The 46900-nt window shown below is 27.8% G+C and carries 49 protein-coding genes, 1 pseudogene and 1 riboswitch; of the genes and pseudogenes, 9 read left to right on the forward strand and 41 right to left on the reverse strand.

Annotated features, from left to right (window positions below; genetic code table 4):
* Window positions 1-94 precede the first annotated feature (94 nt).
* On the forward strand, window positions 95-442 hold the full coding sequence (locus tag C6B38_RS07035) for a DDE-type integrase/transposase/recombinase (RefSeq protein WP_233485642.1): 348 nt from the start codon (window positions 95-97) through the stop codon (window positions 440-442).
* Window positions 443-699: 257 nt separating this feature from the next.
* On the opposite strand, the gene C6B38_RS07040 is transcribed toward C6B38_RS07035, so the two are convergent.
* The 41 genes and pseudogenes from C6B38_RS07040 to C6B38_RS10690 all read right to left on the reverse strand — a co-directional run bounded on the left by C6B38_RS07040 (window position 700) and on the right by C6B38_RS10690 (window position 42228).
* Entirely contained in the window at window positions 700-2589 is a 1890-nt protein-coding gene (locus tag C6B38_RS07040) for a hypothetical protein (protein WP_233485643.1), read from the reverse strand.
* A 48-nt stretch (window positions 2590-2637) separates the two neighbouring features.
* A complete protein-coding gene (locus C6B38_RS07045) occupies window positions 2638-3351 on the reverse strand; it encodes a hypothetical protein (protein ID WP_105299099.1) in 714 nt (237 codons plus the stop codon).
* Window positions 3352-3365: 14 nt separating this feature from the next.
* Window positions 3366-4124 (reverse strand): hypothetical protein, encoded by a 759-nt coding sequence (locus C6B38_RS07050; RefSeq protein ID WP_105299100.1) that lies wholly within the window; start codon window positions 4122-4124, stop codon window positions 3366-3368.
* Window positions 4125-4136: 12 nt separating this feature from the next.
* Window positions 4137-4706 carry a hypothetical protein gene (locus C6B38_RS07055; RefSeq protein ID WP_105299101.1) on the reverse strand — a complete coding sequence of 190 codons (570 nt, stop codon included), beginning with the start codon at window positions 4704-4706 and terminating at the stop codon, window positions 4137-4139.
* Window positions 4707-4819: 113 nt separating this feature from the next.
* A complete protein-coding gene (locus tag C6B38_RS07060; protein WP_105299102.1) occupies window positions 4820-7030 on the reverse strand; it encodes a hypothetical protein in 2211 nt (736 codons plus the stop codon).
* A complete protein-coding gene (locus C6B38_RS07065; RefSeq protein WP_233485644.1) occupies window positions 7023-9155 on the reverse strand; it encodes a hypothetical protein in 2133 nt (710 codons plus the stop codon). Before C6B38_RS07065 ends, C6B38_RS07060 begins: the two co-directional genes overlap by 8 nt.
* A 142-nt stretch (window positions 9156-9297) precedes the next feature.
* A complete protein-coding gene (lpdA, locus tag C6B38_RS07070; protein ID WP_105299103.1) occupies window positions 9298-10680 on the reverse strand; it encodes a dihydrolipoyl dehydrogenase in 1383 nt (460 codons plus the stop codon).
* 16 nt (window positions 10681-10696) lie between these two features.
* On the reverse strand, window positions 10697-11980 hold the full coding sequence (locus C6B38_RS07075) for a dihydrolipoamide acetyltransferase family protein (protein WP_105299104.1): 1284 nt from the start codon (window positions 11978-11980) through the stop codon (window positions 10697-10699).
* Between the two features lie 19 nt (window positions 11981-11999).
* Window positions 12000-12989: an alpha-ketoacid dehydrogenase subunit beta gene (locus C6B38_RS07080; protein WP_105299105.1), complete on the reverse strand. Its 990-nt coding sequence runs from the start codon at window positions 12987-12989 to the stop codon at window positions 12000-12002.
* On the reverse strand, window positions 12989-14092 hold the full coding sequence (gene pdhA, locus C6B38_RS07085) for a pyruvate dehydrogenase (acetyl-transferring) E1 component subunit alpha (RefSeq protein WP_105299106.1): 1104 nt from the start codon (window positions 14090-14092) through the stop codon (window positions 12989-12991). The genes C6B38_RS07080 and pdhA overlap by 1 nt, the downstream gene beginning before the upstream one ends.
* 37 nt (window positions 14093-14129) lie before the next feature.
* On the reverse strand, window positions 14130-15116 hold the full coding sequence (locus tag C6B38_RS07090; RefSeq protein WP_105299107.1) for a lipoate--protein ligase: 987 nt from the start codon (window positions 15114-15116) through the stop codon (window positions 14130-14132).
* Between the two features lie 5 nt (window positions 15117-15121).
* Window positions 15122-16480: an FAD-dependent oxidoreductase gene (locus tag C6B38_RS07095; protein WP_105299108.1), complete on the reverse strand. Its 1359-nt coding sequence runs from the start codon at window positions 16478-16480 to the stop codon at window positions 15122-15124.
* A 238-nt stretch (window positions 16481-16718) separates the two neighbouring features.
* Window positions 16719-17660, reverse strand: a complete 942-nt coding sequence (locus C6B38_RS07100; RefSeq protein ID WP_105299109.1) for a 3'-5' exoribonuclease YhaM family protein — start codon at window positions 17658-17660, stop codon at window positions 16719-16721.
* Window positions 17661-17704: 44 nt separating this feature from the next.
* Window positions 17705-19465, reverse strand: a complete 1761-nt coding sequence (locus tag C6B38_RS07105; protein ID WP_105299110.1) for a 2-oxo acid dehydrogenase subunit E2 — start codon at window positions 19463-19465, stop codon at window positions 17705-17707.
* 41 nt (window positions 19466-19506) lie between these two features.
* The gene (locus tag C6B38_RS07110) at window positions 19507-21183 is read right to left on the reverse strand and encodes a phospho-sugar mutase (protein WP_105299111.1); all 1677 of its coding nucleotides are present in this window, start codon (window positions 21181-21183) and stop codon (window positions 19507-19509) included.
* A gap of 165 nt (window positions 21184-21348) precedes the next feature.
* A complete protein-coding gene (locus tag C6B38_RS07115; RefSeq protein ID WP_105299112.1) occupies window positions 21349-21531 on the reverse strand; it encodes a hypothetical protein in 183 nt (60 codons plus the stop codon).
* A gap of 177 nt (window positions 21532-21708) precedes the next feature.
* Window positions 21709-22368 carry a phosphate signaling complex protein PhoU gene (phoU, locus tag C6B38_RS07120; RefSeq protein ID WP_071936994.1) on the reverse strand — a complete coding sequence of 220 codons (660 nt, stop codon included), beginning with the start codon at window positions 22366-22368 and terminating at the stop codon, window positions 21709-21711.
* Between the two features lie 20 nt (window positions 22369-22388).
* Window positions 22389-23198, reverse strand: coding sequence for a phosphate ABC transporter ATP-binding protein PstB (gene pstB, locus C6B38_RS07125; RefSeq protein WP_105299113.1), 810 nt, complete (start codon window positions 23196-23198; stop codon window positions 22389-22391).
* Complete coding sequence (gene pstA, locus C6B38_RS07130; RefSeq protein WP_105299114.1) at window positions 23198-25288, reverse strand: phosphate ABC transporter permease PstA; 2091 nt, start codon at window positions 25286-25288, stop codon at window positions 23198-23200. The genes pstB and pstA overlap by 1 nt, the downstream gene beginning before the upstream one ends.
* A gap of 2 nt (window positions 25289-25290) precedes the next feature.
* Window positions 25291-26616, reverse strand: a complete 1326-nt coding sequence (gene ptsS / locus C6B38_RS07135; RefSeq protein ID WP_105299115.1) for a phosphate ABC transporter substrate-binding protein — start codon at window positions 26614-26616, stop codon at window positions 25291-25293.
* A 93-nt stretch (window positions 26617-26709) separates the two neighbouring features.
* A complete protein-coding gene (locus tag C6B38_RS07140) occupies window positions 26710-29676 on the reverse strand; it encodes a chromosome segregation protein SMC (RefSeq protein ID WP_105299116.1) in 2967 nt (988 codons plus the stop codon).
* A gap of 198 nt (window positions 29677-29874) precedes the next feature.
* A complete protein-coding gene (locus C6B38_RS11450) occupies window positions 29875-30162 on the reverse strand; it encodes a hypothetical protein (RefSeq protein WP_233485646.1) in 288 nt (95 codons plus the stop codon).
* Window position 30163: 1 nt separating this feature from the next.
* Window positions 30164-30592 (reverse strand): solute carrier family 23 protein, encoded by a 429-nt coding sequence (locus C6B38_RS11455; protein WP_308686805.1) that lies wholly within the window; start codon window positions 30590-30592, stop codon window positions 30164-30166.
* Entirely contained in the window at window positions 30541-31287 is a 747-nt protein-coding gene (locus tag C6B38_RS11460; RefSeq protein WP_233485647.1) for a solute carrier family 23 protein, read from the reverse strand. Before C6B38_RS11460 ends, C6B38_RS11455 begins: the two co-directional genes overlap by 52 nt.
* A gap of 627 nt (window positions 31288-31914) precedes the next feature.
* A complete protein-coding gene (locus C6B38_RS10355; RefSeq protein WP_162475932.1) occupies window positions 31915-32085 on the reverse strand; it encodes a hypothetical protein in 171 nt (56 codons plus the stop codon).
* A 4-nt stretch (window positions 32086-32089) separates the two neighbouring features.
* Entirely contained in the window at window positions 32090-32443 is a 354-nt protein-coding gene (locus C6B38_RS07150; RefSeq protein ID WP_105299117.1) for a hypothetical protein, read from the reverse strand.
* Between the two features lie 967 nt (window positions 32444-33410).
* Window positions 33411-34949, reverse strand: coding sequence for a glutamine-hydrolyzing GMP synthase (gene guaA / locus C6B38_RS07155; protein ID WP_105299118.1), 1539 nt, complete (start codon window positions 34947-34949; stop codon window positions 33411-33413).
* Window positions 34950-35474: a hypoxanthine phosphoribosyltransferase gene (hpt, locus tag C6B38_RS07160; RefSeq protein WP_105299119.1), complete on the reverse strand. Its 525-nt coding sequence runs from the start codon at window positions 35472-35474 to the stop codon at window positions 34950-34952. It abuts the gene before it with no gap.
* A 104-nt stretch (window positions 35475-35578) separates the two neighbouring features.
* A riboswitch (purine riboswitch) is annotated at window positions 35579-35676 on the reverse strand.
* Window positions 35677-35880: 204 nt separating this feature from the next.
* On the reverse strand, window positions 35881-36246 hold the full coding sequence (locus C6B38_RS07165; RefSeq protein WP_105299120.1) for a DNA-processing protein DprA: 366 nt from the start codon (window positions 36244-36246) through the stop codon (window positions 35881-35883).
* A 50-nt stretch (window positions 36247-36296) separates the two neighbouring features.
* Window positions 36297-36617 (reverse strand): DNA-processing protein DprA, encoded by a 321-nt coding sequence (locus tag C6B38_RS07170; RefSeq protein WP_105299121.1) that lies wholly within the window; start codon window positions 36615-36617, stop codon window positions 36297-36299.
* A 78-nt stretch (window positions 36618-36695) separates the two neighbouring features.
* Window positions 36696-37318, reverse strand: a pseudogene (locus C6B38_RS07175) (ribonuclease HII).
* Window positions 37311-38201 (reverse strand): ribosome biogenesis GTPase YlqF, encoded by an 891-nt coding sequence (ylqF, locus tag C6B38_RS07180; protein ID WP_105299122.1) that lies wholly within the window; start codon window positions 38199-38201, stop codon window positions 37311-37313. Before ylqF ends, C6B38_RS07175 begins: the two are co-directional and overlap by 8 nt.
* Window positions 38202-38256: 55 nt before the next feature.
* Window positions 38257-38394, reverse strand: coding sequence for a hypothetical protein (locus C6B38_RS11465; protein WP_233485649.1), 138 nt, complete (start codon window positions 38392-38394; stop codon window positions 38257-38259).
* A 24-nt stretch (window positions 38395-38418) separates the two neighbouring features.
* On the reverse strand, window positions 38419-39105 hold the full coding sequence (locus C6B38_RS07185; RefSeq protein WP_233485650.1) for a ribosome biogenesis GTPase RsgA: 687 nt from the start codon (window positions 39103-39105) through the stop codon (window positions 38419-38421).
* Window positions 39106-39171: 66 nt separating this feature from the next.
* Window positions 39172-39528 carry a 50S ribosomal protein L19 gene (gene rplS / locus C6B38_RS07190; protein ID WP_105299123.1) on the reverse strand — a complete coding sequence of 119 codons (357 nt, stop codon included), beginning with the start codon at window positions 39526-39528 and terminating at the stop codon, window positions 39172-39174.
* Window positions 39529-39555: 27 nt separating this feature from the next.
* The gene (trmD, locus tag C6B38_RS07195; RefSeq protein WP_105299124.1) at window positions 39556-40287 is read right to left on the reverse strand and encodes a tRNA (guanosine(37)-N1)-methyltransferase TrmD; all 732 of its coding nucleotides are present in this window, start codon (window positions 40285-40287) and stop codon (window positions 39556-39558) included.
* A gap of 1 nt (window position 40288) precedes the next feature.
* Entirely contained in the window at window positions 40289-40780 is a 492-nt protein-coding gene (rimM, locus tag C6B38_RS07200; RefSeq protein ID WP_105299125.1) for a ribosome maturation factor RimM, read from the reverse strand.
* Entirely contained in the window at window positions 40781-41032 is a 252-nt protein-coding gene (locus C6B38_RS07205) for a hypothetical protein (protein WP_105299126.1), read from the reverse strand. It abuts the gene before it with no gap.
* A gap of 27 nt (window positions 41033-41059) precedes the next feature.
* Window positions 41060-41419, reverse strand: a complete 360-nt coding sequence (gene rpsP, locus C6B38_RS07210; protein ID WP_105299127.1) for a 30S ribosomal protein S16 — start codon at window positions 41417-41419, stop codon at window positions 41060-41062.
* 402 nt (window positions 41420-41821) lie between these two features.
* Window positions 41822-41989, reverse strand: a complete 168-nt coding sequence (locus C6B38_RS10685) for a hypothetical protein (RefSeq protein WP_199558615.1) — start codon at window positions 41987-41989, stop codon at window positions 41822-41824.
* Window positions 41968-42228, reverse strand: a complete 261-nt coding sequence (locus C6B38_RS10690) for a hypothetical protein (protein WP_199558616.1) — start codon at window positions 42226-42228, stop codon at window positions 41968-41970. The genes C6B38_RS10685 and C6B38_RS10690 overlap by 22 nt, the downstream gene beginning before the upstream one ends.
* 797 nt (window positions 42229-43025) lie before the next feature.
* Between C6B38_RS10690 and C6B38_RS07220 the strand changes: the two genes are divergently transcribed.
* From C6B38_RS07220 to C6B38_RS07250, 8 genes are read left to right on the forward strand one after another with little or no spacing between them, the layout of a single operon-like run.
* Entirely contained in the window at window positions 43026-43289 is a 264-nt protein-coding gene (locus tag C6B38_RS07220; protein WP_105299128.1) for a pentapeptide repeat-containing protein, read from the forward strand.
* Complete coding sequence (locus C6B38_RS07225) at window positions 43289-43534, forward strand: hypothetical protein (protein WP_105299129.1); 246 nt, start codon at window positions 43289-43291, stop codon at window positions 43532-43534. The genes C6B38_RS07220 and C6B38_RS07225 overlap by 1 nt, the downstream gene beginning before the upstream one ends.
* Window positions 43518-43652, forward strand: coding sequence for a hypothetical protein (locus C6B38_RS11990; protein WP_255401098.1), 135 nt, complete (start codon window positions 43518-43520; stop codon window positions 43650-43652). Before C6B38_RS07225 ends, C6B38_RS11990 begins: the two co-directional genes overlap by 17 nt.
* Window positions 43634-43936, forward strand: a complete 303-nt coding sequence (locus C6B38_RS07230) for a hypothetical protein (RefSeq protein WP_146693358.1) — start codon at window positions 43634-43636, stop codon at window positions 43934-43936. The genes C6B38_RS11990 and C6B38_RS07230 overlap by 19 nt, the downstream gene beginning before the upstream one ends.
* Entirely contained in the window at window positions 43891-44373 is a 483-nt protein-coding gene (locus tag C6B38_RS07235; RefSeq protein WP_105299131.1) for a hypothetical protein, read from the forward strand. Before C6B38_RS07230 ends, C6B38_RS07235 begins: the two co-directional genes overlap by 46 nt.
* Window positions 44354-44761 (forward strand): hypothetical protein, encoded by a 408-nt coding sequence (locus tag C6B38_RS07240; protein ID WP_105299132.1) that lies wholly within the window; start codon window positions 44354-44356, stop codon window positions 44759-44761. The genes C6B38_RS07235 and C6B38_RS07240 overlap by 20 nt, the downstream gene beginning before the upstream one ends.
* Window positions 44762-44772: 11 nt before the next feature.
* Window positions 44773-45231: a hypothetical protein gene (locus tag C6B38_RS07245; RefSeq protein WP_105299133.1), complete on the forward strand. Its 459-nt coding sequence runs from the start codon at window positions 44773-44775 to the stop codon at window positions 45229-45231.
* A gap of 17 nt (window positions 45232-45248) precedes the next feature.
* Entirely contained in the window at window positions 45249-46400 is a 1152-nt protein-coding gene (locus tag C6B38_RS07250; protein WP_105299134.1) for a response regulator transcription factor, read from the forward strand.
* The last annotated feature ends 500 nt before the right edge of the window (window positions 46401-46900 follow it).

Below are 46900 nucleotides of genomic sequence, written 5' to 3' on the forward strand. Positions count from 1 at the left end.
ATAGGTTTAATAGGTTTATTACAGATGGACGCTAAATATTTTGTATCAAGTAAATTTCCAGTTGATAAAAAGTATTATGTTTATGATTTTATTGATGAAAAAAACAAGATTAGCATTAGGATATGTTTATGATAAATTGAGTATTGATAATGCTATTGCTGCTGTTAAAAAAGCAATTAGTGATTTTAAAAATATATTTGGTGTTAAAATAACACGAATTAGAACTGATAACGGTTCTGAATTTATTAATAATTATCGGAATAATCAAAAAAATACTGTTAAAGAAACTAATTTTACTCAATTTTTAAAAGATAAAAATATTTTTCATCAGACAACACCGGTTCGTTCTCCACAGTCAAACGGTAAGATTGAAAGATTTCATCAAAATTATACTAAATTATTTGTATTTGAAGAAAAAATATTAAATGCAGTTAGTTTATAGAATAAATTAAATGATTATTATTATTTTTATAATTTTGAAAGAGTACATAAGTCTTTAAATTTTCAGACACCATTTAATTTTTTGAATAGTTTAATTAAATAATTTGCGAATTATTATTTTTTGTATTTAAACTAATTTTTAGTTTGTTTAATTTTATATTTTTTATTTATTTATTTTATGATATTTTTTTATTATAAATAAATATTTTTATTATTTTTGTTATTTTCTTGTAATCTTTAAAATGTGTGTGGTATAATTTATTTTTTATAATTCCGTGAAAAGTTAAAATCACCTTGTAAAACATTAAAACTATTTTTATCAACACCACGTCAATCTTTAACTACTTTTGGCGCCACATCATATTGATAAGATAAATTATAAGTGTTGCTGTTAGTGCCATCATAATAAAAACGTACTGTGATGTCAATTTTCGGTAAGGTTAACAATTTATCTTGATATACTTTATTATTATTCCCCCGCAAAGTTCCATTAATAGGTACTTGTTTTGCAAAAACTGTTCCTTCAATTGTAGAAGTATTATGTGTAACCCCAACAGTAATTTCTTTCACAATATTGTCAATTTTAATATCGGGATTATTTAATTGCTTTAATAAATAATCTTTTAAATTTGCTTTAATAACTCCACTTTGATTTGTTAATCGGCGATCAATTTCTGCTTCAGAATCATCATATTGAACTTTTTCAATAACATTTTTAACATTTGCCCCTAAATCAAAAGCTTGGAAATTAATTGAAGTATTAGTGTAACGTTGTTGGTCATAGTAAATTTTAGTTGGACTACGATAAATATTATTTCCCAAATTGTTATTAATATTTAAAAATTTAATTTTAACTTCATTATAAAAAATTTGATGTTCTGAACCTCAAACATACTGGCTATTATCATTAGTAACATAATTAAAGTTATCAGCAATATTATCAGAATCAACGCCCATTTCTTTCACAAATCCTCGATAAGAATTTACTCGTTGGTCAATCATTGCATCAGTAAGAAAAGTATTTTCACTGTTTCGATCATATAAATCATAACTATTTTTGACATTTTCAAATATCGGCATTGTAATTCCAATTTTAGTAAAAATATTAGCAATTGCTGAGTAATTTTTATCATGATAATTAAAAAGATTAGCACCAAATTGTTGTAATGAACTAAATTTTTTAGAATCATACTTAATATTTAATGTTAAGTCACTGGCAGATGGCGTTCCAATAACTGGTGCAAAAGAAACACCATCTTTATTTACAATTTCTTCATTAATAAAAATACTATTATCTGGTTTTGCAATTGGATAATATTCACTTAAAAGACTATTTAAAATTAATTCATTACCACTGTCTAGTCTAATATTATATTTTTGCACTAAATTAATAATTTTTTGATTGCTAATTAAATTTAAAAGTTGACTTAATGTTAAAGCAACTGGGTAAACTCCTTCTACTGTATCATATGTATAATCAAATGTTTTCTTTAAATCAATATAATAACCAGCAAAATCAGTCGCAATTAATTGCAAAGGAAAACGAACTTTATATGTAAAGAGCCCTTGTTGAGAATCCACTGGAACAACTGTTACCAAACCATATTTATCATCACCATCATTATATGGATAAGATAAAATTTTTGGTCGCAAAACTAAATTCAAGATATTATTTTGATAAATTACTTTGGTTCCTGATAAACTAGCACCTGTTCCCTTTAGCATTGTTTCAACAATACTTAAATTATCTTCAATTCAATTACTTTTTGCAAAAATATCTTGAATAATTTGAATATTAGTTAAATTAGCATAAATATCAATTCCATCTTTTTCACTGACATTAAACTGAACATAACTAGTTAAATTCTCTGGTTTTGCAACTCCATTAGAATCAACTAATGTTTTTGATAATTGTGAATTAACCATCTTTGTAATTTTATCATCTAGCAAAATAGCATTTGCTCATGGATTTTTATTATGATAAAAAGAAGCAGCAATAATTGAGTAAATAACTCCACCTAACCCAGCAATAATTGCTATTATTGCAATAATAGCAAAAAGATTTAAATTTGTTTTCCGAGAAATTTTTCGCCGAACTGGCTGAATTGTTACTTCCACGACATTATTATTGTTATCTTCTTTATTCATTAATACGGTCTCCTCTAATATTTATTATATTTTTTTGTTTAGATGATTTTAAATTTCTTCTTGTTCTTGTTCTTCTAAAACAGGCTTTTGAACATAAATATGTTTCTTTTTTTCCTTTAAATTATTTAAACTATACTTTTCTTTATTATATTTAATTGTTTCTAATTCAACAAGGCGTTCACGTTGTAATTCTAAAGTTGCTAATTTTGTTTCTACTTTTTTCATTTGTTCTTCATCTGCTAAATACTCAAATTTTTTTCGTAAAATCCATTGTTTTTTTACTTCACGTCAAAGTGAAAAATACGACGAAAAAATTACGACCAGACAAATAATAAGCAAAGTAAAAACAACAATAAAATAATTATTAATAGTATTAAACATATTTATAAAAATTATTGCTAAAGCAAAACATGTTATGTAATATATTGTTGCAAAAATAGTTGAAATAATAATTCAGCTTTTAAAACTAGTTGCTTTTTTTAATTTTAAATATGGTAAACCAATAAAACAAAAGAAAAAAACAGCACAAATAAAACCAGCAATTCCAGCAATAATATAATGTAATTCATAAGTTCGATGTGAAATAACACCCGTTAGATTCTTAATATTATTATAAGCCATTGCACAACCAGCCCCAATAAAATAACCCATAAAAGTTCCTAAAATTGAAAAACTAAGAACTAATAAACGTGCTGCAACTTCAATTCGTGTGTTTCATTGCAATGCTAATTCGTCTCGTTTTGAACTAATTTTTGTTAACATAATAGTTTTTCTCCTTACTCTCTCAGCGCCCTAATTTGATTTGCTATTTCATTTTCTAACTTTATTTGGTATTTTTTGCGATCACTTTTTAAAAATAAGCAACCCAATATAAAACAACAAAAAGCAATAATCGCAAATGACGGTAATATAAATGGATTAATATTTAATCCAGCAACTGAATTCTTAACATAAACAAATTGTAAAATGGCTAACCCAAGAACTGAAAAACAATTAAGATTACCAACAATACTAACAATAATTGTTCAAATATTAACAGTTTTTAATGTTTTAGTAATTAAAATTGGAATTGTGATAAAAAAGAATGTTGCAATTCATAAAATAGCTAATAAAATAATTATTCCAATTACAATTGGTTGACCAATTGTTACAATTTGATCAGTAAATGGAGTTTTAAATTTTGATAATAAAGAGATAATAAGTTGTGCTCCTACTTGCCCTAATGTTGGAAGATATATTAGTGCAACTACAATTAATAATAATTGTGAGAAGACAATTAAAGTTCTTGCTATTGTTTCACTCTTAGTAGAGAAATAATATTTACTTGCTTCAAGGTTGTATTGATAAGGTAATGGCCGAATTTGCTGTTTTCGATTTAATTCATATTCTCCTAATGATTTTACTGTTTTATCAATAACAGTTTTATCTAAATTTTTTAACACTGGCAGACGATTATCAACAATGAACTGCATTGTTTTCACTACTTTTGCTGATTGTTCTTGATTTATTGTTTTACTATTTTTTGTTTTTTTCATTAAAACACCTTCCTATTCAACTATTTTTAATTTAGAACTAAAATCTAAACTTTCAGCAACAGCAAGGTTAATTTGTTTTTGCTGACGAATTGCTGATAATCATAATAAAAAACTACCTCAAAATAATGTTAACATACAAATCTCAGACATAATTACCCCTGGTAAATTTAATCGAACAGGAATATAAAGATATGCAATAATGCTTAATCCTAACATTAGAAAAACAAAGATGCATCCAACCGTATTAAAAATAATTCCAGTTACCTTTAGAAGCTTAATATTACGAACAATTAGCGTTGGAATTACAAAAATTAAGGAAAAGAGAATTCCAAACAAAGCAATAACAATGGTAAGACCACGAAAAACACCATCAGCTAAACCAAAATTATTAAAAACTGCAGGAATTGGTAATTTACTAGTTACAATCATTGCTAAAGAAGCTGATACAATAATAATTACTCCCAACATAACTGCTTGACCTATTAAAATCATAATTCTAGCAATAATTTCCATTGGCGTAGTAAAATACATTCTCGTTAACCGAATATCATTTTTTTGAAAATCTTGTGTTGCTTTTTCCATCAATACCACCTAATTTAATAATTTTTCCCTCTTTTACAATGATTATAGCATTTTTTTAAAAAAATACTACCCCCCTTATTAAAAGGAAAAAAACTCTTCTTTTTTGAAGAGTTTTAAGGTTGATAAATTAAATTTATTTTTAACATAAATGAACCATTAACGAATTGGCCAGATGATGTTTTAATGTTAATAATTAATTCTCGTTGTGAATTACTTTCTGTTGGAAAATTAAATTGTTCAATAAATTCTTCCGTTGCTGTATCATAAGATAATAATTGTCATAAAATATTTCGTTGTTGTGCTTTTAAGTCTGGATTTTTTATGATTCCATCATATAGTATTGTATTAACCATATTTTTTACCAATTCTTTTTTATCTTCTGATGTTGTTGGTAAACTACGAATAAATATTGGTAACATTGAACTTGTTAAATTAAAATCAAGATTAATTGGTTCACTTGCTGTTAAATTTAATTTAACAGTCACTTGACCTGTATAAATAGCATTGTTTCTAAATGAAAACTTCAACTCTAATGGAATTTTATCATCACTACTATTTGCATCATATTTATTAATTGCTTCATCTATTTGTTGATAAATTGCTTCAAAGTAATTTCAATCAGTTTGAATTTTTGAAAGACCAAAAACTTGTTCATCTTTAGCAGTAAATATTGAATTTTTAATAATATCACCTCAAATTTGATGAACTAAATAAGACACTTGATTATCTGAACCAAATTGTTTTCTTGGCATAAAGTTATAAGTTTTATCGGATAAATCAATTATGGCATCTTTTTCTATCGCTTTATTAACCATCTTAATTTTACCGTGAACAGTTATTTTAAAGTCACCACCAACATCCTCTTGTTTTCCAGAAATATTAATTGCATAAGATTTTCATTCTTCACTGTTTTCAGCGTCTCGTAAAGCATTGCTTAATCTATCTAGGTCTTCAAGCTTAAAATTCACTAAATCACGTGATAAATGCGGATTTCATGCTTTATTATTAATAAGTTTATCTCATACTAAATGTAAGACTGAATCTGTTGTATGATTATCACTTTTAACTAATAAAATTGGGTCTAATTCTAATAAACCAGGATCAATACCTTGATTAATTAATTTTAATCTAATTTTAACATCGCCTTTAAACATTGGATCAGTGTTACGATTAATTGCACACAAAGTAACTGTTTCTGTTCGCCCAATATTAGGTCAATTCTTACTAAATATTGTTTGTCAATCTGTTGTATTAAAATTAGTTAATGCTGGGCCACCATTAATGTTTGCTTTTCGCATTGCTAATTTTCAAATTCAATCTTTATCAACATTTGGCCGTTCTTGTTGAGTTACAACAATTGGAATTGATAATTCTATTGTTGATGGTAATTCAATTTGGTCTTTAAAAATAAACCCATCAACTCTCATATAATGATGAATGTTTTCATTATTTGGTGTTGCTAAAAAATTCAATTGTGTATTGCCACCAATATCTGGTTCTATCACATCACTTCATTCAACTTGATAGTCATTATAATCACTTGAAACTCCATGATCATCACTAAATTGTTGTTTAACTTCTTTTCACACTAAATCATATAACAATGTTGGATCTAAGTTATTTTGTTGTAATTTCAAATTAATTATAGCACGATAACTGATAATGTTTAAGTTGAATGTAATAATTGTTCCACTAAAAAGACTTGTTGGCGTATTTGCTTTTCCATTATATTCAGCAAACATTGTTACAGGTAACTTTGTGTTATAAACGCTTGGTAAATCAAAACCTGAGATATCATAAGTTTCTATATCAATTGGTGTTTCTGGTTTAAAACTACCAACTGCCTTTTCCCAAATATCATTATATAATTCCTCAACATTTTCATATTTTGTTACATCTCACACATTTTTTAAGTTAACAGTTTGACTAATGTCCATTGACAATTTTTTAACTAAAGTAAAACGAATGGTAATCGAACCAATATATGGAATATCTTCATCTTGGCGAACAGTTAAAACAACATCTCCATTTTGTGGCGTATTAGCAGCAGTTGGTTTTACCATATTTTCCGCATCAGTAATTTCAAAAAAATCTAAGGATAAATCTTGAGAAATCCTTCCTTCACTTTTTGCATGATTAAATATTGATTCTTCTACAGTCATATTGTCATCAGTAACAATAACATTATTAGTTAAAGTGAATTCTGTTGAAATATTTTCTCTTCCAGCAATTTTTGGTGGAGAAATTGTTCCGCATGATATAACACTAGTTATCGAAGCACTTGTAATCAGAAATGTTGTTAAAAGTGTTAAAATTTTACGCATTTAAATACCTTCCTTTTCAAACATTAATACTTACTATCATTATATACACTTTATATACATTTTTATATTTTATACATAAATAATTAATGTTAAAACGGAAAGTAATTGCTTGGAAATTTTGTCGAACATGTCGAACATTTTCTTTCTTTTTTAATTCTAATTTAATATCAATAACAGTTAAATTACTATATTCTTCTTCACTTTTTGCTTGCAATGCATAAAATCATTCATTAAAAGTAGCAGCAGCATTATGATAATTATTTAAAGGTGTAAATGTTATAATATCTTCTGCAATCGCCTTAGCATAATCTATTTCTAATACATTATCACTAATGTTTAAATTGTTTCCTACCTTCTGACTAATATTTTGGATAAATTCTCATGTGCGATTAACAATTTGGTTTTGTAGCATTGTTTTGAATGAAGTTATATCACCTGGAATATTTGAAACATCAATGTCAATATAATTTAATGGCTTCTGTGCGCCATACAAATTAGCACTTCAATATTTTGTAAATAAAGTATTTCGTTTCTGTTTATTACTAATTGAATAGGCATCACGATCGCCAGGATTAACTAAATTAGTAATTGAATGTAATGATGGTTGATCAATTATTACATAGTCTGATTTTTTCGCTTGATTGTTATTAAAATTAATTGTTAAATCACCATTTTCTTGAATTGTTCTTTTAACAACAGTATAATCTGCTTTCTCAATTATTCCATATGATTGAAATGGTAAAATATTTCAATCATAAACTCATTTATATTTTGATCCATTAGGATTGCTCAAAACATCTTCTTCCAATTCTCTAATTACTGTTGATAATGAATATTTACCATTTAAAACATCTTTAATTTCTTGCCCCAATCGATTTACAATCACATTTTTAATTGTTTCACCTTGTGGTAAAAACATAAAATAAAATTGCTCTGGCTGATTAACATTTAAACGTTTTGGTTGAAGATGTTGATATCAAATTTGTCAATCTGTTGGTACAAGTTCTGTTGGTAACACTAAACCACGATTTTGTGATGTTTCTAAAATGTTAATTAAGAAAATTAATAATTGTGGAATATATTTACCATTAATCTGAGTATCTGTTTTTGCAAAACTTTGCTCTGAATCACCTTTTTTATATACTGATTGAATTACCCGATTAATATCAAGCATGTAATGTGTACTATCAATAAAAGTACTTGGAAACAGTTGGTCATTTGGATTAACACTTGAAATAGCAAAATTACTATATGGATTATAATCGCCAATAAATTCTTTATCATTTCCTTTATTTTCTGCATAAAAAGCAGCAAAACGTTCTTTATAAGCAGCATAAACTCTATCTGCTAACGCTAAACTATCATTAGTACCATTAATCATAATATTATTAGCTTGTTCACCTAGAATATTTGTTTGTTTTTCTCAAACTATTGGTTTTAAATCATCTTTGTTTCTTGTTTCTCCTAATTTAAAGCTTAAAAAGTTTGATAAAAATCCTTCATTACCAGCAAATAATGTTGGCATTCAAATTAAATTTTTTTGTAGTACCCCTTGGTATTTGATTTTTAAAAATAATAAATTTTTCATTAAATTAAATTGATTTTGCTGCACATCAGCAAGACTTAACCGCTGTGTGCCTCGTGAATCAGTAAAAATATCTAAAATTTGAATTTGATTAGGCTGATTATATTTATGTTTAAAAAAGATATTATTTGCAATATATAAACTAGGTGCTTTTTCAAAAATTAAATTATAAGCATATTCTAATCGTAATGATCTTGCACGAACACGAGTTTGTGCAACTTGCCCACTATTAGGGTCAGGAGGAATTTCATAAGTTTCAAAGACTGGAGTTGTTATTGTATTATCTCGCAATTCTGTTTTTGCAAAGTTAACTTCAAAATAATCTCCATCATTAACATCGGGCAAGGGCCCATCGGTTTCAATACCACCATAATTTAAAATATCTGCTAAAAATGCCACGGCAAAATAAGCAGAGGGAATTAAAGCGCTAAGGTATAATACAGCACAAATTGCAGCAACTCATCCCTTTTTACGTGATGCTACAGTAACATTTTTTGTTAAATTATTAAGTTTATGTCAACTGCCTGGTTTTCTTGCCATTGAAATCTCCTTTAGTAAACTTTATAGACCGATTTAATGGGTTTATTATAACAAAATTAATATTAAATGAAAAGCAGACTTTTCAAACAAAATTAATCTTTTTAGTTATTATTTTTAAATAAAAAAAGTTAATTCTGTAACTTTAAATATGAATTGCATGGCCTTCTAAACCATGGGCAACTTCCATAATAATCTCTGATAGCGTCGGATGTGGGTGAACTGTTTTTGCCAATTCATGAATTGTTCCTTCTGTTTCCATACAAGCAGTAATTCCAGAAATCATATCTGTTGCTGTTGCAGCAACAATATGAGCTCCTAAAATTTCACCATATTTTGGATCACATAAAATTTTAACGAAACCATCAGTTTCTCCGTCAGCTATTGCTTTACCATTTGCTGCTAGTGGAAATTTAAATGCTTTATAAGCAATTTTATCTTTAATTGCCTGCTCTTCAGTAATTCCAACTGTTGCTACTTCTGGGAATGAATAAATGCAAGAAGGAATTCTATTATAATTCATTTTTACATTTTTTCCCTTGATATTATCAATTACTAAAATTCCTTGTGCTCAAGCAGCATGAGCTAGCATTGCACGCCCCACAACATCGCCAATTGCATATACACCAGGCAAGTTTGTTTTACATTGCTCATCAACTTCAATGTTTTTTCGCTCTCCAATTTTTAGTCCAATGTTTTCAAAACCAGTTGTTACTGGTGTTCGACCAACTGAAACTAAACAATAATCTGATGTTAGTTTTACTTCTTTTCCTTCACTATTATCATAAATTACTGATTTACCTTTAATTGCTTTAATCTTAACTAAAGTTTCAATTTTTACCTTATTTTTAATTAACAATTTTGTTAATTCTTCACGAATGTCTTTATCTAATAACTCTAAAATAGTGTCTAAACCTTGTAAAATTGTTACTTCGGTTCCTAAACGATGATATAAACAAGCAAATTCAATGCCAATAACACCACCACCAATAATAATTAATTTTTTTGGAATTGTTGGTAATGATAAAGCTTCTGTTGATGATATAACATAACCAGCTTTTTCAGCTTGTTCAAAAGCTGGTAATGGTAGCCTACGCGAAACACTTCCTGTTGCAATAATTAAATTAGCACATAAATAACGTTTCCCAGCAACTTCAACGGTATTTTTGTCAATTGCTTTCGCTTCGCCTTTAATTAGGTCAACTTTATTTTTTTTCAATAAAAATTCAACCCCTTTTGTTAATTGCGTCACTACTTTTGCTTTTCGTTCTTGCATTTTTACTCAATTTGGGGCGACTGCTGCTTTTGCAACATCAATACCATAGTTGTCAGCATGTTTCATCATATCATATACTTTACTACTTTTTAACAACGCTTTTGTTGGAATACAACCAACATTTAGACAAACACCACCATAATATTCCTTTTCAATAATTAGTGTTTTTAAACCTTCTTGAGCTGCTTTAATCGCTGTAACATAACCACCTGGACCTGCTCCAACAATAATTACATCATATTTGTTTTCCATTTCATAACCTCTTCTCTTACAATAATAATAAAGCTGGTGATTCTAGTAATTCTGTTACTCGTGCTAAAAAGCGACCACCATCAGCACCATCAATTAAACGATGATCAATCGTTAACGATAATGGTAAGATTGAACTTATTTCTATTTCATTATTTTTATTAATAACTGGTGCCTTTTTAATAATTCCAACTCCTAAGATTGCTACTTCTGGGAAATTAATTACTGGTGTAGCAAATTCAATGCCCGCTGACCCAAAATTAGTAATTGTGAAGGTTCCATCTTTCATTTCATCAGGTTTTAATTTACGCTCACGTGTTTTTGTTGCTAAATCATTAATCATTTTTGCAATTTGCATAATATTTAACTGATCAACTCCTTTAACAACAGGAACCATTAAACCAGTCGGTGTGTCAGTTGCCATTCCAATATTATAGTAGTCTTTAAAAATAATTTCTTGTTGTTCTTGATCATATGCTGCATTTAAAATTGGAAAATCTTTTAAAGCAATTGCACAAGCTTTCATAAAAAAGGGCATATATGTTAACTTAACTCCTTGTTGTTCTGCTTGTCCTTTTAATTGTGCTCTAATTTCAATTAATTTTGTTACATCAATATTTTTCATTAATGTTGCCTCAGCAATAACAGTTTTTGACAAAGTCATTTGTTTTGCAATTGCTTTACGAATTGGTGACATTGCTTCGCGACGAACAGCACCTGTTGCATTAATTTGCGGAATATTAATTGGCAATGTTGATAAAGTAGGGCCTGTTGTTGTGCTTTTTGCCCCTTGGACTAAATCAGCTTTCATAATCTTACCGTTTTGTCCTGAACCTTGAATTTTTGTTAAATCAATTTTTAAATCAGCTGCCATTTTTCGCACAATTGGCGTTGATAACACATTTTTATTACTATCAACATTAGCACTACCATTGTTTGGTAAATGACGTGGCGCTAAAACGGTATTAGAAATTGATACTGCACCAACTACTCCTGCTGCTTTTTCCTCTTCAACTGGTACTGTCGTTGGTTGCTCTGATGTAGCTGGTGCTGGACTATCACCAGCAGTGCCATCATCAATTTCAACTACGACATCACCAACATAAATTGTATCGCCAAGTGCCATATTAATTTTGCTAACAATACCATCACATGGCGCATAAATTTCCGTATTAACTTTATCAGTTTCAACGGCAAACATTTCATCTCCGTCTTTAATTTTGTCACCAACTTCAATCATAATTTTGGCCACTTTTCCTTCTGTTAATCCTTCTCCGATATCGGCGAATTTAAATTTAACCATTTTTACTTTCAACTCCTATCTAAAATTGGTAGTTAACTAATTCTTTAATTTTAACTACAATTTTTTGAACTGATGGTTGATGATAATGCTCACCACGATCAAATGGAATAATAATATCATAACCAGTTACCCGTCCCGCTGGGGCTTTTAAATATTCAAAACATTTTTCATTAACAGTTGTAATAACTTCTGATGCAACTGAAAATGAACGAACAGCTTCATGAACAACTAGAATTCGCCCTGTTTTTTTAACAGATTCAATAACAATTTCACGATCTCATGGTTGAATTGTTCGTAAATCAATTAAATCAACATTAATAGGGAATCCTTCTTCTTTTAATTGTGCTAAAGCTTTTTCACATTCACTAACTTGTACTCCATAAGTAACAATTGTTAAATCATCTCCTTCTTGAATTTTATAACCTTCACCAATTGGTAAAGTATAATATTCATCAGGAATTTCTTGTTTAAAAGCACGATATATCTTCGTTGGTTCTAAAAAGATGACTGGATCAGGTGATTCAACAGCTGCTAATAATAATCCTTTGGTATCATATGGCGTTGACGGAATAACTACTTTTAGACCTGGATTATGCGCAAACATTGCTTCAACTGCTTCAGAATGATGTTCTAACGCACGAATTCCTCCACCCATTGGCATACGAACAATTAATGGACAAGTAAAACGACCGCGTGAGCGATTACGTAATCGTGCAACATGCGTAAAAAGTTGTTGAAACGCTGGATATGAAAATCCTTCAAATTGCATTTCAACAATTGGTTTCATTCCATTAATAGCCATTCCCACCGCTGTTCCAACTAATGTTGCTTCTGCAATTGGTGCATCAAAACAACGCTCTTCACCATATTTTGCTTGTAGACCAATGGTAACACGAAAGACTCCTCCTTCAAAACCAACATCCTCACCATAAATCACAATATTTTGATGTTTTTCCATTGCTAAATCTAAAGCATGTGTTAATGCTTGGATATTATTTACAACTGGCATTAGTGGTGTCCTCCTTTACTTGGATATTTTGCAAAAAATGCTTCGACTTCTTGATATTGTTCCTCTAAGAATTTTGGCATTTCAGCATAATTGTAAGCAAAAATATCACGAATTGAAACAGTATTGTTTGCTTCTACTCATGCAAATTCATCTTTAATAAATTTATCTTGTTCAGTATCTAATTTTTCTTGTTCTTTTTCTGATCATTTTTTTTGCTTAATTAAATAATCTTTTAAACGAATTAATGGGTCTTTTTTTAATGCTTCTTGATGTAATTTTTCATCACGATAAACCTTAGGATCATCAGCTGAGGAATGTGCTCCAATTCGATAAGTACTACATTCAATTAATGATGGTCCTTCACCTTTACGAGCAAATTTAATAGCTTCTTGCACAGCAGCATAAACTGCAAAAAAATCATTCCCATCAACTAAAATATTACGCATTCCAACCGCAATACCTTTTACTGCAAAGTTTATTGCTTTTGTTGCTTTACGACTAGGAGTTGAAATTGCATACTGATTATTTTCCACAATAAAAATTGCTGGAACTTCATGTAACTTAGCAAAATTCATTGCTTCATAAAATTCTCCTTCTGAAGAACCCCCATCACCGGTTGTTGTAATAACAACACCATCGCGTTTATTATATTTTTCAGAAAATGCTAATCCAGTTGCATGCGAATATTGTGTTGCAATTGGAATATTAATAGGTAAAGTATTAATTCCTTCTGGCATGTAACTTCCCATTTCATTTCCACATCAATATAACATAATATTACGCATTGGAACACCTGTTGCTAATCAAGCAGCATTATTTCGATATGCTGATGAAAATCAGTCTTTTCCTTTAATAATTTGCATTCCATATGCCACTTCAGTTGCTTCTTGTCCAGTTGATGAAAGAAATGATAGCATTCTTCCTTGTCGTTGAATTTTATTTTGAAAATCATCTTGGCGACGTGATAAGCACATTAATTTATATGCTGTTAAAACCTCATCATCGCTAATTTTTGGCATCAAATCTGGTTTAACAATCTTTCCAGTTGCATCCATAATTTGAAGCATTTCATTTTTTAACGAATCAAATTTGTCAAAATACATTTTTTTGATTCCTGCCTTTCCTGTTTTTTAAATATTTTTAAGTAAAAATAACATCTAAAACTTCTTGTGTTTCAAATTTTTCACCAAAAATATCTTTAATATTCACTTCTAATAATTTTGTTTTAATTTTATCCAGATTATATTCACAACCTGTTAAAAGAGTTTCAAGTGGTTCTGTTCCACCAGAACCTAAAAAATCACCAAAAAATTTAATCTTTGTAATCTTTCCTTCAGTAACATTTAAACGCACATCAACAGTACCTTTTCCTTCATATCGAATTTTATTCTGATAACTAAATTCAGGTGAATTACCAAAGTTTCATTCCCATGTTCGATATTTTTCATCAGCTAGTTTATTAACTGCAGCAATAATATCTGGTGGTAAATCTAACACTGGCGTTCCTTGTGCCAAAAACTCATTAGTAATAAACAGCATAAATTCATTAATTGTAATATCATTTACTAATAATGGACGAATATTAGTTACTCGTGCTGGAATTGATTTAATTCCTTTTGAAATAATTTTATCCTGACTAACATTTAAGTATTTTTGCATTTTGCTTAAATCAACATCAAATAAAAATGTTCCATGGTGTAGCAAACGATTTTTATATTTTATTTGTGCATTACCAGAGATTTTTTTGCCATCAATTTCAATATCATTTTTGCCAGCAAATTTAGCATTTAAACCAAGTTTTTGCAAAACATTAATAATAGGTTGTAAAATACTTTCATAATTTTTTGCTATTTTATCATCTTTATTAACAATAATGGAAAAACATAAATTACCATCATCTTGATAAACAGCCCCACCACCTGTTATTCGCCGTGCAACATTCACCTTATCAGCTTCAACCGCTTGTAAATTAATTTCTTCAATTGTATTTTGATTTTGACCAATAACAATTGTATTAAAATTTTTTCACAAAAAGAAAATATTGTCTTTAATATCACTTTTTAAAAGATACTCGTCTAAAGCCAAATTAAAATAAACATCTGTAGAAGAATTTTTAAAACAAATCATTTTGCTTACTTTTTAAAGTAATTTAATCCTAATACTTCTAAGCCTGGTAAAGTAATAAAGTTATATGGCTTATTAAAATGTGGCAAGAAGAAAATATCAATTAATGGTAATTCATCAATTGTAACTCCCTTCATAATCGCTAATGAAAACATATACATAACTTCGGTATGATTAGCTTCTGAAGCTACTTGTGCACCAATAATTTTTCTTGTTTTTTTGTCTCAAAGAATTTTAATTAAAACTTCTTGATAAGAATTCATAAATTCTGGACGATCATTATCTGTAAATGTAATTTGCTCGTAGTCAAATCCTAAATCTTTTGCCACAGTTTCTGTCATTCCTGTTGATGCTAATGCTCAACCAAAAACATTAATTGCATTTGAACCTTGGAATCCTGGTGATGCTAAACCTGCTGGTTTCAAAGCATTAACAGCTGCAATAACTCCTGTTCGTACAGCATTTGTTGCTAAAGCAATATATGCTGGTTGCTTTTTAGCATTATCATAAACTTCAATGCAATCACCTATTGCAAAAATATTTGGGTCTGATGTTTGCATGTATTGATCAACTTTAATGGCTGTATTTTTATCTAAATCAACAAAACCATTTAAAATTTCTGTTGCAGGTTTAAAACCAACTGACCAAATTACTAAATCAGCATCATATGAACCTTTATCTGTTACTACTTTTGTTACTTTGTTATTATTTCCCTCAAATTTAATAACTTTTTCGCCACCACATAAATTAACACCCGCTTTACGCATTGCTCCTTCAACTTTGTCAGTAAAAGGTTGATCATAATAACGTGGCATAATTCGGTCTGAAATATCAACTAAAGTAACATTTTTTCCTTTTTTATGAAAAGCATCAACTAATTCAACGCCAATGTATCCTGCCCCACATACAACAACATTTTGAATATTTTTGTCATCATTTGCTTTTTTTACTAATTCCCCATGTTGATATCATTTAACAATATGAACACCTTCTTGCTTAATTCCTTCAATTGGTGGAATAATTGGTCAAGAACCAATCGCTAAAATCAATTTATCATAATTATCATCAAATTCTTTTCCTGATTTTAAATCTTTTAAACGAATTTTTTGATTTTTATTATCAATTGATAATATTTCGTGTTCCATGTTTACTTTAATACCTTCATTTTTTAACACCTCTGGTGAAGCATAAAATAAACCATTTGAATCTTTTACCTCTCCTGAAACTCATAGTGCAATTCCACATCCTAAAAATGAGATATTGTTATTTTTATCATAAGTAACAATTTCTGCTTTTGGATCTAATCGTCTTAAGGTTCTAACAGCAGTTGTACCTGCATGGTTAGTTCCAACTACAATAATCTTCATTTTATATTCTCCTTTTCTATTCTTAGCAGTATTAATAGTTCTTTCGATATAACTAACTAAATATGCCGGTAGTTATCTTTGCTAGGACATTTATTCCTGAAAATTAAATTATACCGTAATGTTATTATATACCTTTCAGAAAACAGAAAACAGAAAAACAGAAATGAAAAACAGAAAAAAATTGCAAAAAGTTTAAAATTTTAAAAAAATTTTAAACTTTTTGCAATTAAATTAATTTTTATTTTTCAAAATGTTTTAAAAATCAACGACCTTCAACAGATAACAACCGTTGTGTTTGTTCATTAAGCAATGTTTTTTCTAACTCTTTATCAATGCGGTAAATTCGTGCATCCAAATTATCTAAAAATGATAAAATTTCTGCTTCTAATAAATGTGGTTCAACAGGTGAACCATATTCCAAACGGCCATGACTAGCTAAAATCATATGTTCTAACAAAACAATTTTTTCTGAATTTAAATTATTACTTTGGGCAAGATGATTTAATTCATTTGCCATAATTGAAATATGCCCAAGTAATTTTCCTTCAAATGAAAAATCATTTGTCGCTCCACTTGTAATTTCAATAACTTTTCCTAAATCATGTAAAATAACACCACAATATAATAATTCCGAATCAATTAAACGATCATGATAAACATTGACAACATTTTTTGCCATTTGTAGCATAGTTAAACTATGTCAAATTAAACCTGATTTAATTTCGTGATGATTACGAATGGCAGCTGGTCAAATTTTAAATTGCTCACCATATTTTGCTAAAATTAAAGTCATAATTTCACAATATTCAGTTGTTTTCATTTTTTTCACTGTTGTAATAATTTCATCATACATTGCATCTGCTGAAAGTGGCGCAACTTCAATAAAATCATCTAAATTAATATTGGCATTATCAATAATATCATAACTATTAATTTTTGCTTGTAAAACTTTACGATATTCAATAATATTAATATTTACTTTGTAACAATTACCTTTAATTCAAGTCTCAATATCAGCTGGACGAGCATCTCATAACCTTGCTTCAATTGTTCCAGTACGGTCTTTCAAGGTTATTGATAAATAAGTGCTTCCATTGGAAGCTGTCCCTTGGGTTACCTTATAAGCAATCACAATTAATTCTACATTATTAACTTCTTTTGTTAAATCTTTAATATTCATTTTTCCCCTCCTAAAAATAAAAAAGTGAGTAATGACTTTTTATCTTATAATAAAAGTCCTGGATTTGATAATAAATATGCAACATAATGAACAAATTTACTTGCTTCGGTAATATCAATTACAGCTTCATTATACCCTAATGTAATTACCATAATATCACGAATTGCAATATCATTTTTTTCAACAACAACAGGTTTTTTAAAAATAATACCCATTGCAATTCCAGCAACATTATCATCTGGAATTGTAAATGTTCCCCGTGTTATTCCATATTCACCATAATTTACAATTGAAAATGAAGCATCTTGATAGTCTTTTTCTTTTAATTCATTATTAATGCTTTTTCCTATTAATTTTGTTACCTTTGAAGCAATTTCTTTAATTGAAACATTTTTTAAATTATATAAAACTGGCATTTTCACTGCAGTATCACTATCAACACTAAAAGCAATATTATAAAATCATTTTAATAAAATTGCTTTTTCCTGACTAATAAAAGATGAATTTAAAATAGGAAATTTTTTTAATCCATCATAGACTGCTTTAACATAAAAAGGTAATAATGTTAATTCAATATCATTTTGTGAATATGCTTCACGCATAATTGATAATAAACTAACTAACTCGCTAACATCAACTTCAACATCAATAAAACTATGAGCAATATTTTTTTTACTTTCCATAATTTCTTTTACACGAATAATTGCTTCTTGATTTAATTTAACTTTGTCAACTTGCAAACTCTGCGTGTTTTCTTTGATTTTATGACCTGAAAAAGCAGCATGTTCTCTTGATATTACATCTTCTGCCTTATGTTTTTTAAGATAAGTTGGAGCAGACGAATGCACCGTTGAATGCGACTTTGAATGCTCTCCATGATGTCCCTTCGACTCATCATCTACTAATTTATCTTTTTCTAAATTTATAATAGGTTGCATTTTTGAATCATCAACATTATTTTGAATTGAAGCAAAATTACTTTTTAATTCTTCTTTTGTATTACTTTCTGGCTTGCATTCTTTTTTTACATCAAAGGGGTGATGATTAATTAATGGCTCTGATATTTTATCATCAACTTGTTTTTTTTCGGCCATTTCTGCTTTAAATGCTAAATCCCGTTCTAAATTTTCAAGATCTTCAATAATTTCTTCTTCAATTGTCATTGTTGCTAAATCATCTTTAACAATTGCCAAATCTTCTTTTAAATCACCCAAATATTTTTGCAATGTTTCAATATTCTCTTCACTAGGAATATTTTCAAGAACATTTTCAACTTTATCTTTAAAAGGAAATGTCTTTGAATTATTATCATGGCTAAAAAATGGCGTTGAATCTTGTTCTATATTTTCTTCTGGTAAATCAATTTCAATTGAATCATCAAAATCATCTTGAAGATTTTCACCAGCTACTTCACGTGCCAATAATGTTTCAATTAACTCTTCTCGAAAAATTTCTGTTTCTGACTTTTTAACATCAATTGGTGGTCGATTTTGCATATTATATTTTCCAGAACCATTAAAGGAAAAAGTATTATAGGGTTGCTCAAAATGATTATGCTGTTCATTAAGGGTTGGATCAAATGGCAATAAATCTAATAAAACATCACCACTATTAATAACTTTATTTTCATAAACAATAACATTTAACACCTCACCAGTAATTGATGCTTTGATTTCATAAACCTTATTTTGTGTAATAATGTTAGCAATCTTTTCGCCCTTTTGGACAACTTGTTTATTTGTAACAAAAATTTTATCAACAATTCCTTTACGATTATCATCAGCTTCAAAAATAATTTTTACCATACCAAAACCCCCTATTTTCTAACTATATATTAGCATAACTTTTATTCTTTTAAATAATTAGTTTCTAATTCTTGGTACATTGCTTCCATTTTTCTTTTTGCTTCTTCATTTGTTTTATCAACACAAACAAAATAGAATTTTATTTTTGGTTCTGTTCCACTTGCCCGAACTGCAAATCAACTACCATCTGCAAAATAAAACTTTAATAAGTCTTGTCGTGGCATTTCATACAAGCCATTCAAATAATCTTCTTTCTTAATACATTTAATTTGATTCAAACTAGTAATTGTTTCTTGTCGTAATTTTTTTAACATATTATTAATAACTTTTTTGCCATCAATTCCATCACGAACTAAATTAACTGTTTTACAATAAAAATAACCAAATTTATTATATTGTTCAACTAAAACATCATATAATGTTTTTCCTTGATTATGATAATATCAGCAAGCTTCTGCTAAGACTAATGACGATTGAATTCCATCTTTATCACGAGTAATGTCTTTTAAAACATAACCATATGCTTCTTCAAATCCAAATAAAAATTGTAATCCTTTAGCTGATGCTTTGCTCATTTGATCACCAATTCATTTAAAACCAGTTAATGTTTTAATAACTTGAACACCATAACCTTCAGCAACTTTATCTGATAAATTACCAGTAACAAAGGTATTATACATAACTCCATTCTTAGGTAATTTTTTTTGACGTTGATAATGAGAAAACAAATATTCAATTAATACCGGAGCTGTTTCATTACCAGTCATTAAATAATACTCATTGTCCTTGATTTTAACACCAATTCCTAACCGATCAGCATCAGGGTCATTTAAAATGATAACGTCAGCATTAACTTTTTTCGCATATTTTAATGCTAAATCATAACATTCTGTTAATTCTGGATTTGGATTAGGTGCAAAAGTAAAATTAGGGTCATTGTCAAATTGCTCTTCTACAATCGTGACATCATAACCACATTCTTCTAAAATTCGTGGTGTTCATTCTTTACTTGTTCCGTGCAAATTAGAAAAAACAATCTTAATATTACGTTTTTGATTTGGATAAAACTGCATTGCTTTAACATCACTAACATAATTATCCTCAACCTCTTTTGGAACATATGTAATTAAAGTTGAATTTGAGTTTAAAGTTAAAGTAAAAACTTCTTCTTTAATTTTTAAGTAATTTTCACCAATAATATCGGTCGCAAATGGCAAAAATTGTGAACCATTATGATCATAAATTTTATAACCATTATATTCACGTGAATTATGACTTGCCGTAATAATAACACCCGCTGCCGCTTTTATTTTACGAATGGTATATGAAACCATTGGTGTTGGCCGAAGATCATTATTCGCAAATAAAATTGCTTTAATATTATTACTAGCAAAAATATTTGCTACTTCTTGCGCAAACTCAGCTGAAAAATAACGGTTATCATGTCCAATTACTATTCCTTTTGTTTTTAAATCTGTCTCAGAATAAATTGTTTTTAAATACTGCATAAAAGCTAATGTTGCTCTCCGAATTGTATATAAATTCATTTTTCCGGTTCCTGGTCCTAATAAACCTCGTAATCCAGCGGTTCCAAATTCTAAATCATCTGAAAAAGCAGCAAGTAAATCTGCTTCAGACATTTGTTGAAATTCAGTGGCTAATGTTGGATCTAAATTTTTAGCATTTTTTCATAAATTTAAATTATCTAAATATGACATCTTAATTCTCCTTTTATTTTTTTTAACAAGGAACAAGGTTTTTGGGTTTGACCATAAATATAACCTTGTTCTCTTCAACCAACATTTTTCACCTTATATTGTGAATTTTTCTATCTTGATGTTAGTCATTTTATTGTTTTCATATTATTCAATGAAATATGTAATCTATATAATCTTATGTATACTTAAAATAATTAGTAATAGTAAAACAATAATTGAAATACCAACTATAATTCAATATCATTTTCTTCTTCGCTCAAAACAATCTTTACAAAAATTGTCAATTTGTCCATTTCCTATTAACGATCCCGTTAAACGTGATTCTTCATTTTCAATATTTTTTTGCATTTATTCCAAATTTTCATATTTTCTTGTCACCTTCTTTATTTTTTTATATCCATTATAAATTATACTTTTATTTTTAAATATTTAACAATGATTTTAATCATATTAATATGATTTTGTTACACCCACAAGTTCATTTATAATTTTGCATTAAAAATGATCTTCATAATGAAGACCATATTAAATTGGTAATTCAAAATCATAAATTTTTCCTTCAATAATATAAATTAATGTTTCAGCAATATTAATGATATGTGTTCCGGCACGTTCAATTGAACGTAATTGTTGCATTGTTAAAGTAATAACTTTAATTTCTTCTTTTGATTTTGCTTCACGAATTTTTTCAATTAAAGCATCATTTTCAACTTTATAAATCTTATCTAATTCAGTATCATATTTTAAAATATTATATGCTGATTCAATTCGCTCTTCTTCAAAAATATTTGATACCTCTGTTAACATTTCAATGACTTTTGCAACTAATTTTTTTAAAAAATTAATTAACTTTGTTGAAGGTTTATATTTGATATAATAACGACAAATACTTTTTGCATAATCTGCAATTCGTTCAACTTCCTTGACAATCAAAATGAAACCAACTATTCGGCGTAAATCTTTTGCAACCATTTGTTGTTTTGCAATTTTTCATAATGAAACTTCAATGAAAGCTTCTTGCATTTTATTAATTGTTTCATCAGCGGAAATAACACTTTGACCAAGCTCAGTGTCATTTGTTTCTAAACATTTAACCATATCATCATATTGATTTTTTGTCATCGCAATAATATCAATAATCATTTGTTTTGTTTGTGCTAAATCATTTTCAATTTTTATGCTCATATTTTGTCACCCTCCTTTCATTACTCAAAACGGCCAGTAATATAATCTTCTGTTTTTTTATTAGCCGGACGAGAGAAAATAATCTTAGTTTTATTATATTCAATTAATTTCCCTTTTGCAAAAAAAGCTGTATAATCAGCAACTCGTGCTGCTTGTTGCATATGATGTGTTACTAAAACAATTGTAAAATCTTTTTTTAGTTGGGTAATTAATTCTTCAATTTTTGATGTCGAAATTGGGTCTAACGCACTAGTTGGTTCATCCATTAATAAAATTTTCGGTTTCATTGCAATTGCCCGGGCAATACATAAACGTTGTTGTTGCCCCCCTGATAATGCAAAAGCAGAATCTCGTAAATTATCTTTTACTTCATCTCATAATGCTGCTCGTTTTAAACTTTCAACAACAATACTATTAACATCACGAACCCCTTGATTCCCTTGATTCCGTGGCCCATAAGCAACATTATCATAAATTGACATTGGAAATGGTGAAGGTTTTTGAAATACCATTCCAATATCTGTTCGTAATTTAACAATATCTGTTTCAGGACTATAAATATCCTTTCCATTAATTAAAATTTCGCCTTTAAAAACTGACTTTGGTTCAACATCATTCATTCGATTAAATAAGCGCAGCAATGTTGATTTTCCCGATCCCGATGAACCAATAAAAGCAGTAACAGTATGTTCTTTAATTTTCATTGAAATATTAAAAAGCGCCTGTTTGTTTCCTTTGTAAAAAAAGTCAACATTTTTAACCGTAATTAAATCTGGATTATTATCTGATGAATCAAATGTTGGATTCTTAATAATTACTTTTGGGTCCATTATTTTTCTTCCTTTTTCTTTGTTTTATTTTTTTCATGGCGTTGTTTTTTCTTTGGTAAAATTTTTTTTCAAAAATTATTAAAACTTTGTTTTTGATGAAGATAATTCTCTTTTGAAAAGAAGAATTTTAAGTTATTAATGCGATTTTTTCATTTTGCTTTAAATCCAATATTAACATAGTTTGGTGCAAATTTCTTTCCTAAAATATGTGCTAAACTATTTGATAATCAAATCAAAACCATAATTGCAAAAGCTAATTCAAACATAATTCGCATTGCTCCTGCTGTTGTTCCTTCTTTTGATAGCATTAAAATTTGGGTTGTCATACTTGCCCCTGGTGACATAAAACCAGCAATTGGTAACCGCACCGCTGTTCCTAATGTTAAATAAACTGGGGCTGATTCACCAATAACACGGCCAATTGCTAAAATAATTGCTGTAATAATACCTGGCATTGCATTAGGCAACACAACTTTCAATGTTGTTGCTGTTTTATTGGCTCCCAATGCTAATGATGCATGTCGCAATGAGTTTTCAACACCTGATAAAGCATCTTCAATACTACGAATCATAATTGGTAAAATAACAATTGTTAATGTTAAACCAGAACTTAAAATGGATAATGGTAAATGACAAACACCAATAAAGAAAGATAATCCAAAAGTTCCATAAATAATACTTGGTGTTGATGATAAAACATCAATTGCAAAACGAACTACTTTTGCAAAAATACTATTTTGGCGGGCATACTCATTTAAATAAATAGCAACCATTAATGATAGCGGTATCGCAAAAATTATTGAACAAATTACTAATAACAGAGTAACTAAAAATGTTGAAAGAATTCCTGCTCCACCATCAAAAGTTGATGTTAAAATTAAATCACTTCATACCATTCCAAATAATCCTTTTCAAATAATTGTGGCTAAAATAACTAATGTAAATGATACGACAATTACAGTTGAAGAGATTAAAAGGAACATTCCAAATCCATCTTTAAACTTTTTTAATCCTCTTGTTTTTTCAATATGTTCATAAAATAATTTATTAATTTTATTAGCATTATATGATTTACTTAATCGTAAACCTTTTGTTGTTTTCCGAGAATGATAGTTTCGTTTTCGATTATGAAACGCTTGTGATGAAATAATAAAAATATTAATAATACAAACAATAATAAATAATACTAGTCCAATTGCATATAATGCTGATTCATGCATTGGTCCGGAATTTTCTAGCATTTCTAATCCAATTGTTGATGCTAAAGTTGCTATTGATGAAAAAATAAAATTAATAAAACCATTTCCAAGTTTTAAGCCATCTGGTGCATTTCCAGCAATCATCATCACCGCCATTGTTTCTCCAATGATCCGTGCAACTCCCATCATAATGGCAGTAATAATTTTAAATCAAGCTGAACGTAAAACAATACGATAAGTTGTATGGGTTTTACTTAATCCTAATGCTAACGAACCAAATCGATATGAATCAGGAACATTTTCTAAAGCATTGATTGATAATGAAATCATAATTGGTAAACCCATAAAAGCTAAGGTAATTGATGTTACTAATAAGTTTGAGGTTGAGGGAGCTCCCATCAACATAAAAAGGGGTCCTAAAATTGCTAAGGCAAATAATCCAAAAACAACAGAAGGAATTCCAGCTAGCAATTGAATAATGCCAATTACTTTACGTTTAATCCTTGGACTTAAATACTCTGAAATATATAATGATGAAAAAATAGTTAATGGAATTGCAAATAGTAAAGCAATTAATAAGACAAAAAATGTTGCAATAATAATTCGTCAAATTCCAAATTGACTGTTATTAGCATTTCAAGTATTACTCGATAAAAAGCCTCAAAAACCACCAGGATAATGTTGAAAAAAATAAATTGATTTATAAATAATAAATCCAACTAAAGTCAATAAAATTAAAATTGTTAAAATCGCAAAACAATAAATAACAATTTTTGAGGTGAAATCAATAATTTGTTTTCGCCCACGAAAATTATTTGCAAAACGAATTTTTCATAATGCTATTTTTTGGGAAAACGGTTGTTTTTCTTTCGTGACTTCTTTCTTCGCCATAGTTAATTCTCCATTCCATTATATTCATATTCATATTCAAAATATGCTTGATATTTTGTGGGAAATTTTTCCACAATAATATCTCAAATGCTCTTATAATCTGATTTAAAATTTCAAGGTGTTTTTTCATCTTCAGTTGTTTTCACGCTTGTTGAAAATGTTCTATTATTATACTTTTGGAAGAAAAAATCATCAAATGATAATGGTTCTTCACCTTCTTCAATATATCAATATGCAGCATCATGTGGACTTAAAATAAAATCTGGGTCATAATAAGGATTAACTTCCCCATTTCGTAGTTTTGGTTTTGTTTTTGAATATGGTAATGGATCTAGCATTCACGCAATAAATGATAAGGCACGATTGAATTGCTTTCCTTCATAATTAATAATTCCAGTAAAGGGTCTTGTTAAAGAATAAGCCGGATTAAATTCATAATTATTATTAACAACTTTATATGGTAACTCTGGTTTAGCACTTCCTTTGCTAATAACACTAGCAATTGCTTTTGCCCCTAAATCTTCATTGCTAATAATTCTTTTAATATATGAAAAAGAAATATAACCAATTGAACCAGGAGTAGTTGAAATTGCTTGATACATTGAACCATTTGATGAAGCTACTTGATTTGTTTCATATTTTTTGCTTTTAATTACTGCTGATTCAAAAAAATCTCTTGTCCCACTTCCAGGCTCACGTGTTAAAGTATAAAATTTATTGCTGCCACTACTGCAAACTAATTGCGACCCAAAGACTTGTTGTCAAGTAAAAGTTGGATCGGTATAAATTTTACGAATTAATTCAGTTCCTTCTCCACCAAAAAAACTTTTAAATTGTAAGGAATCTTGTTTTGGATTAATTTGACAACCATTTGGTAAATGATATACCAAGATAATATAATCACGGGCAAAAACAAAACGACCAGTATGATACTCTGCTCATAGTTGTTGAGCATTCGCACGGTTATCTCCTGCTTTAGGCGTTGAATTAACATCTTTTGATAAAAAACCAAAAGCATAACTACCATTTTTTACGCCAACTAGGGCAGCAGCACTTCCTAATGAATTATATAAAATATCTTCTTTGTTATCACGTTTATATTGTTCCGTAATATTTGCCATTACTTGGGCAACTGATGTACTTCCTCCAGCAACAATTACATTACTCGCCGATGCAATTGTTCAAATAATAATTGATATTACTAATACCAAAGCAGAACCAACTAAAGTAAACATTTTATGATGGCTAATCTCTCCGACTAAACTCTTAAGAAAATTCTTTTTTTCTTTCTTTTCCTCAGTAGCCTTAGTAGATTCGTTTGGCTTCATTCGTTAAGTTTCCTCCCCTTTTTAGTAAATGGTTTTATCCTTTAAAACTTATTTGTATTAATTGTATCAAAAAAATAAAAAATCATAAATAATTTATGCTTTTTTATTTTCAAGTTTATTTTCAAATTCTTTAATCATTTCTGCCGCTTGTTGTAATTTAATTCCAACAATTTTTGTGACACCTTTTTGTTGCATTGTTGCCCCATATAATACATCACAATGTTCCATTGTCCCAACTCGATGGGTAACAACAATAAATTGAGTGGTTTCAACAAAACTACGAATATACTTAGCAAATCGTTCAACATTAGCTGGATCTAATGGTGCTTCTGCTTCATCTAAAATTACTAATGGAATTGGTCTTACTTTTAAAATCGCAAAAAGAACTGATAGAGTAACCAATGATTTTTCTCCTCCAGATAATAAATTTAAGTTAGTAATATTTTTCCCTGGTGGCGATACTTTAATATCAACCCCTGTTTCTAATAAATTTTCTGGCTCAGTATAAATGATTCGTGCTGAACCACCACCAAATAATACTTCAAAGGTGGATGGTAAATTCTCATTAACCTCCTTAATTGTTTTATCAAATTGTTCTTTCATAATACTATCCATCTCATCAATTGACTTTAATAAATTTTTAACTGAATCATTTGCATCGTTATATTCATTATTCATAAATTGAAAACGATCATCTTCTTCTTTATATTCTTCAATTGCTTCTAAATTAACATTTCCAATTTGAGCTAAATCACTTCGTAATTGCTTAATTTCATCACGAATTAAATCTTCATTATCAATTACCTTTAATTCCAACGTTTTAGCATGATCATATGTCATTTGATATTCTTCTGTTAGTCTTGTTAGATTTTGTTGAATCTTAACATTAATAATTGATACATCAGTATTCATTTTGCTAATTTGTTCTTGTAAAGCTGAAATATAATATCGTTTTTCAGCAATTTGATTATTAAGTTCATTAATTGCTAATGACTGTTTATCTTTCAAACTGCGTGCAACATTTAATTGTTGTTCAATTTTTGTTTTTAAAAGTTCTTTTTGTTTAATTTGATCCACAATATTAAGTACTGCTTTATTTTCAACTATTTTTGTTTCATCAATATTTTTTGCTGTTAGTAACTGATATTCATTTTGCAATTTCGTTTGGTCATACATAATAATTTCAATTTGTCGTTTTCCTGCTCCAATTGAAGCTTGATTTTCAGCAATAACTTCATTAATTTCATCTAATTGGCGTCGAAGCATATTTAATTGTTTTAATACATGATGATGCTCTTCAGTTCGCATTGCTAATTTTTCACTAAGAACTCTTAATTCCTTTTCTGGATTAACAATTGTCATTCGTGTTCGACGTGAACCCCCTGTAACAGCTCCCTGCGGGCGAACTATTTCTCCATCTAAGGTAACAATGTTATAGCGATACTTTGTTAATTTTCCAATTTCCTGCGCACTATCAAAATCAGTACAAATTAAATACCGGCTTAACAAGTAATCAACTGCAATTCGAAACTCTTTTTTTACTTTAACTAAACTATTTCCTAATCCTAAATATCCTTGCACTGATTTAATCACAAATTCTTCATTACTGTTAAGATAACGGGGCGAAATTACATCTAACGGAATAAATGTTGCTCGTCCAGCACGGTTTTGTTTTAAATATGAAATTGCTCGTTTTGCACTATCAACATTTTTAACTAAAATATCTTGTAAACGCCCACTTAAAGCAGTTACAATCGCTTGCTCATATTTTTCATCAACATTAATAATATCTTGAACTAATCCCATAATTCCAGGCAGAACGGTCTTATTGTTAATAATATTTTTAACGCCTTCATGTAAATTATCTTGATTTTCAAGATTATGTTGAGCACGTTCTAATTCACTTTCTAAGCGAATAATGGTTTTATTAATTGCTCCTAATTGTTCATTTAACACAGCTTGCTTTGTATTAAAAGCTTCACGTTGCGCACGATATTCTTGTTGCTGTGTTTCTAATGTTGTCAATTTTTCCCGTTCATTTTGTAAATTAACAGTTAACTCATTATAATCATTAACCATATTAGTAATAGTAATATCATTATTAGACATTTTTAAGGCTGCTTCTTTGTTATCTAATTCAATTTTATGTACTTTCAAATCACTAATTTCTGAAACTAAACTTTGAAATTCTTTAGTTAAGAAATTAATTTTGCTATCCAAATTAAAATTTTCTTTGCTTAATTCATTATATTCAATTTCCTTGTTTTTTAATTTTCGATCAGCATCTTGTTTCGTACTAATAATTTTTTTCTGCTGCAAACGTAATTCTAATAATTTGTCATTAAAAAAAGTAATATCTTTTACTAAAACCGCTAATTCAATTTGATTTAATTTGTCTTTCAATGTTGTATATTTGATTGCTTTTTCACTTTGACGTTTTAAACTTGGTAATTTTCGTTCAATTTCATTCAAAATATCTTTTAAACGCGCTAAATTTTCATTTGAACGATCTAGTTTTTTTAAAGCTTCCAATTTGCGGCGTTTATACTTTGCAACTCCAGCAGCTTCTTCAAATAAAGCACGTCGTTCTAATGGTTTTGCTTCTGCAAAAGCATTAATGTTTCCTTGTGAAATAATTGCTAATGATGATTTTGTTAAGCCACTATCCATCGCAAAATCCTGAATGTCTTTTAAACGAACTCGTTGTTTATTAATAAAATATTCATTTTCACCAGTTCCTCGAAAAACACGACGAATAATTTCAATTTCGTCATAGTCCATTGCAAAAATTTGGTTTGTATTATCAAAAATTAGTTTAACCTCGGCCATATTTAATGCTTGTTTTGTTTCTGAACCATTAAAAATAACATCTTCACTATTATTTCCACGAAGTGATTTAATTGATTGTTCTCCTAAACATCAACGAATTGCATCATTAATATTGGATTTTCCGCTCCCATTTGGTCCGACAATTCCTATCATTTCATGATCAAAATTAACTGTTAATGGATCAGCAAATGATTTAAAACCAAATGCCTCTAATTTTTTTAAAAATAACACTACTCATCACTTCCTTAAATTTCAAAATTAACAAACCAAATTATTCTTTAATAATTATTCTATAAAAGTTTATTATTTGCAACTAAAATTAATAAAAACATCAAAATAAACCTTCATAATAATGTGAGTAAAATGCATTTTTATTTTACTCGCATTATTTATTTTTTCTTTTTTTTGCTCTCTTTTTTCCCTTTTTTGCTATTTTTGTGTTTTAATAAATAATTTTAATTTTTTCCAACATTGAAAACCATTATTTTGATGATCTGGTAGTAATAAATTTAAGAAAATTCCAGCAAATGCTGCTAGTGCCACACCTGTAAATTGTAAATTACCAGTTCCTAAATTAAAATTAAAAATTGCACCTCCTAAACCTAACACTAACATAATTGCTGTTACAAAAACATTTTTCATATTTGTATAATCAATTTGATTATTATTAATTAACACTCGAATTCCGTTTGTAGCAATTAAACCAAACATAATCATACTATATAATGCCACCCATTACTGGTGCTGACAACATTTGTACTAATTGATTAACTGGAGCAATAAATGATAATCCGATTGCAAATAAGGCAGCCAGTCCTGTTACTCATACTGAAGCAATTCGTGTCATTCCAACGACTGAAGCATTTTCTCCATATATTGTATTTGCTGGTCCGCCAACTAAACCATCAAAAATAATGGAAACTCCATCAGCAATTAATGTTCGATGCATTCCAGGATCTTTAACAAAATTTTTCCCTGTCATTTGGCCCATACTAATATGATCACCAATATGTTCAGCAATAGCAATAATTGTTAAGGGACTAATTGCTAAAATAGCTGGTCCAATATTACTTGCTTTTAAATCTCAAATTTTTTTTAAATGATGGATATCATTATCATTGACTTGGGTCGGTAATTTTTGATGTATCTAAAATTTGATATTCTGTTCCAATTGCAAAATGAAGAATTATACATAATAAATATCCTGCAACAACACCAATAATGACTGGAACTACCTTTAGCAAATCCTTTACATTTTAAAGCAATAATTGCTGTTATTAAAAATGTAAAAACAGCAATTCCAATCCCAATTCAATGTGAATAATGTTGTTTTCAAGCATCTGGATTAAAACCAGCATTATTAATTGCACTCGGTGCAACTGACATTCCAATAATAATAATTAGTAGTCCAACAATTACGGCTGGTAAAATTCGTTCTAAAAATTTATTGCCAATAAAGTATACTAATATTCCAAAAGTGATATAAATAACACCAACCATCATTACGGTAATAAAAACCGCATTGCCATATAAAGGATAACACACTCCCATTGCCCCCATATATGCAAACGAACTTCCCAAATACATTGGTACTTTTGCGGCAGTAATTGCAATATAAATTAATGTTCCAACTCCTGAGCAAAACAAGGCCATTGCAATGTTCATAACTTCAACTCCAGCCGTTTGATTAATAATTAATGGTACTAACACCGTTGAACCAAACATAGCAAAAACATGTTGTAATGCTAAAATTGATAATTTAAAAAAAATTTTTGGGCGATCGTGTGGTCCTAATAGTAACTTAATATTATTTTCAACCAAAATAGTTTGTTCTTTTTCCATTATTTTTTCTCCTTTTTTCTTAAAATTGCATAAAAAAACTAGTTTGTAAATTATTACTAACTAGTAAATTGCATTATTAATATTAATTATTGTTTTATTTTGTAGAATATTAAAGATATCAAAAAGAATCTTCTTTTTTTGTAAAAAAATTTCAAATTCTTTCATCAAACCAATTTGCATTTTATACGTCAAAATTCCTGGGAATAATATTAACATTTTTTAGCACTAATGTAAAGGATTCATTAATATTTTGTCCTTATTTTTTGATAATTTCGTAATACTTATCTAGCAAAAATTTCACAAGCAGATGATTTATTAATTTGGTGGTAACTATAGAAAGAAAATTAACAATAACAGAAAAACATAAATATAAAAAACTATTAGAAAAGTAGTTGGTGCCCTAACATTATATAAAATAAACTAACTTGGAGTTTGATAGTTATTTTATTTTCTAAATATTCCTTTACAATCTGTTCTTTTTTATATAGGCTATAATGTTTCATAATAAAAACCTCAATTCTTTCACTTTTATTTTAAACCATTTTAGGATTAAACCTTTATTAAGTGTCTGAATTGAGAATGCCTTATCATAAGTTGATACTAAATACAGTTGATATAGCTTGGAATTTAATATTTATTAATATGTTTAACAAATTCATCATACATACTTTTGCTATATGTTTTTTTAGCAACACTAGTAACATTTTTATTAAATTCAACATCAGTACCAGTGTTAGTTCTTTCAACTCGTACAACATAATTTAAATTTAGAATCTTAGCGCCATTTCTAAAATACATATAATTATCTATCGCTGACTTGGTCTACTATTGCGTCTCACATTCCTGACTTATGCAAACTTGGAGTTTTTTCTATTACACCATTAATAAAATAAAGTAATGTCTCATTTTTTACCGATTCAACTAGAAAAACATCATTTAAATTTATAACATAACCACCATGTTGTAAAAAATTTTGTAGTTTTCCATTTTTGTTGCTTTGGCTTTCTATACCTTCTTGTCCTTGCATATTAATATTAGAACTATCTTTGGTAACAAGTTCAGTCGATACTGGAACTGATGTAACTGTTTTTGATTCAGCAGTTGATGCTAGAGTTAATGTCATTAACATTGGTAATAATAAGTCTAAAAGTGCCATAATTAATTTCCTTCTTTCTGTTTTTAATTGTTATTATTTATGATAGACTTTTTAATTATTAATGAATTTGTAAGATTTCCTTGAGGACCAAGGTCAAACAATAACACTTTTTTTCAATTAAAGAAAGTATATTAATAAGTTCCAATGTACAAGTAGTTTTACCAACTCCACGTTTATTGTTAGGAAATATTATTTTTTCATATAAATAATCATTCCTTTCTCTATAAAAATGTTATGATAATTTTGATACAAGATTATTGTAGCATATTTATAATTTATATTTATTTAAAAATTAATTAAAAATAAGGAAATAAAAATTCTTATTCAGTTTTATATAATTTAATGTTTTTAAACCAAATAAAATCTTTTAAAAACAAAAATTATGAAAAAAAGATAAATCACATCCTTTAAGAGAACGCAATAAATGTTTTGGTGAGTTATTGCAAGCTGCTGCTAGTGAGCATTTATGATTAGGATTAAATCATCCTAAAATATTTTGACATGGTGTGGGTGTTATTAATGATACAACAAAATACAATTGTTGGATTATAGTTTGATTATCAAGAAACTTTAAATGGTTATTGCCATGTTTTGTATTAAATTTTAAAAAATTATGGTGTTCCTATGTCATTTTACAGAGATAAACAAACAATTTTTACATATCAAAAACTAATAGTAAAAACAAAAAAACACCTTTATTCAATTCAACCAATGTTGTAATGAATTAGGTGTCAAAATTACAACTACTTCATATCTTAAGTATGAAAACAAAATTTATAATCTATTAGCATATATTCCTATAATTAAAAATATAGAAAAAGCATTGCCAAAATCCAAAACTCATAAACCTAATCTTTCAGCTATCAAATCATCCATGAACTGAAAAATATAATATGAAGCAATTATCAACTAACTCATTCTGCAAAATTTTTGCTAGATATTAACAGAATTCATTAATATTTTTTTATTATTCTCATTCAATTGTTCCTGGTGGTTTTGATGTAATATCATAAGTAACTCGATTAATTCCATGCACTTCGCTTACAATTCGATTTGATACTTTTTCCAATAATTCAAATGGTAAACGGCTTCAATTTGCCGTCATAAAATCAGTTGTATCAACACTACGCACAACAGCAGTGTATCCATATGTTCGCACATCGCCCATTACACCAACCGACTGAACAGGTAATAAAACAACAAAAGCTTGTGCAACTTGATCATATAAATTTGCTTGATATAATTCATCAATAAAAATTTGATCAGCTGCTTGTAATAAGGCTACTTTCTCTGCTGTAATTTCACCAATAATGCGGACTGCTAATCCTGGTCCCGGAAAAGGATGCTTGTACACAAATTTAGAATCAATTCCCAATGCTTCACCAGTTCGGCGAACTTCGTCTTTAAACAATTCGCGTAATGGTTCAATTAATTGAAATGGTAAATCTTTTGGTAATCCCCCAACATTATGATGAGATTTAATTGTGGCAGAGGGTCCCTTTACGGAAATTGATTCAATAACATCTGGATAAATTGTTCCTTGTCCTAATCATTTAACATTTTTAATTTTTATAGCTTCTTCATTAAAAATCTCAATAAATAAATTTCCAATAATTTTTCGTTTTTGTTCTGAATTAGTAACTCCCTTTAAGGCAGTTAAAAATCTTTCTTGAGCAGCAATTTTAATAATATTTAATTTAAATTTTTCTTGAAATTTTTGTAAATCATTTCATCCACTATCTTGTCGTAACAATCCGGTATCAACAAAAATACATGTTAATTGTTTCCCAATTGCTTTATGTAATAAAACTGCACAAACACTAGAATCAACACCACCTGATAATGCTAAAACAACATTATCGCTTCCAACCTTACCTTTAATTTCGGTTGTTGCTGTTGAAATAAACTCTGTAATTTTTCATGTTGGTTCGCAACCACAAATATTAAAAACAAAATTGCTTAATAATTGTTCACCAATTAAAGTGTGAGTTACTTCAGGGTGAAATTGTAAACCATAAATTTTCTTTTCTAAATGTTTAATTGCACTAATTGAATTTTCGCTATGAGCAATTTGAATAAAATCTGTTGGCATTATTTCAATGTGGTCAGCATGGCTCATTCATACTTGTGATTTAATAGGAACCTTAGCAAACAAATCTTCTTGATTATCAATAATTAATTCTGAAAAACCAAATTCTTGTTTTGTTGCTCGTTGTACTGTGCCTCCATGCAGATGACTTATTAATTGCATTCCATAACAAATTCCTAAAATAGGAACTTCTAATTCAAATAATTTTTTATCAATTAGAAATGCATCTTCTGCATAAACAGAAGCCGGGCCACCTGATAAAATAATCCCTTTCATTGGTGTTGTTTTAATTTTTTCTAATGTTGTATTATACGGTCATACTTCACAATAGACCTCTAAGTTACGAATTCTACGGGCAATTAATTGAGTATATTGTGACCCAAAATCTAAAATAATAATTTTATTTGCTGTTTTCATTTATTCACCTCTCCATATATATACATTTGGTAATTGTCGAAATTGATCATTGTAATCAAAACCATAACCAACAATAAACTCATTTGGAACAGTAAATAGTGCATCATAGGGATAATTAAAATTTGAATGCATAGTAACCTTATCTGCTAAGCAAACTACTCGTAAACTATTTGGTTTTTTTGCTTGAATTTGTTCAATGACAACCGATAATGTTTTACCAGTGTCAATCAAATCTTCAATTAATAAAACATCTTGTCCAGTAATATCTTTTGAAATATCCTTATGAATAGTAATCTTATTTGTAGGCTGGATCCCAATATAACTTGAAATATTCATTGTATCAATCACAATTTGGATTTTAAGTTGTTTTAATAAATCACTCATAAAAAATAATGCCCCATTTAGTAAACCAATACAATATAACTTTTTCCCCGCGTATAACTTATTTATTTTTTCCGCATAATCCTTAATTTTATCTTGAATTTTATCTTCTGATAGATATAATTCTAATTTGTCTGTTTGCACAATTGTTACTCTCCTTTACAAAATAAAAAAATAAAATCATAAACTATCATTGCTAATGCGAAATAGGTTATGCAAATTATTTTTGTTAAATTCCGAAAATAAAACAAAAAAAAATTATGCCCTATAGTATCTTAATGACGGTAAGATGTAGAAACATTAGTCCATAATACTAACATATATCAGCATTTTATTTTTTTATCACACGTTAACTATAACTTATTCTTAGTATTAATGCAAGATAATTTGTAAAATCTTTAATTAGGTAATTTAATTAAAAAAATGTATATGATATATACATTTTATTTATCAACTAATTTTTTAAACTTTTCATTATAACTAAGTTCTCTTTTGGATCTTTTTTATTCGTTAATATGATGGCATAAATTAATGCATATTCCTTTAAAAATTATAATTTTTCACAAATATCATCAACATTTTCTACTAATTGTGCTCCGTTTTTAATAAAGCCATTATTTTTATTAGCAACAGTAATTTGAGCTGGAAAACAAAAAACTTCTTTGCCATCATGTTTAGCCAATGTTACAATCCGATGTGTTTCATCATCTAAAGTTGATTGAACAATAACAACACCATCCATCAACCCCGACATAATACGATAAAGTTCATACTGACTTTTATTAACACTATTTTGATATGCTTCAGAAATAATGATTTGAAATTTTGTATTAGGATATTGTTTTGTTATTTGTTTATAATCGTTTAAATTTTTAACAATTAAAATACTACTTCCATTGCCAAGATTTTTGACCACACATTCATTAATGCCTGCTTCTGAAGTAACAATTAAGGTTATTTTTCGCTTTAAGATTTTTTTGTTAACATCTTAGCTGTAACTAGCCCTCTTTTATTTGGTACTGTTGTTCCACAAATTGCTAATTTATGTCTTTGGTCATTTAGAACGGCTAAGTTACCAACATAAAATAAAACAAAGGGAGGCCGATAAATATTGCACAATAATTTTGGATATTCACTGTCAATAATAGTAACATAATGACATGTTATTTTAGTTTCAATATCAATTAAATCTTCGTAAGCAATTTTTTCTTTTGTTTCTAAAGCTTGATAAATTTTAAGTCAATCACCATCATATTTTAAAGCAAAAAAAAGTAAAACTTGACGCATATTAATTCCTTTCTATTTAATAATTAGAATATTATTAACATAAAGAATATAACATTAACAGTTTTACTTTCTTTATTTTTATTTATAATTAACATTATTTTTTAACATAGTTTCACGAACGGGACGATATGTTTTCCGATGCAATGATGTAATTCCAAATTGTTGCAATGCTAATAAATGTTTTTTGGTTCCGTATCCTTTATTATTTTTAAAATCATACTGTGGGTAGTCCTGATCAAATTTGAGCATTAAATTATCTCTTGTTACTTTTGCTAAAATTGAAGCTGCCGTAATTGATTGCGAAAGACTATCTCCTTTAATAATTGCTTGGTGATTATAAGAAGGTCCTAACTTTTCTGCATCAATTAAAATTATATCTGATTTAACCATTAAGTTGTCAATTGCTTGTTGCATTCCAAAAATACTTGCTTGCTTGGGATTCAATTCTTCAACCATTACAACAGAAATAATTTCAATCGTATAACTAATTGCAATGGACATAATTTCATCTGCTAATTTAATTCGTTGTTTTGCTGTTATTTTTTTACTATCCTTAATTTCATCGTTAACATAATCTAGTAGTAAAATAACAGCACTAACAACTAAAGGACCGCTAAGCATCCGCGACCAGCTTCATCAGTTCCTGCCAGAATTGTTGTATTAGGATATGATATTAGAATCTCTTTTTCAAATTTATTCATAATTAAATATTCCTCTTCCAGGTGGAAACTCAAAAGACATTAACCCAAACTTATTATTTCATAAATTATTTAAAAAATCAGTAACAATATCATTAACATTATCTTCATTAACTTTATGAAAACGGTTTTGTTGCATTATTAATAATAACTCAAAAAGTTTTTGTTCATCTGTTACATCAAAATTGTCACTTGCTGTAAGATGATATTGCTTAGCTAACAAAGAAAAATAATGTTTATACATTCACTTTATTGCAGCTAAACAAATTTCTTCTTTTGGTAAAATATCTTCTTTGATTGAACGAGTAAAAGCTAAATTTATTGCTACTTGTGGGTCATTAATTTTGGGTCATAAAATTCCCGGAGTATCAACTAAATTAATTTGATGATTTAATTTTAATCATTGTTGACCTTTTGTTACACCTGGTTTATTACCAACTCGAGTTGAATTTCGCTTTATTAAAGCATTAATAAAAGTAGATTTTCCAACATTAGGAATCCCAATCACCATTACTTTTAGTTTTGGTGACTTAATTCCTCTATTTTGGTCGCGCTTAATTTTACCAGATAAAACATGATAAATTTTTTCAATAATTAATTTTGTAATATTGCCATGCTTACTATCTAATGGTAAAACAGCAATTTGTTGAGATTGATAATATTCAAGTCACGCCTTAATCACAACTGGATCCGCTAAATCTTTTTTATTTAAAATAATTAACTTTGGTTTTAAACCCCGTAAGTTATCAACTAATGGATTTGAAGAGGAAAACGGAATTCGACTATCAACGATTTCAATTACTAAATCAATTAATTTACTTTGTTCATCAATTTGTTTAATTGCTTTTGCCATGTGGCCAGGAAATCAATGAATATTTGTTGTCATTTTATTTTCCTCCTTTCAACCTTTTTTTGAAAACTTTTATAATTTTAAATAAAAATTATTTAAAGTAATCTTCAACTCATTCTAATGAAATTACGGGAATTTTTTTCCGTTTTTTAATATCTTCTAAAAATTTAGCACAAAGAAATAAATTATCGGTTGTTTCACCTTCTAGTAAAGACAAATTTGTTGTCATTAATTTAATAAATTCTTTAACAATTTATTTTACTGATGATTTTGGTTGAATCCAAACACTATATGCTGTTTCTAATTTTTTTTGATATTTTGTTAATAATAATTGGAATGCTTTAATTGCCACTATTTCCGTATTATCTTCTATTTTAAAAAGCCCTAAAATTTGTGTATTTCAATAAACATTTGGTTGAGAAAAATTAATCCCCGTAATTGGTACTGTGTCAATAAATTCAATATTATTATAACGATAAATCTTTTCACGAGCAAAAAATATTCCTTTTGCTTTCTCAAAGAATTCATTATTATCAAATATTTTTTCTAATAAAATCTCTTTATTACTATCTGGTAAACTAATAATTAATATTTTCTTATTAGCATACTTTTTTAAAAGTTTCTTAAAATTGGCTAAACACTGCTGATATTCTTTACTAGTTTGCTCATCATGACACAATAGCATTTGGCAATAAATTCCTGGGGTTTGATAATATTCCATTCATTTTTTTGTTTGTTCAACATCAGCTTTTTGTGTGTTTGAAAATAAAATTATTCTTTTCACATCATTTAATTTTGCATAATTTAAAAGATTACCACCAGAATGTGCAATTCTTGCATCAACAATTTCAATAATAACATCAGCTGTTTCAGCAAGTTTATAAACCTTTTTATTATTTTTAATAAATTCTTTGGGAATTGAAAATTTCTTATCACACATAATTGTGTTTCCTCCTTGTGTTATTATTTTAATACAAATTAAAAAAACTTTATCAGTCTTTTAGGGTTATTTTGTTTTAATAATCTCTTTGATTCGAGCAGCTTTACCAGTACGATTACGCATGTAATAAATTCTAGCACGACGAACTCGTCCATATTTTACAATTTCAATCTTATCAATTAATGGTGAATGTAAAGGGAATTTTCTTTCAACTCCAGCACCTTGACTAATTTTACGAATTGTAACTGATTTAACAATTCCGCTACCTTGTAACTTAATTACTACTCCTTCAAAAGCCTGAATTCTAAACTTATTTCCTTCCTGGATTTTATAATGTACTTTAATTGTATCTCCTGAAGAAAATTGTGGCAAATCATTACGAAGTTGAGGCTTTGTAATTTCTTCTGTTAAATTCATATTCATAACTGTTTTTTTTCCTTTCTAAGGTAATTAAACCTTTTTTTCGCTTTTAATTTTTTCTAATAATATTTGTTGTTCTGTGGTTAAAACTTTTTTTTCTAAAAGATCAGGACGTTTTAATCAAGTTTTTTTTAATGCTTCATATTCTCGTCATTGGGCAATTTTCTGATGATGACCACTTAATAAAACTTCAGGAACATAATGTCCATCATATTCAACTGGTTTTGTATAAACAGGATAATCTAATAGATTGTTAGAAAAAGAATCATTTAAATGTGATTGTGTATTAATTACATTTTCGCATAAACGAGTGACACTATCAATTACAACCATACTAGCTAATTCACCACCAGTTAAAATATAATCACCAATTGATAATTCGTAATCAATATAATATAAAACTCTTTCATCAAAGCCTTCATAATGCCCACAAACTAAGATTAAATCATTATTATTTGCTGCAAATTGTTGCACTTGTTCCTGAGCATATTGTTTCCCTTGTGGTGTTAACAAAATTGTTAGACTGTCTTTTGTTTGGTAAGCTTTAATAGTTGCTACTAATGGTTCAATCATTAAAACCATTCCTTCACCACCACCATATTGGTAATCATCAACTTGATGATGTTTGCCAATGCTATAATCACGAATATCAACAATTTTAATTGTAATCATCTTTTCACAAAGTGCTTTTTTAATAATTGATGTTGTCATAAAATTATTAAACATTTCTGGAAATAAAGTTAATACTGTAAACTTTTTCATCTTAAATCATCCTTTTTAAAATAATTTTTTGTTGTTGAAGATTAACTTGTTCAACATACGCATCAACATTTGGAATCATCATTAATGTACCATCTGTTGTTTTAATTTCAAAAACAAGATGTGCTTTTGTTTCAAATTGATTTACTAAGACTCCAATTTTTTTATGACTATGAAAGACTGTAAAATTAATTAAATTTTCTTGATTAATAACTTCTGCGTAATTCAAATCTGTTTTTTGACCAAACAAATAGCATTCTTTAAACGATATTACCTCATTAATATTAGTAAACTCTTTAAACTTTAAAATATAATCTTGTTTGGTAGCAGTAATCTTAATTAATGTTACTGGTGTATACATCATTTGAACTTGAATAAACATTAATTTATTAAGTAATTTATTTATATTTTTAATGTTTATTAATAAAGTTACTTTAACCTCGCCTTTAATTGCATGGGGCTTTTTAATCTTAAAAATTTTTAATAAATTTTCCATCTATAAAACCTCAAACTTAATATTAACTTTATTTTGATCAACATGTGCTCTAATATTTAATAAAATTCGTAAACTATTAGCAATTATTCCTGCTTTACCAACAACATACCCAAACACTTCTTCACTACACATTACTAATAAGTTAATTTCTCCTATTTTTGTCGGTGGCACTTGGCGAATTTCATAATATAATTCATTATTAGCCTGACAAATTAACGGATTAATTAAATTTTTAAGTTCGGTAATATACATTAATTAACACCACATTCTTAATTACAACTATTTTTTTGCTTCTGTTGTTGTCTTTGCTTTTGTACTTTTTGTTACCTTTGTTTTTGAATTTGTTGCTATCTTTTCTTTTGTACTCTTTGTTGTTTTAGCAACATATTTTTCATTATGCAATTTAGTCATTAAACCTTCTTTACTCAACAAATTACGAACAGTATCAGTTGTTTGTGCCCCTGTTAATAATCATTTGTAAGCAAGATCATGATTAATTTTCACATCACCATTAATAGGATTATATGTTCCAATTAACTCAATATATTCTCCATCACGTTTGACACGAGCATCTGTTGCAACAATTCGATAGAATGCTGCTTTTTTTTTCCCTATTCTTTTTAAACGTAATTTTACCATTAATAATTTCCTTTCTAATTCTGTGTTCATGTTAAACTATAAAACTTAACATCCTTTATATAATACCCGAAATTAAAAAAGAGTCAATTTTTTTAACTTAACACTTTATTTTTTGCTAATCATATTTTTTTCCTTCAGAAGAATCATTTTTAAAAACATTTAGCACTGATTGTGGAATGAAAACATCTTTTTTATGCAATGTCATTCTTTTTCCACTAATACCAAATATTTTTTTTCATTTACTCGTTTGTTTAATGTTTCTCCCTGATATTTCGAATATAACTTATTATTTAAAAAAATATATAAATATTGTAAACCAATAAATAAAGTTAAAATACAAATAAAAGAAAAAGTTAAAATTAATCATCCTCACTCTTGATAAACATTAAGAAAAAAATAAAGCTATCAAGTATCAGATGGTCTATCATCTAAATGACGTAATGTTCCTCAAATTAAAATTACAATAAAATAACAAACTGGATAAATTAAAATTAATCATAATGCTAATTTATAATATTGTTTTAAATTATATTGAAAAGTACCTGCTGTTAAAATATAACTAATAATCATCTAATTGGAATTACTAAGTGCAAAACAATTGTTGATATTCAAGCATATACATTGTATTGATTAGCATCTTGTGTACTTGTAAAAATTCCAAGTCAAAAAACTACCATTGTAATTGTAATATATTTTGTCACCGCTAATTTAATTAAATAACTAGGACTTTGAATTTTAAACTTATTTTCAAATAAATAAATGAAAAAATAGACAGCAACAATATAATTAGTTTGCGTTGTAAAAAACAAATAATAATTTGATACTCGTTCTGCATATCCTAAATCAGAAAATTGGGGTTGCGGACTTATTGGTAGTAAGAAAAAAGTTGATTTTTTATAAAAAATATAAATAAAGTAATTAAATATAAATTAAAGTAATCGCTTATAAGAGCGATTTTTTTAATTGCATTATTCATCAGATAGTATCTTTAAAATTAAAAATTAACCTATTTTCTCCATCAATTAGTTAATTTTTATAATTTCCTTTCTGTGATTTATTATATTTTTTCGGTTTAACAACTAATAATATTATTTTTTTAATAAAGGTACTATCTGATGAATAATGCAATACTAAAACTTAATATTTTGATGCTTAAAGATGGATAACTCATCTATGGCACGAAGCCTTAAAGAAAGTGTGAAAGCGATTGGGTTTAACCATATTTATTTCTTTAATTCTCGGCGGGGTTAGTCGCCCGCGAAATGTCAGAGCGTGTGTTTTTGGCTTGTTTCATAAAAAGAGTGCTGTTAAACCGAAAAAAACAATATCCGACACTAAAAAACAAGAGGGAGGAGCTCCAAAAGGTTATTTTCTTTATATAAAGTTGTGTAGGGATGGATGAAGCGTAATTAATAACTGGATAAGCTGTTTTTTTGTTTATTTCCGTGGGGGGTAAACTCTATCAAAATATCCTATCCGCCCCCGCTCACCCCCGAAGTGAAGCGGGCGGCGAAGTAATTAAATACTAAAATAAATTATCTACTAAATATCAAAATATTAACCAATAAAGGAATATTATGTTTTTTTACAGAAAGGAAATAAGAAAATGAAAACATTACAAGATTTAATTAAAGATTTAACAGATATTATTGTTGATCAAGAAAAAATCAATGATTATTTAGCAAGTGAAGCATTAGATTTACGAGGTGCTGATTTAAATAGTGCTAATTTAACTTATGCTGATTTACGATGGGCTAAATTACAAGATGCTATTTTAATAGGTGCTGATTTACGATGGGCTGATTTAAAAGATATTAAAATAACACAACAACAATTAGACAAATTAACTGTTATTGAGGATGATAAATAATGAATATAACAGAATCAATTAAATTTAACAAACTAAAAGAAGAAAATGAAGCACTTAAAAATGAAATTACAGAATTAAAACAACAACAATTATATAAAGAAGATTTTACAAATCAATGTTTAATGTGTTTTTATGATAGTTGTCTTAATAAAGGACATGCCATATTTTGAAAATATTTATTAAAAGATACTTTTGAATATTACAAATTACCTAGTAAGGATGTGAAATATGAAAAAGTTAAATAAAAAAAGTATTAGCAAAATAAATGAATTAATGCTTAGAAGTTATCCAGTTTCATTTGAAGATATTACTGATGAACATTGAGCATTAGGTAAAACTAATTGATGAAAGGATTATTTATAATGTCAGAATATAAAAGTAAATATATTAATAAAACTTGAGATGAAATAACAACATCTTTTGATTGAGTTAATTGTAAACCTATTGATTGTCGTATTTCACATCATAAAAAACATTATGATTTACAATGTTTAGAATGAGCAAAAATGTACTTAAATTTATTTAAAAATAAATGAGATGTTATTTTTTCATATATGAAACATTATAAAATTAACGATATTTTAGATTTAGCATCAGATGGATGAAAAATATTACAAATTGACCAAAAAATCAAAGGAATAAATTAAAATATATTATTTCAATTGACCCTGCTGGAATTGGACAAACTGGTATTATTATTTATAATGTTTTGCAAAAGAAAATAATTAATAATATTACTTTTAGTTCTAATTCTGAAGAAGAAGCAATAAATAATATGTATTTAATATTAAATAATTTTAAAAATAAAATTTGTTCTTATTTAAACAAAGTTATTGTAATAATTGAAGATTACCAACTTCATAAGGGTTTAAAAATAAAAAATCCTTTATCTACTCCTAAATTTATTGGTGGTTTAAAAGTTTTATGCAAATATTTATTTAATTTAAATTATGTTTTACAATCGCTAGTTGTTAAGAAAAATTATATTTATACTGGAAATATTAAGCATGAATTAGATGCTTGGAAACATTTACAATATTTTTTATTAAAAGGAGTTGATAAAAATGGCACAAACAAAAAGTAATTTATCTAAAAAATCAATAACTAATAAACCTAAAATAAAAAATAAAAAAGTTAATAAGTTAGAATTAACTGTTAAATTACATGAAAATCCTATTAAAACTAAAATTAAAGCACTTGTTGCTGGTGGCGTTGAAGTTGATGTTTGTTCGGCTAAATGTCAGTGAGACGGATTAAATTATTCAACATTATCAATATATAACCCATCTGTTTTAACTGAATTTTTGAAATTAAAAAAAGAAGATGAAATAAAAATTAAAGGCTCAGTATTTAATCAGTTAAATATAAAAACTAAACGCTATTTTTTATCTTTTCTATCTTTTCGAGTAGATAGTTTTGAAATTATACAAAAAGCGATTAGAAAAAGAACAAATACAAATATTAAAAAATAGGAGGAAAAACAATGGCATTAAAAAATGTAAAATATGTTCTTATCAATGAAGAAAATGAACCAATTAAAAATGAAGATGGTAGTTTAGATATTAAAACTGCTGAAATTATTTTAGAAAATACTGCTGAAGTTGAAGAATTTAATGCAAGTAATTTAGAAAATAGTAATCAACAAATCAATGAATTACAAACAAAAAATACTGAATTAACTTCTCAAATTGAACAACAAACAAAACAAATTGAAGTAATTGACTTTATTACTTCTTTAACTGATAATGAAGAATTTAAAAATGTTTTATTAAAATCATTAAAATCTTATGATATTAATGATGATATTGAAATCATCAAAACACAATTGCAAAGTGTTTATGATGAATTAATTAAGGTACAAACAGTTAATACTGGTGGAGTACCAAAAACAGAAGAAAAACAAAACAATATTTTAGATACAGACAATGTATTTAATAAATAGAAAGAAGGTATAAAATTATGGCACAAAACCCACAAAGAATTTTTGGAGATATTGTTAATCAAGCAACAGTTAATGATAAAGAAACATTTGAACAATGATATTTACAAACTTATCAACAAAAGTTAAGTTGAGAAGCTTTATTTGCGTGAAAAGAAGCAAATAAATTTGGTTTAAAATATAAAATAAAGAAAAATATTAAATATAAACAAGGTCTAGGAAAAAATGGACAAGTATTTAATACAGATGATAATTTATTAAAATATTCAGCAGTAGAATTTGACGAAGGAACTGTTGAATTAGATACAATTTTAACTTTTGCTCGTAAATTAGACCCCATAGAAAGTGATTTTAACCCTAATTTATGGGCTGTTGATATTGAACAAGCAATGGATACTGAAGTTGCTTATAAACGAAATAAAATTTTAGAAATTATTAATAAAGGAGAAGTTACAACTATTCAAGGAAATAAAGCAGATGATACAAATGCTTTACAAATCCACGATGAAATTATGGACAAAATATATGAAAATGGTTTTACACCATCAGAAACAGTTGTGCTAGGTTCAGCAGATTTTATCCGTGGAATTCGTAATAAATTACAACTACAACTTGGAGCAAATGACCAAATTAATAGTGTAATTGAAACAAGCGGAGCAATGAAAACTGTTGAAGGAATAACATACTATATGGTTCCTAAAAAATTACCAATTATTAATGAAGATGGTTCAGAAGGAACAATTACTTTATTACCAAATGGTGTTAATGCAATTGCCTTTAAATTTAGTAAAAAATATGATCCACTAATTTTACGTAAAAAAGACCACACCCCATTAAGGGTTGGTGCAGCAGCATTAGGTACTGGAATGGGTAATACTTTAATTATGGAAAGAATTTTAGAATTAGGTGGTGCAGTAGTTGAACCAAAAGGAATTATTAAACACACCTATGTAATACCTTTATCAACAGTTATTACAACACCTAATTTAGGTCAAATTACAATGGCGGGTGATACCCCAACAACAGCAGAATTAGAAACTGCTATTAAGACAAAAAATACTAATTATCAAAATGGAGATGCAACATTCTCTAATATTACATCTACTGGCGCATTAGCAACTGGAAATCCAGATAAATATAGTGGCACAGTTTCTCTAATTTATTCAAAGTAAGTAGCGCCATAGATATTCACGATAAAATTAAAAATGTTGATACTTTAACAGATGACGAAATAATTAAAGGAATTATTGTACCGCAAAAAGTAGCAAGTGAAGATTTAAGACCACTTTTAAATGATAAAGTTTTAAAAGCAGTTAAAGCGGTTGATGCAAGTTTAACAGCAGATGATTATGAATGATGACCGTTATATTATCAAGGTTCACCATCAAGTTATGATATTACTACAACAGATATTTATGTTGATATTTATATTGCTGGTAAAAAAAATGCAACTGGTGTTTCACAAGTTCAGTATTATAAAGTACAAAAAGTAAATCAAATAAGTATTAAACAATTTAATAAAGATAATATTGGAACTTTAAAAACACCTTGATATAGTGATGTTCCTGATTTAACTAAAAAAGCAGATGTAATTACTGAAATGAATACTGGTTTTATTAAAGCAATTCAAAAACTTAATGCTGGTTTAACAACTTCAGATTATATTGTTAAT

This window comes from Spiroplasma sp. ChiS (assembly GCF_002968355.1).
In the GTDB taxonomy this organism is placed as follows: domain Bacteria; phylum Bacillota_I; class Bacilli_A; order Mycoplasmatales; family Mycoplasmataceae; genus Spiroplasma; species Spiroplasma citri.